This window comes from Streptococcus sp. HMSC078D09 (assembly GCF_001813675.1).
GTDB lineage: Bacteria > Bacillota > Bacilli > Lactobacillales > Streptococcaceae > Streptococcus.
This window is the reverse complement of sequence record NZ_KV813675.1, coordinates 115396-173066: the sequence shown is the minus strand read 5'-3', so window position 1 is coordinate 173066 and position 57671 is coordinate 115396. Positions and strand designations below refer to the sequence as shown.

Genomic DNA, 57671 nt, shown 5'->3' with positions numbered 1-57671 from the left:
TGGTTTTATCGGATATTGAAATTGCCAATTCTGTCCAAATGAAGCCCATCACCGATATCGCTGCTGAACTTGGATTGACCGAAGACGATATTTCGCTCTACGGAAAATACAAGGCAAAAATTGATAGCAACCAACTGGAACAACTCAAGGATAAAGAAGATGGAAAGCTGATCCTCGTGACAGCCATCTCTCCGACACCTGCTGGAGAAGGAAAGACAACCACCTCTGTTGGCTTGGTCGATGCCCTCTCAGCTATTGGTGAAAAAGCCGTCATTGCCCTGCGCGAGCCTTCTCTTGGCCCTGTCTTTGGGATCAAGGGTGGAGCTGCCGGTGGCGGGTACGCCCAAGTGGTTCCAATGGAAGATATCAACCTTCACTTTACCGGAGACTTCCATGCCATTGGGATTGCCAACAACCTCCTTGCAGCCTTGATTGACAACCATATCCATCACGGCAATGAGTTGGGCATCGATTCTCGTCGCATTACCTGGAAACGGGTGGTCGATATGAACGACCGTCAGCTCCGTCATATTGTCGATGGCCTTCAAGGAAAAACAAACGGGGTTCCTCGTGAAGATGGCTTTGACATCACCGTGGCTTCTGAAATCATGGCCATTCTCTGTCTCTCAGAAAATATCCTTGATCTCAAAGAACGTCTTGATCGCATCATTATCGGGTACAACTACCAAGGACAACCGGTCACAGCCAAAGACCTCAAGGCTGGAGGGGCCATGGCAGCTGTCCTCAAAGATGCCATCCATCCAAATTTGGTGCAAACCTTAGAGCATACTCCTGCCATCATCCACGGCGGACCATTTGCCAATATCGCCCACGGCTGTAACAGTGTGCTGGCTACTAAACTAGCCCTCAAATATGCTGATTATGTCGTGACAGAAGCTGGTTTTGGAGCAGACCTCGGTGCTGAAAAATTCATCGATATCAAGTGCCGCATGGCCGGGCTCAAACCTGCTGCCGTTGTCCTCGTCGCAACCATCCGTGCCCTCAAGATGCATGGTGGGGTTGCCAAAGCAGACTTGGCTACTGAAAATGTCCAAGCCGTTATCGATGGTCTACCAAACCTAGACAAACACTTGGCCAACATCCAAGAAGTCTATGGACTACCTGTGGTCGTTGCCATTAACAAATTCCCACTGGATACAGAAGCCGAACTAGAAGCTGTCTATGAATCTTGTAAGAAACGCCATGTAGATGTGGTCATTTCAGATGTCTGGGCACATGGTGGAGCTGGTGGTCGTGACTTGGCTGAAAAAGTCATTCAACTGGCTCAAGAAGAAAACCACTTCTCTTATGTCTATGACGAAGAAGACAGCATTGAAACAAAATTGACCAAGATCGTCACAAAAGTCTATGGTGGTAAAGGCATCAGCTTAACACCAGCAGCCAAACGCGAACTGAAAGAATTGGAAGCTCTTGGCTTCTCAAACTACCCAATCTGTATGGCCAAAACCCAATACTCCTTCTCAGATGATGCGAAGAAGATGGGAGCACCTAAAGACTTCACTGTTAAAATCAGTAATCTCAAGGTAGCTGCCGGAGCTGGCTTTATCGTAGCTCTCACCGGTACCATTATGACCATGCCTGGCCTACCAAAAGCACCTGCCAGTGAAAAGATTGATATCGATGCCCACGGCAATATCACTGGTCTCTTTTAAGAAAGAAGGCGTCCTATGGTGACTCTCCTTCATCTTACCCCCGCAGATTATCAAATTTCTACTTGGTCCGGTGGCCAAACCACCCAACTCTTTCTCTCCCCAGAGGGAGGAAGCTATCCAGATCGGACATTTGACTTCCGCCTCTCTACTGCAACAGTAGAGGTTGAAAAAAGTAACTTTACCGATCTCACGGGCTACCACCGAATCTTGATGCCCTTAAATGCCTCCATTAGGCTCACCCATCACCATAAAGAAGTGGTTTTGAACCCCTTTCAAAGCTACTTCTTTGATGGGGGAGATCCTGTATCTAGCCAAGGGACTTGTCAAGACTTTAATTTGATTTACAAACCTTCTTATCAGGGGCATATGAGTGCTATATCCCCAAAAGAGAGTGTCAAAAGTCAGAGTCGCTATCAATTGATCTATGCTCTCTGTCCACTAACACTCAAATGGGGAACCAATCATTCTCAAACTCTCCAAACTCACGAGCTCCTGGTGATCGAACAAGCATCTCCTTTTCAAGAGATGACAATCACGTTTTTACCCCATCAGTCTGGGGAGCAACCGATTGCTATCTGGACTGGACTACAATAATGTTCACAAAGGAGAAACATTATGAACGGAGCACATAAACAGTCGATTGAGGAACAAGAAAAAGCGAAATTCAGCTTTAGTGGTGCCACTCTATACGGTATCAACGCCGTAATCGGATCTGGTATCTTCCTCCTCCCTCAAAAAATATATTCTGGCCTTGGACCAGCTTCTCTAGCTGTCATGTTCGGAGTAGCCATTCTCGTCATGCTACTATCAGCCTGTCTGGCTGAAACGGCTGGCTACTTCGATAAAAACGGTGGAGCTATGCAATACTCAAAAGCCGCTTTTGGAGATTTCGTTGGCTTTAACGTTGGGATTCTCGGTTGGGCCGTTACTGTTATCGCCTGGGCTGCCATGTTAGCCGGCTTTGCTAAGATCTTCATCATTACCTTCCCAGCATTTGAAGGCTACAACCTTCCGATCAGTGTCGGTATGCTGATTCTCTTGAGTCTGATGAACATCGCCGGTCTGAAAACCTCTAAGATGTTCACTCTGACAGCTACTGTTGCAAAATTAATCCCCATTGTCCTCTTCTCACTCTTTGCCATCTTCTTCATTTCTGGCGGGATAAGCAAGGGCAACTTCACACCTTTCCTTCAATTGGAAAGTGGAACAAGTCTCTTCAGTTCTATTTCTAGTACAGCCGTCTACATCTTCTACGGTTTCATCGGATTTGAAACCATGTCTATCGTTGCAGGGGAAATGCGCAACCCTGAAAAGAACGTTCCCCGCGCTATTCTAGGTTCTATCAGTATTGTATCTGTTCTCTACATGTTGATCATCGCTGGAACAATCGCCATGCTTGGTGGTCGCATTATGCAAACCGGTGCACCGGTACAAGACGCATTTGTCGAAATGATTGGCCCTATCGGAGCTCCTCTTGTTTCTTATGGTGCCCTCATTTCAATCGCCGGTCTCAACATCGGTGAATCTATCATGGTTCCTCGTTTCGGTGCTGCCCTAGCAGATGAAAAACTCTTGCCAGCAGATCTTGGAAAAACAAACTCTAAGAATGCTCCAGTCATTGCCATTATCATTTCCGGTGCCTTTGCGTTCTTACTCTTGTTATCTGGATCTTTCGAATCATTAGCAACTTTCAGTGTTGTCTTCCGTTTCTTCCAATACATTCCAACAGCTTTGGCAGCCATCAAACTCAGAAAAATGTACCCAGACAAAAAGGTTACCTTCCGAGTACCATTTGGTCCCGTTATCCCAGTTCTAGCCGTTGTGATCAGTATCTTGATGATTGCAGGGGACAACCTAATGAACTTTGTTTGGGGGGCCATCGGTCTCGTGATTGCAAGTGGACTTTACTTTGTTTTCCACGGCGATAAACTACATAAATCGAAAACCCTTCCTCACTAATTTTCTTTACACACTAGATGGGAACAGAGACGGGAGCGAAGCTCGGTTTTGCTCCCTAACCCATCTAGGACTCCACGAATGTCAAACCTGAGCCCTTTTCTCTAAGACTCTTCTCAAATTTCTTAAGATCAATAGACAATGGGCTCATGTTTGGTATTCAAACTGAAGTAAACACATCTACTTCCCCAGAACAACTATTCATAATCGGAGGTTTTATATGACTCAATTGATTCATTTAGATGGCAATAGCTTAACACTCGAAGAAGTCATCGCTGTAGCTCGGCACGGTGCCCAATGTGAGCTTGATGAACAAGCCAAAGAAGCCGTTATCGCATCCCGTAAAATCGTTGATGACATTGTCCGCGAAAAACGAGTCGTCTACGGTGTGACCACTGGTTTTGGTTCCCTCTGTAATGTCAGCATCTCTCCAGAAGATACTGTTCAGCTGCAAGAAAACCTGATCCGGACTCACTCATCTGGCTTCGGTGATCCACTTCCTGAAGATGCCGTTCGTGCCATCATGCTGATCCGTATTAACTCACTATTGAAAGGTTATTCTGGCATTCGTCTGTCAACCGTTGAAAAACTGTTAGAATTGCTCAACAAAGGAGTCACTCCTTATATCCCTGAAAAAGGCTCTCTCGGAGCTTCTGGAGACCTTGCTCCTCTTTCTCATATGGTTTTACCAATGTTGGGTCTTGGACGTGCCTATTACAAAGGAGAACTTCTCAGTGGTCAAGAAGCCCTAGATCGTGCTGGAATTGAAAAGATCCAATTGGCTGCCAAAGAAGGGCTTGCCTTGATCAACGGTACAACCGTCCTAACGGGTATCGGTGCTCTTGCGACTTATGATGGTATCCAATTGCTCAAACTCTCTGATATCGCTGGTGCTCTCTCAATGGAAGTTCACAATGGAATTACCAGTCCATTCGAAGAAGACCTTCATTCCATCCGCCCACAAAGTGGACAATTGGCAACTGCTCGAAATATCCGTAACCTTCTTGAAGGAAGCAAGAATACCACTGTTGCGACTCAACAACGGGTACAAGATCCTTATACACTTCGCTGTATCCCTCAAATACATGGAGCCAGCAAGGATTCTATTGCTTACGTAAAAGAAAAAGTTGAAATCGAAATCAACTCTGTCACAGATAACCCAATCATTACCAAAGAAGGACACGTCATCTCAGGAGGTAACTTCCACGGTGAACCAATGGCGCAACCATTTGACTTCTTAGGCATTGCCCTTTCTGAAATTGGGAACGTATCTGAACGTCGGGTGGAACGCTTGGTCAACAGCCAACTCAGTAAATTACCATCCTTCTTGGTCAAACACCCTGGACTCAACTCAGGCTTCATGATTACCCAGTATGCTTGTGCATCCCTTGCATCGGAAAATAAAATTTTGGCTCACCCTGCTAGTGTCGATTCTATTCCATCTTGTGAAAACCAAGAAGATTTCGTCAGCATGGGAACGACTGCCGCTCGTAAAGCAGCAGAAATTCTTAAAAACTCACGTCGCATCGTTGCTACTGAAATCATGGCAGCTTGCCAAGCCTTGGATCTCAAGCCAGAAAATCATGAACTTGGTAAAGGTACAAAACCAGCTTATGAGCTGATTCGTCAAAAACTGAACTTCATTGAATTTGACAAAGATATCGAAATCTTTGAAGAACTTAATAAAGCATCTGCTGTTGTCGAAAGCGAAGAATTCTTAGCAACCATCGAAAAAGCAGTTGACTTAAGCATTCAATACTGATACAGTAAGAATAAAGCAAAACAGAGGCTGGCGATCTTCTCAGCCTCTGCCTGCTTTCAGAAAAATAAGGGAGGCGACAAGCTTGCTCACAAACTACTATCCAATGACCTACAGCTACTACCAAGGTAGCATCGAGGACAATCCCTACACGGCCAAATGGGGAATGGTCACCAAATTTTTAGACCTAAACGACGAGACCCTCACTCCATTTGAGGGTATGACCTTTGGGATCATCGGCTTTAAGAGCGACAAAGGAGTCTATATCAATAATGGGCGTGTAGGAGCAGTCGAGGGTCCTACAGCCATCCGTTCTCAAATCGCTAAACTTCCATGGCACTGGGGAACCAATGTGACAGTGTATGATGTGGGAAATATTGACGGGCCTAACCATTCACTAGAAGAACTCCAAGAAAGTCTCTCACAAGCGATCCAGCGCATGTACCAATTAGGGATCCAACCCATTGTCCTAGGAGGCGGTCACGGAACTGCTTACGGCCACTATCTAGGGATTCAATCCAGTTTAGATAAAGATGAACAACTGGCTGTGATCAATCTGGATGCCCACTTTGATTTGCGACCTTACGACCAAACCGGTCCCAATTCTGGAACAGGTTTTCGTCAAATGGCTGATCATGCTAAAGAAAAAGGTCAGGACTTCCCTTACCTCATCCTGGGGATCCAAGAGCACAATAATAACCTCTTCCTCTTTAATTACGTTGCTAAAACACCAAGCATTGATTTTTTAACTGGCCAAGATCTCTTCCAGATGAGCCACCAAGCCATTCTGGATCGAATCGATCAATTTTTAGAAAACCAAACCGCGATCTATCTGTCTATTGATATGGATTGCTTTGCGGTCGGCTCTGCTCCTGGTGTTAGCGCCATCCAATCGCTTGGTGTCGATCCTAAACTAGCCCTCCTGCTTCTCCAACACATTGCTGCTAGTGGCAAACTAGTCGGATTTGATGTCGTGGAAGTTTCTCCTCCTCATGACATTGATAACCATACTTCAAATCTTGCTGCGACCTTTATCTTTTACTTGACCCAAATATTGGCGCAACAAAAACTGAACTAAGAAGATTTCTACACACGTAAAAAGCATAGAAACACTCATTGCTTGGGTATTTCTATGCTTTTTTCATTTTCAGCACAATGATCTTTGCCTGAAAGGAGGCATGGCCGCTTAGCACTCTCTTATGATTTAGGCAAGAGACACTACAGGTCTTTTAATTTCTTAAGAAACTGGCGATCTCTGTAAGGATTCAAGTGTTGTTCTGCCACCTTCTTGTAGTAATTCTTATCTTCTTTCAAGAAGGTACTCAAGGCAGGAGCGAGCTCTTCTCCCTTCTCCTTTTGATCAGATAAGTAAGCTAATAGATAATGAACCATCCCCTTATCCCGTGAATTAGCAGATGGATTCATCGTCCTTTCTTTTCGAGCCAGATAATCCGCAACCTTCTCCTGATCCCCTTGCTGACAAGCAATCAAGGATTGGTAAAATTCGAGCAATTCTTCCTTCCAAGGGAAACGAACACTGGACAAAATCTTCTGAGCTCTGTCAAAACAGCGGCGAGCTTGGATCAAATCTCCCTTCCAATAATAGGCGATCCCAAGATCAATATCAAAGACGACACGGACGGAATCAACAGCTTGATCCCCCACTAAACGCAGAACCTCTTCTAAGTGGGTGACGGCTACTTGGAAATGACCTCTCACTTGCTCGATTTCAGCGAGGTAGGCCAAAGAAGCCGCAATTTGAATGGCATACTTAGCCTGCATGCTATTGGTCAAACTAAAGCAATCAATGGAGCGATACAGATGCCGGGTTGCCTGCTCCTCATCCCCAACCATCAGGTGATACAAGCCCTTCAAACGCAACTGGATCGCGATGACCTCATGATTATTAGCTTGGATGGCATCTTCCAAAGCTAAATCTGTATAATAGGCCATCTCAGAGATATTTTCCGTTTGAATGCAATAATAAATAATTTGCCGATAACCCTCTAAGAGGAAGTCTAACTGTTTGAGTTCCCGCGCATAGGAGATGACTTTTTGGATATCATGAATCCCCTTTTGATACTCCCCACTCCGAATAAAATAGCGACCTTCTAGGTACAAGTAACGCAGTTGTAAATGCTTGTATTCTCTATCTCTTTGGTGCCTTGAAAAGAGGTTATCTAATTCTAGGCGTAGACGAGATAACTCCCCAAAAATGTCCAAACGGCTATTTGTACCATCTGATAGGATGCCCTCATCTGCCTTGGAATAAATCGGAAACAGTTCATGCTCCAGCTGAAGGATTTCTTCTAAATAGGTCAACTCAAACGATAAGGAACGCAAAAGATTTTGGGATTGCTTGTATTGGTAGGCAATTTCCTTATAAAGAAGAAGGTCCGTCGAATCTTCTAAGCTTTCTTCCAATTTTTGCGCAATTTGTTGGTGGAAGAGCCGCCGTCTAGCTGGCGAAAGAAGATGGTAAAAGTACATAGCTACCAATTGCTTGCAGAATTGAACCATGAGAGCCTCTCCTTCTTCTACGATTGAGACGATCGCTCTTTCAGATAAAGGCTCGATTAATTCAGTCAAAACAGGAAGCTCTGTAGCCGTCAATTCTGCCAAGATAGACAGAGAAATTGGCTTATGAAAACAAGATAGGTAGTGTAGAAGAGCCTCTTCCTCGCTGCTCATATCCCCAAGCTCCTGAGTAAGATAAGCTTGAATGATATCCGGCAAGGGCTCTAAATTTTCATTTTCTTTCCACTCTTCGATATAGCTGGATAGTAAGAACGGACTGCCTTCACTCCATTCGACCATCTGCTCCATCACTGCCGGCTCTATCGCCCCCAGTTCCCCCTTCAAGAGAGCACGACTTTCACTTGGATCAAAATTGGTCAACTCTAGTTGAGACAGCCTTTTCTCTACCTTCAAGCTCCCCAAGAAGTTGACAAAGGAAGCTGGCAGAGGCTCTTCCGCTGTAAAAATCAGTTGCCATTTCTCTTGGTTTCTTCGCTCCTCTAGTTGTTTCACTTTTTCTAGAGACACTGCATCGATCCACTGGGCGTTTTCAAGCAGAATCAGGAGGGGTTTTTCTTTGCTAAGGCTCTGAAGCTGATTCCTTACCGAAATGAGATCATCCTCCTCTTCCAGAAGGGAAATTCCCATCTCATCCCCCAGTTTCTCTAGCGCTTGTCTGAGATCATTCCAACAGCTTCCTTCATAGCGCTGACTGGTAGCTTTTCCTTCCACCTTGATAAAGTTAAAACTGCGATTGGACATCAAGACCAACTGCCGCAACAGACGTTTTTTACCTGTTCCAGATTGCCCCATCACGAGAAAAGGACCTACCGCCTCACCCGTCTCGACTAAGGAAAGGTATTCCTCGAGTTGCGAGAGTTCTTGTTTCCGACCAAAAAAGGAAAGTTCACGGATATTCAAGCGATTGGTCAGTTTATGAGTTCGTTTGGCTTCCAAAACGGAGTGATAAAGTTCCTCAATCGCTCGACTGGGACGCACACTGAGCTCGCGATCCAATAAATCGACTAGCTTATAATAGGTCTTGAAAAATTTTCCTAGCTGATGATGGAAGCTATAATACTCCATCAAGAGCTGGTAGTTTTTCTCTTCAAATTCATCCAACTCTACCAAATGATGGAGCAAGAGTTCTATACTAGGATCTGCAAAACCGACCTGCTCAATTTTTTGATAGCAACTTTCGACATAGAGCTTCCTATAAGCATCTCGTTTGCGAGAAGCCCACTGGTCAAAGTCTTCATCATCCTTGACATAGAAGCCCTCTAGAAAGTCTCCCCGATAGAGATCCAAGGCACTTAGTGGATCTCTTTCAAAGAGCTGAACATCCAGCGAAAGATTCAAGTCAGGATTAAGGGCCAAACTACTCCGGCTTGGTGAGACAATGATATCTCCTTCAAAGATTTTATTGGCTTGGTAAACCGTATTCCGTAAGTTTTTGCGAGCTACTTGGTTTTCCTTATCTCCCCAAAGTATACCGGCGATTTCATCACGGTTAACTCGCCCCATGACCGCCAAGTAATAAAACAAGGCCTCCATCTTCGAAAAAGAAAACCGAATATCTTTCTGATTGAAAACAACCTTAGGGGGTCCAAATAACTTTAACGTGAGATCTTTCTTCATTGCAAGCGCCTCCAAAAACTTCATATTAATACTATAAAAAAAAAGTTGGCTTTTAGCAAGTGATTTATCCAAATAAAAAGAGATTGAGAACGATTCTTTCTCAATCTCTACACTTCCTACTAAAAGTGTTGATTAATTCACTTCAAAATTCGGTTGATGATCAAATAACGCCTTTGTTGCTTGGTAGACGTGGTAAGCGACATCTTCATTGTTCATGGTGTAAAGGTGGACACCTGCCACATCTTGAGTGACCAAATCAACGATTTGATCGACTGCATAAGCCAAACCAGCTGCGCGAAGGGATTCTGGATCATGCTCGTACTTATCCAGAATGGCTTTAAACTTCCGTGGGATATGAACATTTTCACAAGTCTTAAGGAGACGAAGGGCCTGATTGCGATTGAGAATCGGCATCACTCCTGCATGAATAGGAACATTGATCCCAGCCAAGGTACACTTATCCTGAAAATCATAGAAACGCTCATTGTCAAAGAAAAGTTGAGTGACCAAGCTAGAGCACCCTGCATCTACCTTCTTTTTAAGATTTTGAATATCTGAAATTTGGTTTGGAGAATCTGGGTGTCCCTCAGGATAGCAAGCACCAATCACCTCAAAATGAGGAGCTTCTGTTTTAATAAATTCAATCAGATCTGTTGCATAACGAAAGTCTTTTAAAGGTTCCACACCGGGGATAATATCCCCACGCAGAGCCAAAATCCGATGAACCCCTACTTCATCTAACTCATGAAGAGTATCGGCCACTTTTTCCTTGCTCAAATAAACGGCTGGCAAGTGAGCAATCGTCGGAATAGACAATTCATTTTGAATGTAATTGGCTAAAGCAACCGTCGTCTCTTTGATATTGTATTTATTATTGCTAGCGGTCACACTAATAAAGTGAGGAGCTAGCTCCTGCATATTTGCCAAAGCACGTAAGAGTTTGGCATTGCCTACTTCAGGATTTGGAGGAAAAACTTCAAATGACAGAGACGGTGTGTGTTGTGACATATTCTATCCTTTTCTTTTGTTTTTTTGATCAAGAACTCTGAGCCACTATTTCTAGGATAAGGGAACGATTCGAAAACCCTCTACACGATGATAGAAGGTCCTCGAAACATTTCTTACAAGTGTTCACGCGCTTCTTTAGCAGCATTAACGAGCTTGATCAAGCTTTCTTTTGTTTCTTTAATTCCGCGAGTCTTCAAACCACAGTCAGGGTTGATCCAAACTTTGCCACTTGGTACTTTGGCCAAGATCGCTTCGATAGTGTGATCAATTTCACCGTCTTGTGGGACACGTGGTGAGTGGATATCGTAAACCCCAGGTCCAACTTCTGTTTGGAAGTTTTTGGCTTTCAACTCATCCAAGATTTCAAGGTTTGAACGGCTAGCTTCAAATGAGATGACGTCTGCATCCAAGTTGTCGATAGCTGGGATGATATCTGTAAATTCTGAGTAACACATGTGAGTGTGGATTTGTGTGTCTGGTGCAACAGTTGAGTGTACCAAACGGAAGGCTGGAATCGCCCAGTCAAGGTAGTCTTCGTACCAGTCGCTACGACGGAGTGGCAATTTTTCACGAAGAGCAGCCTCGTCGATTTGGATGATCTTCACGCCTGCAGCTTCAAGGTCAAGAACTTCATCCTTGATGGCAAGAGCGATTTGAAGAGTAGAATCCTTGATAGAGATATCTTCACGTGGGAATGACCAGTTAAGGATGGTAACAGGTCCAGTCAACATCCCTTTAACAGGTTTGTCCGTACGACTTTGTGCGTAGCTAGACCATTTCACAGTGATTGGGTTAAGACGAGTCACATCACCCCAGATGATTGGTGGTTTCACCCCACGCATACCGTATGATTGTACCCAACCATTCTTAGAGAAGAGGTAACCAGACAAGTTTTGACCGAAGTACTCAACCATGTCGTTCCGCTCGAATTCACCGTGTACAAGCACGTCAAATCCAACTTCTTCTTGCCATTTGATCCATTCGTCGATCGTTTCAGCAAGGAAGGCATCGTATTCTTCTTGAGTCAATTCACCCTTACGGAAGGCCAAACGTTTGGCACGTACTTCCTTGGTTTGAGGGAATGAACCAATGGTAGTTGTTGGAAGTGCTGGAAGCTTGAAGGCTTCTTTTTGGATTTCTTCCCGTTCTGCAAAGGCTGGCAAACGAGTGTAGTCTGCTTCTGTCAAAGCTGCGATGCGAGCATGAAGTTCAGCATTTGCTCCGACACGTTCAGTTGCAAAGAGTTCTTTGTTGGCAGCAAGAGCTTCTGCCCCTTGACCATTGCGGATGGCATCCAAGTCACGCAATTCACCCAATTTTTCAACCGCAAAGGCGAAATGGTTCAAAATAGCTGGTTCAAAATCTTCGTTAGCTGTTGTAAATGGCACATGAAGAAGAGAGCAAGAAGTCGTCAAGACAACCTTTTCAGCTGGAACTTGATCCAAGATTTCCAAGCTCTTTTCATAGTTGTTGCGCCAGATGTTTTTCCCATTCACAATACCAGCATAAAGGGTCTTATCAGCTGGGAAGCCACCTTTCACCAATTCAAGCGTTTTCTTCCCTTCAACAAAGTCAAGACCGATACCATCTACTGGCAAGTTTACAAGGTCATTGTAGACATCACGAACATCACCAAAGTAAGTTTGGATCAAGACTTCAAGGCCTTTCTTGTCAGCCAAGAGTTTGTTGTAGAGGTTCAAGAAGAGAGCTTTTTCTTCAGCTGACAAATCTTTGACAAGAGCTGGCTCATCGAGTTGAATACGAGTCGCACCAAGCTCGGCCAATTTGGCAAAGACTTCTTGGTAAGCAGCAACCAAGCTGTCGACGAAGTCCTCAGCTTTCACACCATCTTCAAAGTCAGATAATTGAAGGAAAGTGAATGGTCCAACGACTACTGGACGAGTGTTGATCCCCAATTCTTTGGCTTCTTGGTACTCATCAAAAATCTTGTGACCAGCCAATTTCACTTCTGTTGTTTTTTCAAATTTAGGAACGATGTAATGGTAGTTGGTGTTGAACCATTTTTTCATTGGAAGGGCACGCACATCCCCTTTTTCACCTTGGTAACCACGCGCCAAAGCGAAGTATTGTTCAAGGTCTGTCAAATCCAAGTTTTGAACAGATGCAGGCACGACGTTGAAAAGGAAGGCTGCATCAAGGAAATTGTCGTAGTGTGAGAAGTCATTTGAAGGAATCTCTGAGATGCCTTGTTCTTTAACAATGTTCCAGTGTTTAGCACGCAAGTCTTTAGCAGCTGCCAAGAGCTCGTCTGCTGAGATTTCTTTTCTAAAGTATTTTTCAGTTGTAAATTTTAATTCACGGAATTCACCCAAACGTGGGAAACCGATAATTGTAGTTGACATGTTGTGTCCTCCAAAAATTCTAATTGACACTATCATATCAGAAGATAGCCGTCTTGTATAATTGCTTTTACACGAATTTTGATATAGTCAAAAACTATAACACGGATTTAATGGGCCTTGAGACCAGAAATTAAAAGTAAAAACTAGGACTTCTTATAAATATTTCCTATAACCCAAGGGTCCCCAAACCATTTTTGAACGGATTTTGAGCGGATTCTGCTAGAAGAACAGCCCCTAAAAAGCAAAGCAGGCCTTCTCTATCGAGAAAGACCTGTGCAAGCATAAACAAATTGCTTCTGTTTACAAATCTAAGAAATAATATAAAAATGTATTCGTTAGAATGATTCTATCATCTAGTGAAACTTTCCGCCGTGAGAAAAGTGCTAGAAACACTATTGTTTCTAGCACTCGGAATTATTGAGACCTAAGGCTCAATAATTAGTCTTGGAACTTCGTAGAAGTTCGCTGACGTCCGTAACTCACCTAAGGAAAGTTTTTTAGATGACGTCGTTCCCAATCTGACAGGCCTTCTCTATTGAGAAAGACCTGCTTCTACGAGGAAGTAATTTCCTCTATTTTTCTTACTTTTATTAGGCTAGTTTGACACAGAAGGCATCCCAAGGGGCTAACTTGCCTGATTCGAGGACTTGTTCTACCTTGGTATTGGCAACGAGAACCTCTTTAACCCCATTTACGAGCGGTAAGTCTTGCTCTTGACCGGAGAGATTGACAACCACCAAATAGGCTTGCTCGCCTTCTACCCGCTTGTAGGCAAAAACCTTGTCTGCTGCGTCCACCAATTCATAATCGGCTGTCACAAGCCAAGGGTACTCTTTTCTCAAAGCAATGAGGGCTTGGTAGGTATAGAAAATAGAGTCTGGATCTGCTAGGGCAGCCTCCACATTGATCTCTTTGTAGTTTGGGTTGACCGCAAGCCATGGACGACCTGTCGTAAAGCCAGCTTCTGCTTCACCATTCCACTGCATCGGTGTCCGTGCATTGTCCCGACCAATATGGCGGATTTGATCCATGATCACTTCAAGCGGAACCCCTTTTTCTAAGGCTTCATGAGCATAGTTGATCGACTCAATATCTTCTACGTCCTCAAGGCTCTTAAATGGATAGTTGGTCATCCCGATTTCTTCCCCTTGATAGATATAAGGAGTTCCCTTCATCAAGTGAAGAAGAATCGCTAAAGCCTTGGCAGATTTGACACGATAGTTCCCATCATCCCCCCAAGTTGACACAATCCGTGGCAAATCGTGGTTGTTCCAAAAGAGGGAATTCCAGCCTTCCTCTTCTCCTAATTCCGTCTGCCACTTGGTGAAAATTTCCTTCAATTTAGGCACATCCAATTCCTTAGCGTAGTGCCACTTTGGTTGACCCGGTTGGTATTGAAGGCCGATGTGTTCAAATTGGAAAACCATGGACAATTCCTGATTTTTTGGATTAGAGTATTGCTTGGCAATCTCTGGAGTTGCTCCCCAAGTTTCTCCCACTGTGAGCAGATCCTTATCGCCAAAGGTCGCTTGATTCATTTCCTTCAAGTAAGGATGGAGCATGGGACCATTGCTGATGATTTCCTGATCTGGGATCTTACCGATCATATCGATCACATCCATACGGAAACCACCAATTCCCTTGTCAATCCAGAAATTCATCATGTCATAGATCTGATGACGGAGTTCCTCATTTTCCCAGTTGAGATCTGGTTGCTTCTTACTAAAGTTATGCAGGTAGTATTGACCTGAAGCTTCATCAAACTCCCAAGCAGAGCCACTAAAAGCAGACATAATGCCATTAGGCTCATCGCGCCAAATATAGAAATCCCGCTTTGGACTTTCTGGATGTTCACGCGCCTCGATAAACCAAGCATGCTCATCAGAGGTATGGTTGACTACCAAGTCCATGATGATTTTGATCTTGCGTTTCTGACCTTCTGCGATCAATTCTTCCATATCTTCCATGGTACCAAAGATGGAGGCAATATCCTCGTAATCCGAGATGTCATAGCCGTTATCATCCATGGGACTCTTGTAGACTGGTGAGAGCCAGATGGCTGTAATCCCTAGCTTTTCCAGATAGTCTAGCTTGCTCGTGATCCCCTTGAGATCCCCGATGCCATCGCCATTACTATCCTTGAAACTTTTTGGATAAACTTGGTAAATTACGGCGTTATGCCACCATTTTTGTTCCATTTTTTCTTCTCCTTTATGATTGTGAAATCACTTTCATCATACAAAAATAGGGGTGAAATTGCAAGAGTTTACAAGTCTTCTCCCTCTTCACTGGAATAAATCACTTCAAAGAGACGTTGGCGCAAGCCTTCCTCCAAAGGTGTGATGACCTTCATCAACTGTTTCCAATCCTTCGCTCTTGAACAAGCCGCAAATAATTCGTTTTTCCTATCGTAGGCCAGGTTGGCAGATTTTAAGAGCTCAAACATCCGATCTTCTTTGGCAATAGGATGCGATTGCAGCTCACCCATCGCAATTTCTTGACTTTGATTATCCACTAAAATAGGAGCTGTCTCAAAGGTATGGAGGAAGAAACGGTGCTGTCTCTTTTCAGGAAGCAGCGTTCGATCACCTGTTAAATCCAGCTTAATCTTTCTTTCATCCCAATTGACAGTTAGGCGGGTTTCAACCTTGTTATCTCCTTCTCCTTCAACGAGTACGAAGGAACGATTGTCACCTGGGAAAAGATGCCAGTCCAGCATTTCTGGAAGGTCTACCCCTGTCTGTGGTTGTGCATCCATAGGGATGATGGCTCCTGCACGTGCAAAGACCGGAATATCCTGGCTGGTCCTAAAGACCGTAAGCTTGCCTCTTCCTTCATACTTCCAATCATGGAAGAAATCGTACCAAACGCCGTCTGGGAACCAAACGCTCACAGAAGCACTATGAAAGACAGGATCCAGCGCTTCGGTAATTGGTGCCACCATGAGTTCACTACCAAAGAAATATTGATTCTTCGCTTCATAAGCCTCTTCTTCATTTGGATAGTGGTAATAGAGGGGTTGAACCAAAGGCAGCCCTTCTTCGTGCGTCGCCACATTCATAGTGTAGAGATAAGGCAGTAAGCTATGGCGCAGGCGCAAATACTGTTTCATCAAGTGACAGGTCTCAGGCGAGTAAAACCACGGTTCCTTGCTGTTAAAGGCATTACAAGAACTATGGAGACGATTGATCGGGCTAAAGACCCCAAATTGCAACCAGCGAAGAGCCAAGTCTTCATCATAGTAACCCCGCATATGGCCACCAATATCGTGACTCCACCACGTATAACCGATATTTGAAGCTGTGCTGGTAAAATAGGGTTGAAAGGCTAGGGATTCCCAAGTCACAATGGTATCCCCTGAAAAACCGATCGGATACCGGTGGCTACCAGGACCCCCATAACGCGATAAGATGAGACCAGCTTGGCCTTTTCGGCAATTGTCTAGATAATGATAGTGATTTAACAACCAAAGGGGATCCATCTTGCCATGACTTCCCTGTTGCCAATCAATCCACCAAAAGTCGACTCCTTGATTTTCCAAGGGATGGTGGACATCTTCGAAATAAGCTTCGCGAAAGGCTGGACTGTAAAAGTCAAAGCTTGCCGCTTCTTCTTTTTCCGCATCTAATCCCAAGCGTTTTGCGACCATAGGGTAAGCATCTTCGAAGGCGCGAATGCCATCTGCTGGATGGACATTTAAGGTCACCTTTAAACCACGCTCATGCAGGCCATTTAAGAAGGCAGCTGGATCAGGAATCAAATCCCGGTTCCAACTATAGCCAGTCCAACCACTTCCAAAGCGAGCAGGAATCGCCGTCTTGTGCCAGTCCATATCGATCACACTGACCGCAAGAGGCACCCCTTCTGCTTTGAATCGATCCATCAAATCTGTGTACTCCTGACTGGTATAAGGCCAATAGCGACTCCACCAGTTTCCCAGAGCATAACGTGGCAAGAGTGGTGGCTGTCCTGTCAGATGGTAAAAATCTTTTAAGGCACCTAGATAATCGCGCCCATAACCGAAGAAATACAAATCCACTTCTGGATAGGGCCGTGCTCTAAACCCGCTTTCGTCATCATACAAGTAGGAAGCGGAATCGTCTAAAAGAGCATAACCGGCCTTGCTCAAGATCCCATCTTGCAACTCCATAGCCCCATCGACCTCGTCAAGCGTCCGACTGGTCCCCTTTAAGGTCTCCGGCTGATCTCCATAATGCCACCGGCTCCCATAGACTGCATACTGACCCTTGAGTTCGATAAAAAGCCGATCCGGGGCAAAAGGTCCCTTTTCAAAATGGAGGTGGAGATGCTCTGTATGAAGATCGAGGACCTCTTCTGTCTCTATAACCTCGCAGGCAACAGGTCCAAAATCTCGATTTTGTACAACTTGCGTCTGACCATCTTCAAAAACACCATCTTCTGAGTATTCCAAGCGCACCAAAGATTCCGTTAATACGGAGATCCGATAGTTTTCTCCCTCTATGACTGGTCCTGCCATTTGTCTGTCCTCCTCTTTTTATAGGGCATCTGACTCGCCCTCTTTTCATCTGCTTCGCCTCACTAGGTAAGCGCTTACGATTTTACTATAGCACTCAAAAAAAGGCCTGTCAACACTTGACAGAGCCTTTCCTAAAATTTTATAAGATCAACTTCCCCAATTGATCAAGAGATACATGAGACTCGAGCCAAACATATCTGCCAAGGCATGCATGAGGAAAAATGGCAAGAGATTCTTGACGACCTTCTTGTACATGACGTAATAAAAGAGTCCATAAATGACGCCAATCACAAGGGCCCAGAGAAGCCCTTGATAGGTATGGAAAGAAAAGCGGATCAGGGTTGAAAAGGCCAGCGCCTTCCACTTGTTCTTCTCACTTACCGAAGTCATTAAGCCCAAAAAGAAAAATTCTTCATAAAATCCATTGAGCAAACCATAAGCAATTGCCATGGGACTCAGAGCCATGAACTTATGGAGGATCTGCATGGGATCGATATAGGGCCAAAGACTCGGACTTAGGTAATTGTATTCACCCGAGACTGTTGAAATCACATCCCCAAAAAGTCCCATCGCTGCAAAGAGCAGGGGCACCCAGATCAAGGTGGACCACTTAAAGCGGATCGGCAATTGTTTAAAATCAAAGCGACGAAGCAGCAAGTAAAGAAGAGCTAGAGCCAGTAAGATCAACTGCAAGGTCATATTGCTCGAATAAGCAGCTCCTTCACTTGCAGTATTGCTACTGTTTGTGGCTACTGCAGTCTGCGCGACTGGCTGAAAACTGGCTAAAAACAGCTGGGTCGAGCGGATAATGAATTGCCCAAAAAGAATGGCTGTCACAATACCAATATCAAACCATTTGAGTTCTTTTAAGGGCTGTTTGGGTCGTATTCTGTTAAAAAATATCATCTTTCATCCTTCTATTCCCACAATGGAAGTATTTTTGTTTCTTTTACTTTAGCAATCAACGCTTAAAGAAGAGTTAACCTAGAGAAGAAAAAAACGACCTTTGGGCCGTTTCCATTACACTATTAGTCTAACAAATCTTGGATTCTATCTAAATATTGGTTGTCTGTCACTGCCATCACACGCACCCCTTCAGGCCAGATAAAGTCGGGACCAATCTGAATATGAAGCGGTTGGTCTTCCGCATCTCGATAGCCGATAATATTGAGATGGTGCTCCTCTCTGACAGCCAAGTCCTGAAGGCTTTTTCCTACCCAGCTAGCTGGAACCGTAAACTCAGCCACCACCACTGCTTCATCCAACTGGAAGACTTCAATCCCGTGTTGGAAAAGAATCATTTTAGCGAGGGACATCCCCGCTTCTACCTCTGGTAGGATGACCAAATCAGCCCCAATCTTCTCAAGGACTTCCTTGGTCACTTCATTCTTGACCTTGGCAATGACGTGCTCGACGCCAAGTGCCTTACAGTGCATGACCGCCAGGACACTTGATTCCAAGTTTTCTCCCGTCGCAATGACGACTGTGTCACAGTTCCCAATATCTGCCGCATCCAAGAGGTCCATTTCCGTAATATCTCCAACAATTCCAGTTGTAATCATAGATTCATACTGGTTGATCACATCTTCATGATCGTCAATTGCAATGATATCCACATCCTGGTCCTGCAGGGTTTTTAAGACACTCTGTCCAAAAATCCCTAATCCCAGAATTCCAATGGTTCGATTTGCCATAAGTCTCTCCTATCCGATAATGATGTCTGCCTTGGCATACTGCAAGGCGTCTGCCTTTTTGGCCTTGTAATTGTTCAAGCTGACCATAAGGGTCAAGGGGCCGATTCGACCGATAAACATGAGCACCATGATGATCCCAAGACCTGCTCCATTTAAGGTCGAGGTCACATTGGCCGTCACGCCCACTGTCGCTAAAGCCGATACCACCTCAAAAACCAGGTACAGAAAACGTTGACCGTCCGGCGTCACGAGACAAAGAGCAAAGAGACCCAGGATAAAGGTCAACTGGAAAATCACTGCTGTGCCCAAAGAACGTTGGACCAAGTCCGGTGCGATGGTTCGTTTGCCTAGGTTGGTATGAGGCAATCCGAGCAATTCCTTGCGAGCTAAGAGGATCAAGACCAAGAAGGTGGTGATCTTCATCCCTCCTGCTGTCCCACCTGGTGCCCCACCTAGGAACATCTGGAGGATATAGACAAAGAGTGTCACAGGTCGAACTGCTGTATAATCCAGTGAGGCAAAGCCAGCCGTCCGCATGCTGACCGTTTGGAAGAAGCTGACCAAGATCTTCTCTCCCAATGGCAGGGAGCCAATCGTTGCTGGATTATCAAACTCTGTCAAGAGGCTAGTTACTGTCCCAAACAAAAGGATAGCAGCTGTTAACCAGAGAACCACCTTGGTGTGAAAGCGAAGAGTCCGGCGTCCAGATTGGTTGCGGGCCTTGGTGGCTAGGTCAAACCAGACCATGAAGCCCAAGCCTCCGGTAATGATCAGAGCAGACAAGGTCAGATTGACCAACCAATCGGTCTGGAAACTCATCATACTATCGCCCCCAAAATTATCAAAGCCCGCATTACAAAAGGCCGAGACAGCAACAAAGATGGAGTTAAAGATCCCATGGCCCCAGCCAAAGCGAGGAATAAAGCGCGTCATAAGGAGCAAGGCCCCCAGTCCTTCGATGGTAAAGGTGGTAATAAAGATGGAGCGGACAAAACGGGCCAAACTCTGGTTATTGCTAAAACTAAAGCTATCCCGAATGGTCTGCCGATCCTTGTAACTGAGCTTTTGGCGACCTTCCATAAAGAAGAGACCGATAAAGGTCAAAATCCCTAATCCCCCAATCTGGATCAAGAGCATACAAATCAATTGCCCCCAGCCATTATAGGTCGAAGCCACCGACTGGGTAAAAAGCCCCGTCACACAAACCATAGAGACTGCTGTAAAGAGGTGATCGATATAGCCTGCTGTTGAGCTTACTTGCTGGACAAAGGGCAAACTCAGTAAGAGCGAGCCCATCAGGATAACCAAGGCAAAGCTGAGAAAGATCCGCCTTGCCGGAGACAGGCGAGTCAGTTTGGCTCGCCATTGTTTAAAATATGATTTCACTAACATAGCTTCATTGTATCATAAAAAGAGAATAGACCTACAAGTAATGAACCATTTCTAGGCATAATTCTAAGGCCTTCTCGAATGCTTCAGAGCCCCAGTCACGCTGGTCATAATTTTCCAGGTCTGCAAGAGAATCTGCGGTAAAGAGGAGCAAGCCCCAAACCGCCCCACGAAGTTGAGCCACTGCAGCAAGGGAGGCGCACTCCATCTCCACCACACTACACCCTTCTTCGATGCGATAGGCCACCTTGTCAGGTGTCTCCCGATAAAAGCCATCGGTCGACCAGGTCATGACCTCTTGATAAGGAATGGACTCTTGTTTGAGAACTGTTTCAATAGCAGTCAGGGCACGGCCGTCCACCTCTATATAACGGGAGGGCGCCACATAATGGTAACTAGCTCCCTCATCTCGCAAGGCCTTGGTCGGGATTAAAAAAGCATTTTCTTCTATATCCACCAAGACCCCACAGCTACCCGCGGAAATGATCTTCTTCACTCCATAGCCAATCAACCAATCCATGAATTGAGCAGCAGCTGCAGATCCAACTGGCGCCTGGGCCAAGCAGATTTCCTCTCCTTGGTGTTCCATGACATAAACTGGATAAGTCTTGGTAGCTGAGACAAAGCTAGCTACTTGTTTGGCTCCAACAGCTTCCGCAAAGCGATCAATCTCATCTTCCAAGAAAGCATAAACACTTTTTTCAGGTAGGTGCAGGTCTAACCCCTCATGGGTCGGCATAATGACTGCCTGCGGGTTGTCATCAAACTCTAAAATAGGAATTTCATGTTTATGGATCATCGTTTCTCCTTTTTGACGGGTATTTCTTTGATGACACGGGCTGGATTTCCTGCAAGGACCACATTGTCTCCGAAAGACTTGGTGACCACTGCTCCTGCGCCAGCGACCACATTGTCACCCAGCGTGACACCAGGAAGGATGGTGACCCCTCCTCCTGCCCAGAAGTTATCTCCTATCGTAATCGGCGCCCCGTACTCGAGACCAGAATTGCGCTCGCCTGGATCCAGTGGGTGCAAGGGCGTCAAAAATTGGCAATTAGGACCAATCATGGCATTCTTTCCAATCGTGATGGGACATACATCCAACATGGTCAAATTGTAATTGGCATAGAAATTTTCTCCCAGATGGATGTTGACCCCATAATCCACAAGAACCTGGCGATTAAGATAGAGGTTTTCACCGGTTGAACCAAACCACTCTTTGATGATAGCTGCCCCCTTTTTAGGATCTACCTCTTGGTTAAAGGCCTCTTGTTTCTCCCGAGAGGCTTGGGCCAAAGCCCGTAATTCAGGGTCCGCAGGTCTATAAAAATCACCTGCAATCATTTTTTCATATTCACTGGCCATAAGGAAACCTCCACGTTATTTTGACATATTATAGCAGAATTCCCCCTTTAAAACAAACGTCAGAATAAGGTTTTGCAAGAAAAAAGATCAAAAACACTTAAAAACACTTAATAAAACTTGCATCCGCTTATAAAATAGTGTACAATGAAGGCAAGAACAGAAATAAGGAGTAAGCTAATGTATCAGGAACAGCGACTCGAAAAAATATTAGAACTCTTAGAAGAGCGAAAACAACTATCGGCCAAAGAAATGGTCGACTACTTCAAGGTCTCAAAAGATACCATCCGTCGTGACTTCGCTCTCCTTAGCCAACGCCAGCTGGTTCGCAGGACACACGGTGGTCTCCTTCCCTTAAACAAAGAACCTGGCCCTTCTTATCTAGACCGCAGTCAAAAGGCTAACAAGGAAAAGACTGCCATGGCTCAAAAAGCCCTGCAATGGATCCAAAATGGACAAGTGATCTTTCTCGATGCCTCTACCTCAATCACTTTGCTGGCAGGCCTACTTGATGGAGATCTTACAGTCTATTCGCACTCCCTTGACAATGCTATCCAACTCAGTAGCCATTCCCAGGTTGACTTTCATCTCTTAGGAGGAAAATTCTATCCCAAAAACCGCTTCTACTATGCTGCGGACCAAGCACAAATACTGGACAATCTTCGCTTTGATGTTGCCTTTTTTGGAGCTGGTAGCTTGGCCAACGGCGAGGTCACCTTTGAAGATGCAGAAGACGTTGCCGTCAAATCCCTCGTCTTTGAACGATCTCGCACCAAGATCCTTGTGGCAGAAAGTTCTAAATGGACGAAAAATGGAAACTATTATCTTGCTCGTCTCAAACAATTTGACTATTGGATCACTGACCAAAAACCAAGCCCTGACATCCTTAAACAAGTCGGCAACGAAACCACTATTCTCTACTAGGAGGTAAGTTTATGTCTCACATTCGTCTCATCATTAGCGATATCGATGGCACTATTTTAAATGATCACCATCAGATCGATCCAGAGTTGGCATCATTGATCCCGGATTTAAAGCGCGAAACCATTCCTTTCGTGCTGGCCTCTGCTCGCTCTCCAAAAGGGATGGCTCCTATTGCCAAAGAGCTCGGCATAGAGGACTGTCCTATGGCCTGCTACAATGGAGCCTTAATCCAAAAAGGAGAGCAGGTTCTGTTTGAGCATCCCTTAGACAAGATTGAAGCCCGTCAATTTATTGATTGGGCCAACCAACACTTCCCTCAAGTTTCGATCAACCTCTATAGTGGAAAAGACTGGATGACCGATCATCTCGACCAATGGAGCCAAGAGGAAGCCCGGATTACAGGGGAAAAACCTCATATTCTCCCCCTATTGGATCCTTTGCTGGATACGACAAAGCCCCTCCACAAATTGCTCTTAATTGGAGAACCAGAAGAGATCCAAGCCCTCTATCGTGCTATTTCTGCCGACGACTTCCCTTCTACCGCCTTTTATCTCTCCAAAGCCAACTACCTAGAAGTTACCGCTAAGCACGTCTCTAAAGAGGATGCTCTGGTTGAGCTCGCTAATCACTACCACTTGAGCTTAGAAGAAGTCCTCACCATGGGGGACAACTTCAATGACCTTCCTATGCTCAAAAAAGCAGGCATCGGTGTCGCTATGGGCAACGCTCCACAAGAAGTGAAAGAGGGAGCAGCAGTCGTGACAAAGACCAACAATGAAAACGGGGCTGGGCATGCGGTTGAAACCTATGTGTTGATCTAGTCATCCGTTTAAAAAGGACGTCGAGTATAATATCCGACGTCCTTTTTGACGAATGTATAGCACTAAAACTACATCATTTTCATATAAATGCTATCCCAACAATGTCTGCAGAATTGGAACCACAATCACAAATAAGACTGTGCTGAGAGTGACCACATTCGTTGAAAACTCAACATCGCCTTTACCTTGATTGGCAAGAATAGGAAGAACTGCCAAAGCTGGTGTTGCTGATTGAATCATAAAGGTTCTAAATTCTGGTGCCACCATATTTGGAGAGAAGAACTTCAGAACCAAGAGCATGATGACAGGTGCAAGAATAAAACGACCAACCAGTGTGATAATGGTATCTTTATCAAAGCGAATCGTCTTAAGGCCTGCCTTAGCTAGGACGATACCGATATAGACAAGAGATAAGGGCGTTGTTAAACTACCAATATAAGTCAAGGTGCTTTCTGCAAAACTTGGAACAGGAATACGCAACACCAAAAAGACGAGGGCTACGAGAAAACCTAATAAAGGAGCTGGGAAAAGCTTCTTCCAATTAAATTTTTGAGCCTGTTTTGAAGCCCCTTCTTTACTATCAGAAGTCATCAGATAGACACCTAATGTCCAAGTAGATACTGTATTTGTAATATAATAAACCAAGAAGTAAGGAAGGGCTTGATTTCCAAACAGAGCGATATTTAAAGGCAAACCAATAAATATGGTATTAGCATTAACAAAGGTATTAATCATGGTTCCTCGACGACCTGGGCGCACTTTAAAAACTTTCACTGCGATAAAGGCCGCTAGGTAACCAAGAATGAAGGCGATAAACGTATACAACAAACCGCCAGACAAGCTAATCAATTTATCTAAAGTTAAATATTTAAGAACAGAGGTAAAAATTGCAACAGGCATGGCCACGTTCATAATCAGTTTAGATAAGTCATTTCCAAAACTCTCTTGAAACCAACCTCGGACTTGCAAGAAATAACCAAGAATGATGATGACGATAATGGGTACAATACTCTGAATTGACGTTAAAAAGATTTCCATAGTCTCCCTTTCTATCTAACAGGACATACAAGAAAAGGTGTACAAGGCATCCAGTCGCACTCGTACACCTCCATTAAATTTACTTATTTATATTCTGGATACCATTTCAAATCACGTACCGCTTTAGCCATATCTGTTTCTTGAGCACGCGCAAGACCTTGTTCTTGCGCTTTTTTAGCAACTGCTTCTGCTACTTTGATAGAAACATCAGCTACATACTTGAATGGAGGTAAGACTGGTGCTCCTGGTTCGCCTGGATTGACAATCCCACTCAATGAATGTGCGGCTGCTCCAATCATTTCATCCGTCAAAAGACTCGCTTCAGAAGCCAGCATACCAAGTCCAAGACCTGGGTAAATCAGGGCATTATTCGCTTGACCAATCACGTAGTCCACACCTTTATAGGAAACTGTACCAGCTGGAATTCCTGTTGCAACAAATGCTTTTCCGTCTGACCATTCGATCAAATCTTTGGCACTTGCCTCAGCTAGTTTGGTCGGGTTTGACAATGGGAAAATGATAGGACGTTCAGTGTTTTCACACATAGCTTCTACAATTTCTTTTGTGAAAGTATTCGGCTGAGTTGAAGTTCCCACAAGAATGGTTGGTTTAACCGTCTTCACTACTTCAAGAAGGTCCGTCAACTGATCTGCATTGGCAAAATCAGAACGTTTCTTAGCAAATGGTTTTTGTTGCGGCGTTAAGTCATCCATATCATCAAAAAGGAGACCTTGTTTGTCGACCATAAAGAAGCGTTTATAAGCTTCTTCTTCAGGTAGACCTTCACTAACCATTTCACGAAGGACACGAGAAGCAATCCCTGCACCAGCAGTCCCACCACCATAGCAGAGATAAACTTGATCCGTTAATTTTTCACCTGTAATATCCAATGCCCCAAAGATCCCACCTAGGGTAACAATACCAGTTCCTTGGATATCATCGTTAAAGGTTGGGATTTGCTTCCGGTATTTTTCAAGGATGTTAGCAGCATTTAAGCGACCAAAATCTTCCCAGTGCAGATAGAGTTTAGGGAAGAGGCGTTCTGCAGTTTGAACAAATTGATCGATAAAATCATAATAACGATCTCCACGCACACGTTCGTGACGATTTCCTAAGTAATTAGGATTGTTACGCAATTCTTCACGGTTGGTACCTGCATCAATGACCAAAGGAAGCACCGTTGAAGGATCGATTCCTGCAGCTCCAGTATAGACCATCAATTTCCCAACAGAAATATCAACACCATTTGTACCCCAGTCACCAATACCGAGAATACCTTCTGCATCTGTCACAACAATAAGACGAATTTCACGGTCCCCTGCTGCATTTTTCAAAGTTGCTTCGATATTTTCAGGATGATTGATATCAAGATATGCGGCATATTGTGGATCTACAAAGAGATCGCTATACCCTTCAATGGTATCAGCAATAGTTGGATCATAGACAATTGGATTAAACTCTTCCAAATGTTGAGCAAATAGGTAGTAAAATAGAGTACGATTTGTATTAAAAATTTCCATTAGGAACAAACGTTTTTCCAAATCATTAACCTTTGTTTGCATTTGCGCATAAGTTTGCGCTGCTTGTTCTTCAATAGTTTGGACGTAAGGTGGCAGGAGGCCAATGAGACCTAGTTGCTTACGTTCCTCTAAAGTAAAGGCAGTTCCTTTATTGAGGAAAGGGTTGTTTAAAATATCATGTGCAGTCATCATGTGACCTCCTTATTTAGTTTATTCTATTATAACACTTTTTCTTTAAATGACACTTTGTTATCTATATGATACAATATGAATAAATCAGTCAATGAAAGTTCAGGCGATACAACCGAAAATGATGCGATTTCAAAAGATAACAAAATAATAGGCTTATCCATCACTTCCTAGATCGTCATAGTCATCTCTTAAAAAAGCCTGTTCCTTTCCACCTTTTAGAAGGTTATTCTCATCAAAAGATCCACTGTTTTCAGGTATTCTTTTTTCTACTTATGATGATCAATACCTATAAAAGCCATAGATAATAAATCCAAAATATGTTTGTTATAAGATACTTTGTTTTGTTTAAGGTGTTATTTTTGTCATTTAAAACTTGTATTCTGGTTACATGAAAACAAAACATTATTTACAACGGTATATAGCGCAAAAGGTCAAATATTTGCGAAAAAAACAAAACATGAGTCAAGAGGAGCTATCGGAACGGGCAGATCTTGGATTAAAATACATCAATCAATTGGAAAATCAAAACGTGAATCTGACCATTCACAGTCTTGAAAAAGTCATTTCTGCTCTTGAGTTAACGCCTGAAGAATTCTTCAATTTTAATTCACTTGAATCATCTTCAGATCCTAACGACAATCTTTCACTTAAGAGAGTAAATATGAAAATTAAGCAACTTCCAGTTGGAAAAAGGGAGAAGATCCTAACGATTTTCGAAGATCTTTTAGATAGCCTTTAATTGTCCTCTGACTCACCTCAGATTGTAACAAACAAAAAATCATATAGTCAAATTAGCTATCACGGATAATTTTTGCTTATCCATGTCTGTCTATTTAGAAGAGGGAGCCCAATGAATCTTAAGGACTTTTATTATTTTCTTGATCTTAGTCAACAGCAATCCTTTACTGGGGTTGCCCAAAAACACGGGATCAGTCAACCATCCGTTTCCTATGCGATTAAACGACTAGAAAAGGAATTTCACTGTCCATTAATCGCGCACGATCCTTCTCATCGTACTTTCAAATTGACGCCCCAAGGAGAAATCTTGCTACGACATATTCAAAAGGTCTTACCTGAGATTCAAGGGGCCAAAAAAGAGATCCTCCGGAGTCTCTCTCAATTCAATACGGTTGGTTTCCCACCAATCATCATTGACTATCTTGTCCGAAAACAACCCGCCTTTATCAGTAATGTTGCAGCTCTTCAAAGTATCCATCCTGTCCAAGAAGGATCTGTCGAACTTTTAGAAATGCTTTCCAAAGGGGAACTAGATGCTAGTTTTTTAGGGAGTTTGGAACCGATTAAAGATCATCGCTTCCAGGTAAGAGAAATAGCCAAACGAGATCTCTTCTATATCCTTCATCATAACCATCCACTAGCCTCCAAAAAAGTATTACAATTTTCAGACGTCATCGATGAAGATTTTATCATTCCAGATGAGCACTTTGTTCATTTAAAAGCCTTTGAACAGTTGAATGAGCGCTATCACCATGAGGCTACACCCTTCTTTCAGACGGATGATATTCAGCTTCTAAAACAACTCCTTCGTAAACAAGTGGGGATCAGTTTACTAGCAGATCTTGCACTAACAGATGGTGAAGAAGAACTGATCGCGATTCCGATGGCAGAAAGTGAACGGATTAGTTTTTACGTTTCACTAGTTGAACCGAAGGAAAGTAATCTCAAACCAGAGGTCATCCAATTCTTTGAAAAATTACTAAACTAATCGTAGTCTTTGTTCTTAGTGCTAATGCAGAAACATAAATAAAGTGACTAGCTAGTATTTTTTACGACTAAAAAATATAGTAGAAATGCCGATAAAATAAGGATTCCTGCAAATTTGTGGGAATCCTATTTTCTTTTGCACACTTTGTATATTTAAATTATTTTGTGTATATTTTTCTCATTCAGCTTTTTATCAATAATTAGGGATATAAAAGTCGGTAAAACCCTTGATTATTATACCGTTGACAAGTTTTTCAAAAACCTGTATGATAGAAAAAAGTTTATTAAAAAGGGGACGTATTTTGAAAAAATATACTATTTCACGTAAACAAACTTTAACTTTGGCTTCCGTTGTTTTAGGAACGGTCTTCACAGGAACGACTATTGCTTCTGCTGATGACGTTGCACCTGCAACAACCCAAGCTGCTCCTGCAGCTACTACAGCAGCAAAATCACCTATCACTGCTGCAACAGAAGAAATCAACGCCAAAGCCAATACACCAGTTGTTCCTGCTGATAAAGCAAAAACTGGGGATGTCATCGCTGTGGACGTTAAAAAAACTGGCCCATCTGCTAAAACAGACGGTGCAGATACAACCACTACCTCAACAGCAACCATCAAAACGACTAGCTTAGCAGATCCAAACACACCTGTTGGCACTTCAAAACCAGTCTCTTCTACCAAGACAGCTACATCAACCAAAGAAACAGCTGACTACACTGAGACAACTACAGAAACTGTCAATAAAACAACTGTAGTCGAAGTGACAAAAGAAGCAGATATCGTCAATAAAAAAGAAGTTCAAGGAACATCAGACATCGTCTTTGTCATTGATAAATCAAGTTCGATGAATTCTCACATCAATGATACAATGAAGAATATCGAGACCTTTGTTCGCAATCTATCTGCCAAGAAAATTCAAGCTCGTATAGGATTAGCTGAATACGAAAGATCTAAAGAGGTTAAATACCATGATTTCGATGGATCTAAGTTCACAAGTGATCCAGAAAGCTTTATTTCCGCTCTGAACACTATCAAAACTGGTGGTAGTTATGAAAATACTACTGTTCCATTACACCATATTGCCACTTCAGCAGATTACAACTGGGGAACTGGAGCAAACAACCATCGCTTTGCTTTCGTCATTACAGACGAGCCAATCGATATGGATACTCCATTTAAGAATCCCCTCCCGACAAAAGAAGCAACACTGAAGGCCCTTCAAGATGCTGGTATTTCTTTGACCGTAGTTGGCGAAAAAGGTGACAAAAAAGACTTTGATCCATTGGTTAACGGGACAAATGGTCTTTACTTGGATATCCGCAAAGATTTCGGTGACTTGTTGAACGTTCAATTTGCTAACAAAGTCGTTGAAACCGTCCAAAAAGGTCGTGTCTTCAAAGTCCAAACAGACAAGTATGAGTTGATTTCAAAAACTCATCGTGTAGCGAAAACAAAACCACAAACACCTAGCATCCAAACGCCTGCAACACCGACTCCTACTCCTCAAAAACCGGCTGTTGTAACACCTGCGAAACCGACCGTATTCATACCAGCTAAAAACGAGCCTGTGAAAACGGAAGTTTATATCGCACCAGCAGCTCTTCCTCAAAAAGAAGCAAGCCTTCCAAATACAGGAAGCAAGACCTCAACTGCCTTGACAACTCTTGGCCTTGGTCTTCTCAGCATGAGTGCTGCCTTTGGCCTCTCTCGTAAAACAAAGAAAGACTAACATGAAAAGCCTAATCCATTGATTGGGCTTTTTATCACTAAAAATTTCCCCTTCGCTATTTTCATTAGAAAGCGGAAATCTTCAATTTCTAACAAAAGATTCTTGTCCTCCGCTATGATATAATGGGGACAGTACAAGGGAGGAAACCAATGTTACAAGAACTAGCCTTTACAGGCCAATGGAGACACTATCAAAAACGCGTTCTCGATAAGAGTGACGCTTTTATGGCGGATGGCCATCTACATTTGGTAGCAGCTCCTGGCTCTGGAAAAACAACCCTGGGAATCGAATTTATCAGACGCTTTGGCCAGCCAACCCTGATCTTGGCTCCTACGGTCACCATTCGTCAGCAATGGGTGGACCGGATTATCCAGGCATTCTTGAGTGATGAAAGCCAAGCGGAGCAATTGATCTCTCAGGACCTCAAACACCCTAAGCTGATTACAGTGGCTACCTATCAGGCCCTACACAGCGCCATGAACCAAGTCGTCGGTCAATCACAAGCTGAGGATACCGATGACCAGGCAGAGATTGAAACATTTGATTTCAAAGGCTTTGATATCTTTACTACTTTCCAAGCCATCTCACTCGGAACCCTTTGTTTGGATGAGTGTCATCACCTGCGTAATGAGTGGTGGAAGAGTTTGGAAGCCTTTCGTCAAGCCTTCCCTGACTTAAAGATGATCTCCCTTACTGCTACCCCTCCCTATGAAGGGGATCCTGCCCTTTGGGATCGCTATATCCGCATGTGTGGTGAGATCGATGAGGAAATCACCGTCCCCGAATTGGTCAAAGAAGACACCCTTTGTCCCCATCAAGACTATGTTTACTTTGCCTTTCCAACCAAGGAAGAGCAAGAGCAGTTGGACGCCTTTAGCCAACAAAAGAATGCTTTCTTGCAGCAACTGACTTCCGATCCCCTCTTTTGCCAATACCTCCAAAACTGCCAAGCCTTATCGGGTCAGATCAGCGATGATGAATTGCTCAATGATCCCCAGTATCTCTCTGCTACCCTGATCTTTCTTCGAAGCAAGGGAATCGTCTTTCCCAAACGTTTCCAGGACCTCTTAGGAGCCAAGAAACTACCTGCTTTCACCCTGGACTGGCTTGAAATTCTCCTGCAAGGTCTGCTCTTTCAGGTACCTCACTGGTACAATCTACCTGAGGAATACGAGAAGCAAGTCCTCCATGAACTAAAAGCAGCCAGCTTAATCGATCGAAAACAAGTTAAACTGGTCCGCAACAAAAAACAAGACCTCCTGCTCAATCAATCCCTCGGAAAACTCAATGCAGTCCGAGAAATTTTCAAGGCGGAATACCAGGCTCTTGGAAGCCGACTGCGCCAACTGGTCCTAACAGACTATATCCGCCAAGATTTTGAAGTTCATCTAGGAGATAAGGACGCCCAATTTACTCAATTGGGAGTGCTCTCTTATTTCGAATCTATTCGCAGGGAAAGCTTAGAGCAAGCAACTCCTCCTGCCATCGCTGTCTTGACCGGCAGTATCGTCATCATCCCGACGGTCGCTAAGCCAAGATTAGAAGACCTTCTAGGAGAGGATCGATTGACTTACCAAAGTGTCGGCCAATTATCTCCTGATGACTTTCTCAAGGTTCGCTTGGTTGGTTCTCAACATGATTTGGTGACAGCCGTGACCCAGCTCTTTCAAGAAGGGCTTATCCAAGTCGTCATTGGAACTAAGTCCCTTCTAGGAGAAGGCTGGGATGCTCCTTGCGTTAATTCCCTGATCCTAGCGAGCTTTGTCGGTAGCTTTATGCTCAGTAACCAAATGCGAGGCCGTGCCATCCGAGTGTGGCCTGAGGATCCAGACAAGACCAGTAACATCTGGCACCTGGTCTCCATCAATCTTTCCCTAAAGAAATGGTATGAAAAGTCCGATCTTGAAAAGGAAGAGATCGAGGCCATCACTGATCAACTGAAAGAATACAGTCCTGATCTGGAGCTCTTAGAAAGACGAATGAAGCAATTTTTAGGTCTCCACTACAAGGAACCCTTTATCGAATCCGGTATCGAACGTCTGGCTTTTGACAATATCCGCTATACAAAAAAACAGTTGCAAAAACTCAATGAAGAGACCTTAGAGCGCTCCACTCACCGCCAAGAGCTCCGAGACGGCTGGCAAAAAGCCTTGCCGATTCTGGAGAATATGGAGATTGTAAATGAGGTTCAAGTGGATAAACACTTCCTGCCCCTAGCCCTATTTTTTGACGCCAGGAAGCTAGCTCGTTGGCTAACGGCCGCCACTTTGACCGATGCTTTCGCCAACTTTATTTACTATTCACATAGAGGAGGATGGAATAAAGGGTCTCTTATTCTTCTATTCTTCCTAGCTGTTCTCGCTCTCCTTGCCTGGCTCCGCTACTATCTTTATAAGAGCCCTTATAAACGGCTAGAAGTCTTTGGTCAGGCTATCCACCAAGCTCTGCTCCTTTCTGGGCAGATTCAAACCCAGGAGACCCACATCCAAGTCGCACGAGACAGAAAGGATGCCATCAACACGCTGATTTATTTGAAAGGCGGAACCATGCGAGAGAAAGAAGTCTTTTCGCAAACCATGATCGAATTTTTCGCACCGATTGAAAATCAGCGCTATATCTTGAAAGCACAGGAAAAAGTGTCCGATCAAACAGAATATTTCGCCGTACCAAGCCTCTTTGACAAACGAAAAGAGGATGCCCAAGCCTTTGTGGAGCAAATCCGAAAGAGTATAGGCAAGTATGACCTCGTCTATACCCGAAGTGCCGAAGGTCGCGCTATTCTCCTTGACGCGCGCATCAAGGCCTTAGCTAACAAACAAGAGCGCACCTTCACGAAGAAACAAGTGATGTCGGATTTGAAATAAGATTTGTAAAAAAACCATATTCCTTTCTTATATAGGAATATGGTTTTTTTACGAATCATCTTTAGGATTGGTTATCTCAAGTTCCCCTATTTCCACAATCCACCCAAGATTTGCTTTTCGACCAAGGAAAGATCTTCATCGGTCACTTGTCCATCTGTCCCAAGGACATAGAGCTGACCAAAATAGGCAAGCAGCGGGCCAATCAGAATACGCAGGAATTGGGAAATAGTCAGATCCGAATTGATGCGAGGGTCCGCTTTCAGTTCTTGAAGAAGGTCACCAATTCTACCCTGAATGAAACTCCAAATATGTTCTTGCTCCTGCTTGATCTTTTCATTCGAAAACATCTCCTGTAACACGATTTTTAAGAGAGCTTGATTGGTTTTGAGGTAGTTCATTCGGTCGTAAACGAAATAGTGAATTTTTTCCTCTGTTGTTTGAAAATTTAAGAGTTGATCCAGAAAATTTCCCAGAAGACTAGGAAGGATCGGATGTAAAATAGCCGTCAGCAACTCATCTTTGGTCTGGAAATACTTGAAGAGTGTGGCTTGGCTAAGCCCGGCATGCTCCGCAATTTGAAGAGTTGAAGTCCCATTATAACCCTTGGTCGAGATCAAATCGACGGCTGCCTGCATAATTTTCTTCTTTCCTTTGGGATAGTCTGCTCCCTCTAGATACGCTTCAAACGACTCAAAAATACTCTCGTTCATGTCCTTCCTCACATCCTCTTATTATTTTTATACCTTACGATACCGACGCAATCCGACAATATTCAGCATTGTCAAAGCGACAAGGAAAAGCAGTAAAACACCGATATTTGGCAAAATATCCCCAAGGTTACGTCCGTAAAGAATAATCTGACTCATGGCATCACCTGAGTAGGTCAAAGGCAAGAACTTCCCAATTGTTTTTGCCCATTCTCCCATTGAATCAAGAGGAATGATTCCTGAGAAAAAGAGCTGCGGCATAATCACAAGAGGAATAAATTGCATCATTTGGAATTCTGATTTTGCCAAGGTGGACAAGAGAATTCCGAAGGCGAGTGCTACAAGAGCCAATACTACATTAACTATTATAACATTTAATAAACTTCCGACAACTTCAATATTCAACAACCAGATAGCTGCTAAAACAACAACCGCTGTTTGAAGAATAGCGATGATCCCATAAGACATCATGTAACCATAGACGATTTCAGAGCGTTTAACTGGAGTGGCTAATAAGCGATCTAGGGTGCCGCTGGTGCGTTCTTTCAACAGCGCCATCCCTGAAATCAAGAAAACAAAGAAGAAAACGACAAATCCAATCAAGACTGGAATCATACTGGCAAAGAAGCCTGTATCTTCATTCCCATACTCATAAGATTCCTTAATTTCTGGTGATTTTGCATCCAGTTTCAATTGAGGAAGGGCCTGTTTAACACGAGTTAATAGTTGATTGGTGCCTTCACTGGCGATACTGGTTCGCAATACTTGACGGGTCATAGCAGTTTTCGAAGCATCTGTATTGGCATAATCTACCAGATACTCCCCGTCTTTATAAGAAATGACGGCGTCGACTTTCTCATCAGCCAAGTCTTCTTTGGCTTGATCCATGTCTTTGTAAGTTTTCACACTGACATGGTCCATATCATCCATCTTCCTTACCAAACTAGTTGGTAGATCCCGTGTTGCAAGCTTGACGTTCACGGTTGTACTAGCCGAAAACATGAGGTTCATCAACCACATGATAAAGACTGGAGCCACAAACATCATGGCAAGGGTTCGTTTGTCACGAAGCAATTCTTTGATAACTTTTTTTGCAATGGCAAGGGTTCTCATCTTATTCTCCTTCTGCTTTCAAAAAGACTTCTTCAATACTTGACACACCATAATTTTCTTTGAGTTTTTTTGGTGTATCAAAGGCAATGATGTTTCCACCTAACAAGAGGCCAACCTTATCTGTCAACTCTGCTTCATCCATGACATGGGTGGTGACCAAAATGCCTACACCCTTGTCTCTAAGTGTGATTAATTCCTTCCAGATTTTCTTTCGAAGAGAAGGATCGATTCCAACCGTCGGTTCGTCCAAAATCAAGAGCTGAGGATTTCCTAAAAGCGCAATCGCCAGCGACAAGCGTCGTTTCATCCCTCCGGAATAACCAGATACGGCCTTATTTAAGTGATCTGTCAGATCTACCACCTGAGCCACATGGGCAATTTCTGTTGTTAAGTCTTTTTTGGAAAGGCCTTTTAGCTGACCGAAAAATTCCAAATTTTCTTGCCCTGACAAGGCCTCATATAAAGCATCAGACTGGGCCATATAGCCAATATCTCCCAGAATATGACGATTGGGCATGGTGCGGTCTAAGACTAAAGCGATACCGCTATCTGCCTTTTCCATTCCTAACATGGTTTTAATCATGGTTGATTTACCAGCACCAGAAGGACCGATTAGACCAATGATTTCCCCAGACTGTAATTCAAAACCAACGTGGTTTAACACCAGTTGTTGACCAAAAGATTTTTGTAAATCTTGTAAATGTAGCAATGTTTTCATATGCGTCCTCCTAAGTGAGTGTTTACTCACTTTTTAAGTATGAGACTATTATAGTGAGTGAACACTCACTTGTCAAGTAGAAAATTTCATTTTTTTCAGAAAAATAAAAACACCAGATGAATACATCTGGTGTTGATAATGGAAATTTCTGCTGTTAAGCTTCTGTCTGCATCTACTCGCGATACTCTGAAATAGTCTGTCCGGTCCATTTTTTAAAGGCTCGTGAGAAGGAAGACACTTCGGAGTATCCTAGTAAATAGGCTACATCAACTGTTGTCATGTAATGACAATTTGCGTCACAATGAAATTGATTGGTCTACTCCCCTTCCTTCCATCATATACTGTCATTTTTCTGATATAATAAATTGTTCAAACATCGCAGAAAGGATAACCCATGTCAAATCTTATCAAACACAAACGGGTTGAGAATAGTGAACTCTTTTATGATCTGGTCTTTGTTTACGCTATTTCCAAAACCACTGCCCTTATCCATCATCTTCACCATGGAGTCTTATCATTAGATGCCATCTTTGGTTTCCTGATGACACTTCTGGTTTTGGTCAATTCTTGGATGATTCAGACCGTCTATACCAACCGCTATGGAAAGAATTCCCTTTTCAATATGACCGTCATGTTCATCAATATGGCAATGTTGCTCTTAATCTCAAACATGATTACCAATGACTGGCAGAGCTACTTTCATACCTTCTGCTGGACAGTGGGAACCCTGACCTTAACCCTATTTCTCCAATACTTAGTAGAGTATTTGCGTAAGTCTACTACTCCAGCCAATCGAAAAAGTATCAAGGGCTTTCTTTGGATGACAGGGCTCAGGACCTTGGCTATCTACATAGCTGCACTTCTTCCGATAGATTTTGGTATCTATGTCTATATGCTAGGGATTCTCTTGACCTTCGTCATGCCTATTATCTTAACTCGACATACAAGTCTTTTTCAGATTAATCTCCCCCACCTGATTGAACGCATCTAGCTTTTAGTTATCATCACTTTTGGTGAGATGATTATGGGCCTTGCAGATTTTTTTACACTTGAAAATTTCTCTATCCACTCTATCCTTTACTTTATCATCATGGTCAACCTCTTTATGAATTACTTTGGTAAGTTTGACCATGCCATTGATGAAGAAGGAAAGAATAAGGGAATCTTCCTAATTTATAGTCACTATCCAATTTTCATCGGCTTGATTATGGTGACTGTGTCTATGAGTTTCTTGGTCAATCCAGAAGTCCATCACCATTTTGCGACTGGCTTCTTCTATACGGGTATCGGCCTCTTTCAAGCTGCTATCCTTGCAAATGGCTATTTTAACAAGAGTCACCTCAAGTATGACAAGCTCTATTATGGTTTGCAAGCAGGGATGTTCCTTATCGGACTGGTTCTCTCCCTTCTTTTCTCAGCCAATCCAACCATTGTCATTACCATCGCAACCGTGATGACTTTAGCAATGGAAGTTCACTTTATCCATTTTTATATGACCCGAACCAAGAAATTTTCAAGTCCGGATTGGGAATTGTATTAAAAAATTCTAGTAGATATTTTCTACTAGAATTTTTTCGTTAGTCCAGTACAATCATAGCCTTAATCGTCTTACGTTCATCCATATCTTTATAGGCTTGATCAATCTCATCCAAGCTATAGCTATGAGTAAAGACGCGACCTGGGTTGATGTCGCCATCAAGTACAGCCTTGAGCAAAAACTGCTTGTCATAGGTAGTAACAGAGGCTGCCCCACCTGCCACCGAAATGTTTTGGGCAAAGGTCGAACCAAGGGCACGATTATTGTAATGAGGGACACCGACAAAACCTAAACGCCCACCATTATGAAGCACCCCAAGGGCTTGATCAACAGCTGCTGCGGTACCGACACATTCAAGGGCCGCATCTGCTCCGCCACCAAGGATTTCACGGACCTTGGCAATGCCTTCTTCACCACGCTCCGCTACGACTGCTGTCGCACCAAATTCCAAAGCCATCTGTTGGCGGTCTTCGTGGCGACTCATGAGGACAATTTGTGACGCTCCCCGCATCTTAGCTGCGATCACTGCACATTGACCAACGGCACCGTCCCCGATGACCACTACTTTGTCACCAGGCTTCACGTCTGCTACACGCGCCGCATGGTAGCCCGTCGGCATGACATCTGCCAGCGTCAAGAAGGATTTAAGCATAGCTTCTGTATAATCAGACGGTTGCCCTGGAATCTTGACAAGGGCCCAATTAGCAAAGTGGAAACGGATGTACTCCGCTTGCACCCCATCAGACCAGTTGGTGCCGATATGACGGTCACACGTCCCATCATAGCCAGCACGACAAGCATCACACTCCCCACAACCATGGGTGAAAGGCGCGATAACAAAGTCTCCTGGTTTGACCGTTGTAATGGCTTCTCCGATTTCTTCGACAATCCCAATAGCTTCATGGCCACTATTTTGATGCCCTGCTTCAATATCTGGATTACGGTAGCTCCAGAGATCGGATCCACAGACACATGTGCGGACGATGCGGAGAATAACATCATCCGGCGCTTCGATTTGCGGACGTTCAACTTCTACTAGACCCACTTGCCCAGCTTTTGTATAAACTGTTTTCTTCATAGGAACAACCTACTTTCTATTGCTTACTTACCTACAGTATACACTTTTTCTTAGGCTTCTGCTCGTACCAACTCGTCATTAATGATGGTGATGATCATGCCCATGACCTTGATCCACTTCCAGTTCTTCGATATTTCGCTTGTGGGCGCGGTGGGTCGCCAAGTCTTCATCCACTTCGATGGTAACATTTTGAAATCCACTCTCTTTGAGCAAGGTGCGGATAGACTCTTTACAGACCTCCATATGCTTGACATGCTCCAGACAAACATGGACAATGGCGTTTTTTTCCAAACCATCCATGGTCCAAAGATTGAGCTGATTGATACTAGCGACATGGTCCAACCGCTCCAAATCACTCTTGACTTGCTGGATATCTACTCCTTCTGGCACGGCATCCAAGAAAATCTTGAGCGTGCTCCAAAAACGTGGAATGGCTTTTGACAGAATAAAGATGGAAATGGCAAGAGATAAGAGCGGATCCAGAATATACCAGTCGGTAAATCGGAGGACAATGGCCATTAGGATGACAGCCACCCAGCCCAGAGTATCTTCCAGAAAATGCAGGCTGAGAATGGATTCGTTCTTGGTTTGCCCCTTGCGAATGACGAGACTCGCTAGCACATTGATGCTGACGGCTATGATTCCAAGCCAGAGAATGCCCTCATCGTTGACAGGTTGTGGGTGAAATATTTTCGTTATATTTTCTAAAATAACCAGAACGGACCCTGTCATGAGAATCACTGCCGTTACCATGGCCCCTAAAAGGCTAAAGCGCTTGTAGCCCAAGGTATAGTGGCTGTCTTCTTCACGGTTAGAAATGCTCTCCAAAAAGGCGGAGATCCCAATAGCGATCGCATCCCCCAAGTCATGGACCGAATCCGCAAGGACAGCGCTGGATCCAAAAATCCCTCCTGCAATAAACTCAACAATGGCATAACTCAAATTCAAGAAAAAAGCGATCCAGACCGCATGTTTTGTCTTCATAATCCTTAATCCTTTGTTATAATAGATTCATGAACATCATGTTCATTATCATTATCTAACATTCACAACAGAAAGGATAGGAGCAAACTGTTTAGGGTGTCCGTTACTGAACAGTTTGTTCTAAGTGTCCATATGACAGCACAGGATCGTCGCATCACCAAAACTCGAAAAGCTATCTATCAAGCTTTTTTACAATTACTCAACCAAAAAGACTACGAGGCCATCACGGTTCAGGAAATCATTGACTTAGCCGATGTGGGGCGATCAACCTTTTACAGCCATTACGAAAGTAAGGAATTATTGCTAGATGAACTCTGTCAAAAGCTCTTTCACCATCTCTTTGAGCGTGCTGAACACCTCTCACCACAAGACTATCTGGCTCATATCTTTCAGCATTTCAAGAAAAATCAAGATCATGTGACCAGTCTCTTGCTCTCTAAAAACGATTATTTTATCCGGCAACTGCGAAAAGAACTAGAACACGATGTCTACCCAATGGTTGCCGACGAACTCATCAAGGCCCATCCAACTCTCCCTCACTCTTACCTCAAACACTTGGTCGTCAGCCATTTCATCGAAACCCTCAGCTGGTGGTTGAAAAAAGGCAAGTCCTACACCGAACAAGAAGTGATCCAATTTTATTTGGAGATTTTAAAAGTGGGCTCGAACTAGAAGGGAGTATTTTCAATGACCAGCGTGCAATTTTACTTTCTATTTCCATCACTCTTCATGCTTCACGAACTTGAAGAAATCATTTGGATGCCATCCTTTGTCAAAAAATTATCAGCACAGTTTCCAGATAATCGAATCCCATCTTGTTACACTCCTTTTGCTTTCAATGCCATTGTCTTGGAGCAATTTCTGATCCTAATGACGTCGCTATATCTTAGTTACCAGTTTAACAACTATAGCATTTACGCAAGCATCATAATCGCTTATATCTACCATGTGTTCGGACATCTGATTCAGACAGTCGTTATTCGAAAATATGTGCCTGGGTTGTTAACGGGCATTTTAACGAGTTTGTTTGCTCTTTGCAATCTCAAAAATGAATATCCAATTAAACTTTATGGTTACTCTCTTTTTACCTTATTGGTTATTATTTTAAATCTTGTAGTATCATTTATGATTCTTCATAAAATCAGTCATAAAAAATAGTACTCAGGCAATCATATCTTAGAAAGGAAACCCTATGTTCTTCCACATTCTTCTCGGCTTTTTTACAGCCTTCTTTGCCCTTGCTTTTGCTCTTCTTCACTTATTGGCTTCTCTTTCTGAAGTTAAAAAGGGAATCACACTCTAGGAAATACATTTCTCCTCATCGGAAGTAGCCTTGCGACCTTATCACTCATCCTCTACTTCTTTTTACCGATTGTTGCTCTAGTCCTTTGGCTGATCAGCTGTTGTTTGATTTGCTACGGGGCCTATTGGAATGGGAAACGCAAAGAAGTGTTCCACCCAGCCCACCACCTGATTCGGATGGGCATCGCTCTGGTCCTTACCATCTTGTTAGCCTTGTTATAAGAAAAGCTCAAGTTTTTAAAAAACTTGAGCTTTTGTATTTTCTATTTGTTAAGCCATCAACAGCATAAGAATAGGGATCACCACCATGGTTGCAAGGGTCGTCTCTGTCACCATGACCGCTGCATAGTCACTATCAGCGCCGTAGAGTCTGGCAACAACTGGCGCATTGGTCATCACAGGCATGGCAGACTGGATGATAAAGACTTGCTTCATCAGGCTTGGAAGAGGCATCCAGTAAACGATAGTCGCCATCAAAAGAGGGGCAACCAGGAAGCGACCTAGTAGAATCAATAGCTGATCTTTTCCCAGAACCAACTGCTTCACGCCTACATGAGACACCGACAAGCCGATGAATATCATGGATAAAGGGGTTGTTAAATTACCCAGATACTGCAAATCACTGGCTAGAAAGGCTGGCATCTTGATCTGCAGCATCACCATGACTAGCCCCAAGAGAAAGCCCATCAGGGGCGGAGAAAAGACTTTCTTCAGACTCGTTTTGAGATCAAACTGCGCTTCTCCCTCACCATCTCGCTGAATCAGATAGGTCCCCAAGGTCCAGAAAAAGGTCGTATTGCACATATAATAGATCAAAACATAGGGAATGCTGGCATCTCCAAAGAGGGCTTGGTTAATAGGAAGCCCCACGAAGATGGTATTGGAGTTAAAAAACATGGAAATAAAGAGGCCACGACGGTCCTGTCTCACCGCAAAGATTCTAGCTACTCCTGTCGCGATGCCAAGCAAAATAACCATAGACAGGGCAGGAAACCGCAAGGCTGGCAACATTTTAAGTAGATCTGCTGCTGTGAAGCGCTGCGTAATGGTGTAAAGCATATAGCAGGGAAGAGCAACTTGAGTGACCAATTTAGCGAGTAGGCCACGCGACTTGTCATCGAACCAGCCTTTTTCACCAATGACAAAGCCCACTAAAATCATACCCAGGATGACGAGAATCCCCGATATACTCCTCAAAAAGATGTCCATGTTCTCCCCTTTTCTTGTTTAAATTTGAACTAGAAAAAACCATTTTTTACAAGTCTCAAAAACTACTCTAGTATATCATAAAAAGAGGTGGGGCAACATGCCCAACCTCTTGCATTTGTTGATTGTCACTAATACCCCTTCTTAGCTGCCTTACTCCATTGGTACCAACCAACGAGACTGTTGATAAAGTAAATCAAGAAAAACCAATAAAATGGTGGGGACTATGGCGAAAATAGATGATTCAGTTAAAAAGAAAGTTCCAGAATTGCGATTTAAAGGATTCACGGATGAATGGGAACAGCGTAAGTTGGGAGACGAAGTTCGAATAGTGATGGGACAGTCTCCTAATTCAGAAAATTATACTGATGATCCTAATGGGCGCTAAAAATGCGAAGACCTATGAAGACCTATTTTGTATTAGTCAAACAAAAGATCCAAAAGAAATGGTATATGATTATGACCATGAAACAAAGTAAAACCAAACCGAGTGATCTGAGGAAGCACCCGATGATCATGAAACGTTATTAAACACAAAAGTCACCCATGTGAGTTCTTGCCAGAAGCTGAAGTTAATCCTTCAACCTGGAAAACCCGCAGAGGTGACTTTTTCTATACATCTCGATTTTTCTGGTAATAATCATTAACCGATAAATATGTCCGTGAATCACCCAGCGACTCCGCTATATCCATAATCCGCGGTGGTAGTAATCCCACTCGCTGGACAAGTTCGTGATCGCTGAACAATTCCCGTGGACTTCCGGCGAAGCCAAACTTCCCGTGTTCCATAACATACACCGACTCAAACTCGGCGGCGACCCAATCCATGTCATGGGTGATGGTCACAACTTGGTGGCCCGAATCAGCCAACTGATGGAAAATTGCGGTCAACTTGCGCCGGCTTTCCCAATCAAGCGACATCATCGGCTCATCAAATAAATAAATCGCCGGATCCACTGCCAAAACTGTGGCAACGCTTAACAGCTTGCGTTCCGACAATGACAGGTCATATGGACTTTCAGCTGTTTTATCATCCAAGCCAACTCTTTTTAGAGCCGCTAAAGCCCGCCTCGTAATCGTGTCGCGGTCATCCATGACCTGCGCGACACTCCACTCCACCTCTCGTTGAACGGTCGGGTTGAAAAGCTGATCGTCAGGATTCTGAAAAGTAATCCCAACCTTCAGTAACTTTTCGACTGGTTTAAGATCATTAAAATTTTCTCCATCGATCTTAATCACACCGGTTTGTGGTGTCAGCAAGCCCGTCAACAATTTGAAGAGCGTTGATTTGCCGGCACCATTTTGGCCGACAATCGCCACCATCGGATCGGCGAAGAGTTTGTCTTCAACATCCAAGCTAAAGGACCGTTCCGGATAAGTGAACGTCAGGTGGTTCAGTTCAATTGTGGGCATAAAAAACCTCCTTCAGTTCAGCGTCATTCACCGGATACCGGCCATCAGCCAAGTGCCAATCCATTTTTTGAGCAAGTTGCTGGATTGTCGGGGCTGGAATCTGCCAGTCAGCTGCCAAATGATTAAACACCTCACCCGGCCTGCCCTGGGCTACCATTTGACCCTCGTGCAGCACCCACACAACGTCGGCGACTTCGCACAAATCGTCAATTTCACTGGTGACAATGAAGACAGTCGTCTCTTTGACTTGGGCCAGCCATTGGAAAAATTGTCGGCGGCCAAGGGGATCCATCTGACTGGTCGGATCATCCATAATCAAAACAGGCGGGTTAGCCACAATTGCCGTGGCAATTGCCAACCGCTGGCTCTGACCACCGGAAAGGCTCTCGGGACGCAAATTCAGCTGTTCAATCAGCCCCATTTGCGTGGCAACTTCTTCAACCCGTTTTTGAATCAGTCCTTCAGCCATTCCCTGATTAATCAAGTCAAAGGCAATTTCATCGGCAACCGTGTCTGCCAACCCGCTTAGTTGGCCAGCTGGATTTTGCAGTACAACTCCATTCATGGCATTATAAACGGGCCAATTGTCGGACACTCGCTGGCCAAACATGTGCCAGTCGCCCTCAATCTCAGCAGATACCATTTTGGGAATGACCCCTGCCAGCACATGGCACAAAGTCGATTTGCCGGAGTGGCTATTCCCGATAATCCCAACCACCTGGCCGGTATGAACCTCCGCGTTAATCTGACGCAGTTGTGGTTGCTCAGTACCCGGATAACGGGTGGTCAAATTTTCAATTACAATCCGTTTATCTTCGTCCATATCTTCCACCCAATCAATAAAATTGCCAATCCAGTCAGACCAATGTGCAGCGTCCGCGACAGGCGATACTCGCGCTGGGAGGTTCTGACAGTCCGGTTGAGATTATCAAAACCTCTCAGCTGGAGAGAAATCGACCGCGCCATCGATTGATCCAAGGTCTTAATCACCAATGGAATTAGAACCGGCAGGACTGACTTTAATTTCTGAATCAACGTTTTTTGCGGATTGGTTCCGCGAACTTTTTGTGCCTGCTGGATTTTCCGCATATTGCGCATCATTTCCGGCAAAATATAACAGACCGACATCAGAACGTAGACGGTTTTATAAGACAATCCGGACAGTTCCAAATAGGCCGCGTTTTCTGAAATACTCGTGGTCACCATAAAAAAGCCACTGGTCAAAATAATCACCAATACTCGACAACCCAGAGTGGTGGCGTAAATCAGGCCTTCTTTGTAGAACGATACCCCAAGCACAGAAAACAGCACAGTTTGATTCCGACTGTAAAATAACCCTTGGATGATCAGCATAGTGCAAATCAGAAACAGGCTGAATCCTAGCGCCTTAAAGGTGGTAGAACTCAATTTGGAAAATAACAATAGCAGTGTTGCGACAAGAATTAATCCGACCTGAAGCAATAAATTCATACTGGCAAAGCTCAACAACGTCATGTCCAAGATGAACAAGAGCTTAGTAATCGGATCGATCACCTGGTACCACTTGAGCTTGACCCGTGGCGCTCCAGAAATCAATGTTTGATCAGTCATCATTTATCACCGCTAAAGAAGTGCACCATCCGCTTCGGCAACTGACGATAGATGAAGAATGCCAGGTAGGCCACGCAGACTTTATCCAAAATATCCAAGACAAACTCATCGGTAAATGAGGCCAGCCACACTGGTGCATGATTGGCGACCATTACCGCAAACAATGAGTCACCCCAAGCGATACCGGTCTGACCACCCCAAAAGATGACGTTGAGTGGCGTTGAAATGACAGCTGAAACGATGGCAATAATAATAGCAGAAACAAATACTCGTCGCGCTGACGAGAACCACCCATTGGCGTGCAAAACTCCGACAGCAATCCCAATTCCGATGCTGGTAATCGCATACACGGTTGAAATTGGCGATAAGGTCAGCCCATAGATCACGTTGTTGATGAAACCACTGATGGCACCGGCAACCGGCCCAGCCAACATGCTGGCAAGAAAGGTTCCCAAAGACCCCAGCCAAACGGGCAACTTTAACCCCTCCGCCAAGGCTTTGGCAACATAGTTAATCCCCACGGCAGCGGGAATCAAAGTCATGGTGGCAGCACTTAACTTAAATTTCCACATACTGGTACGATGAATCGGTTCTGTTTTCATAATCTTCTCCTTTTGTTTTTAAAGAGCCGTGTCTGTTTAGACTTTCGGACGCAACGCTCTATAGATTTTCGATTTGAACCGCTTCTCCTTTCACAGATCCCTTAGTCGACATCAGGGATTTTCTTGAAAATGATTGTTCAACAGTTCACAACTAATCATACTCCGATTTTCATAGAAGTCAAGAATTTTCTGAATTTTTTTTGAAAACGTTCGGGAATTAAAAAAGCTCCACAAAGCTAGAGGAAATTGCCCTTACTAAGTCATAAAAAAGACTTCACCTTATCCTAGATTGGTGAAGTTTTTTGATTTTTCTTCTTATCTCGTACCCATAGCATGGCTAGTCCAAAAAGGTGGCTGCCAAACAAGGCGGTCACAAAAATCAGCTTGCCCCTACCTGGATAAGAGAGAGGGAGGCTGCTAAAGCCATAGCGAGCCCACTCGATAAAGATCGGATGCGAAAAGTAAAGAGCTATACTCAGCTGCTTTAAATACTGCAAATCATAGCTTTTCAAAAAGGACGATCGCAGGCAGGCATTGACAAAATAAACAGTCACAAAGGGAAGGAGAAAGAAAAAGTTCTTATCAATTCCTTGGTGTTGAAAAATGATGATGCCTTCGAGGCAGAGCAAACCAAAGGCAAGTGCTAGCTTTTGCCAACGGTGAATTCTAAAAGTTTGTGCATGAAAATGGTCATACAGATAATAACCCATATAAATAAAAATGGGCGTGTAAAAGAGACCATTTCGCGCTGTAAAAAATAAATTGCTGTAGAGCTGGTAACCTTTGAGAAGACTTGTGGTGTCCAGATAAGCCGAATAGGTCTCGATCAAGCCCCAGCCATAGAGAAGAAAGGTGATCAACCCCGTCCAAACCATGCCTAGGCGTTTGACCAATTGATTGACCAAAAACAAGCCCAGCAAAAAAGCAGGGATATACCAGAGTTGGTAGCACATTCCCAGATAGATCAGTGCAATGAGAACACCTGCTGGAAAAAGATAGACAGGAAGATGGAGACTTGAGAAAAAGAGCCAGGCATAAGGAAGGTAAACAAAACTCCAAAATAAATAGGTTTTTACAATTTTGGCCAGATAGGTCTTCATTTTCTGAGAATTTCCTAGGGAGTGTTTGAGGAAAAAGCTGGCACAGACGATAAAAAATGGCACCGCTAGCCGGCCGAGCATACTCTTAAGACCAAAATGCAGTGGCTCATAAGAGGTCAAGCGACCACTATGCACCAAAATCACTGCAATCGCAAAGAGGTATTGAAAAAAGCTGATACTAGAGGTGTTATAGAGGGGATTCTTTTGCATGGTCCTACTCCTTGCCCAAAAGCAGTTTCTATGGTTATTTTAGCATGAAAGGGAAGGCCAAGCAAGGAATCTTACATCCTTATCTACCTTTTTTCCTCTATTTTTGATATACTCAAAGCATGCATAAACAAACGATTATTGATTTTAAAGAGCTTGGTTTGCGCCACCTTTTCACCAAGCCCATAAAGGAATTAAAAACTAGAAACCTCGACCAGGTAGAGGATCTTCTTAGAGAAGTCGAAGCCTACCAAGAGAAAGGCTTTTATGCTGTTGGCTATGTCAGCTACGAGGCTGCTCCTGCTTTTGAGAAGAAGTTTGCTGTCCATCCAGCACCTCTCATGGGAGAATACCTCCTTTATTTCACCATCCACGAGAAAGCAGAAACCCTTCCTATTCCAGAGGACTATGAAGCTGTGGATCTTCCAGCCAATTGGAAGGAAGAGGTAGAGGCGCCTGCTTATCAAGAAGCCATCGAGACCATCCATCACCATATCCGCCAAGGAGATACCTACCAGGTCAACTACACCGTCAAGCTTTCTCAAGAGCTAAAGTCTGACCCTTTGGCCATCTACAATCGCTTAGTGGTTGAGCAAAAGGCCCATTACAATGCCTTCATCCAGCACGATGATGTCTCCATCCTCTCCATCAGTCCTGAGCTCTTTTTTGAGCAAGACGACCGGCTACTGACCACGCGCCCTATGAAGGGAACGACGCGCCGTGGTCTCACTAACCAAGAGGATCTTCAAGAGGCTGCTTGGTTAGAAGCCGATCCGAAAAATCGAGCAGAAAACATGATGATCGTCGACCTCCTTCGCAATGACATGAACCGGATTTCGGAGATTGGAAGTGAGCAGGTGACCCGTCTTTGCCAAGTCGAGCAATACTCCACTGTTTGGCAGATGACCTCGACCATTGAAAGTCGCTTACAAGCTGAGGTCGACCTGGTCCAAACCTTCCGAGCTCTCTTTCCTTGTGGCTCGATTACAGGAGCACCGAAGATCTCCACTATGGAAATCATCCACAAGACAGAGAAGACTCCTCGAGGTGTCTACTGTGGTACGATCGGCATCCTTCTTCCAAAAGGGAAACGGATTTTTAATGTAGCCATCCGGACCCTTCAAATGCAAGGAAATCAAGCCATCTATGGCGTAGGAGGAGGCATAACTTGGGACAGTAAGTGGGAAAGTGAATACCAGGAAACCAAGCAAAAATCGGCTGTTCTTTACCGGCAAGAGCCTCGCTTTGAGCTCCTAACGACTGGCCGCATCCACCAAGGAGAGTTGACTTTCCTGGAGCAACACCTAACCCGTTTGAGAGAGGCTAGTCGCTACTTTGCCTATCCTTATGATGAGCAAAAACTCCTGAAAGAACTTCAAGAAGAGCTTGCTCATTTGGAGTCCAACCTTGACTATCGTTGTCGGATTGCCTTGCAAAAAAACGGGACCTTCCACCTAGTGATCACGGAGCTGACAGACTTGCCAGCTAGCTATCTACAGGCCCAACTGACAGAACAGAAGCTTGATTTAGCGACGCCATTTACTTATTTCAAAACGAGTCAGAGAGACCATCTCAGCCAGTCAAATCACGAGCAAATTTTCCATCTGCCAGATGGAACCTTACTGGAGACGACGATTGGCAATCTGGTGCTGGAGATAGAGGGACAACGCTATACCCCACCAGCTCACCTCCCCTTACTCGATGGCATTTATCGGCGCCATCTTCTTGAGACCCAGCAAGTTGAAGAAAAACTCTTAACTCTGAACGATTTAACAGACGCTGATCGTATTTATGCCTGCAATGCTCTTCGTGGTCTCTACGAACTCGATTTTCAAAGAAAGGATTCCTGATGAAACTAATTTTTTTACATGGACTAGGGCAAGATGTCCTCTCTTGGCAAGGAGTCCAATTTGCACTTTCACCCTTGCACTCCAAAACTTTTGATATTTTCTCCCATCCAAAAGAAAGCTATCAGGAAGTCAAAGAAAGGTTGATGGAGCGCCTCCAGCAAGAAAGCGAATCCTTTATTCTGGTAGGACTCTCACTAGGTGGCGTGCTCGCTCTTGATCTCTCAAGACAAGACTTCCCGCAACTCAAGGGCTTGGTCCTTGCGGGAACTCAATACAAACTCAACACCAATCCCCTCTATCGGCTCCAGATTCTCCTTTTTCGTCTGCTTCCCAAGCATGTCTTTGAAAAACAAGATGCCAATAAACAACAGATGCTTCAAATCTTGACCGAATTAAAAGGGCTCAATTTAACCGATACCGTTAAAGCTTGCCCTCTTCCTAGCTTGGTTGTTTGTGGTGGCAAAGATTGGGCCAATCAATCTTCTTCTAAAAAATTGGCCAAGCTCCTGCCCAAAGGCCGCTATCAAGAAATCGCAGACGGAGGCCATCTACTCAATACCGAGAAACCCTATGAACTGGCCCAAGCCATCAAGGAGTTTGTCGCTGAATTTTAAAATGAAGAGGCTGGGGACAAAAGTCCTAGCCTCTCAATTATTTTTGGATTGTTGAGCAAGACGCAGTGGTTGAGTGGGCTCTACTACGCTGATTTCATCAGCTTTTACAGCCCTACTCAACTGTGCGGAGGTGGGACGACGAAATCGAATTCTAACGAATTACCGATTTCTGTTCCACTCTCTTTTTTTAGAAATATTTGAGAATTGCTTGATAGTTATTTGAAAAGCAAGCTGTATACTAAGAGTGTAAAGAAAACAACTAGTCATTTGGACGAAGGAGAAAACCATGGAAAAAGTATTAGAAATTTCCCATTTGAGTAAAAAATTTGGTCATCAATACGCCTTAAATGATGTGAATCTCACCATTCGTAAAGGCGACGTCTACGGCCTGATCGGTAAGAACGGTGCTGGGAAAACCACCCTCATCAAGGTCATCACCCAGCTAATTCAGGAAACTGACGGAAGCGTCTCACTCTTCTCTTCTACAAATCGCTCCCAGTGGACGCAAGCCCTAAAACGGGTTGGTTCCGTCATTGAGAGTCCCGTGGCCCATAAGCATATGACCGCTTATCAAAATCTGGTCTACTATTGCAAGGCTCGCCATATCCCCAATCCCGACCAGGTCATCAAAGAAACCTTGAACTATGTCGGCCTGAATAATACGGGTAAGAAGAAATTCCGTGATTTTTCACTCGGGATGAAACAACGGTTGGGAATTGCGATTGCGCTCATTGCCAAACCCGACTTCCTCATTTTGGACGAACCCATCAATGGTCTCGATCCAGTCGGAATCAAGGAATTCCGTCAGATGATCAAGCGCCTCAACGATGAACTTGGAATGACCATCCTCATTTCCAGCCACATCCTCTCCGAACTCTATCTGGTTGCCAATCGCTTTGGCATTGTCGACCAAGGACGCCTGATCAAAGAAATTAGCAAGGCTGAATTCGAAGAACAAGGAGAAGATTACATCATCCTCAAGACTAGCCAGCTAGCCCTTGCGAGTCAACTGATTCAGGATCAGCTCCATCACCGCATCAAGGTCATCGATAAGGACGGCGAAATCCATATCTTCGGACAGACTCATGATATTAAAGTCATTGTCAAAGCCCTCGTTCAAGCGGATATTGACGTGGATGAAATCTACTATGCCCGCCAAGATTTAGAGAAATTCTTTACGGACTTGGTCGACTAGTCAAACCACCGTCTCGTATTACTTATCCCACATATTTCATTTAGGAGATTTATCATGTTGCATACCATTCAAGCAGATTTTTACAGACTTTTTCGCTCCAAAGGTTTTTGGATTACAGAAGCCATTCTCGTACTCAACATCCTGTCTGGAGTCATCTTTGGAGCTACCGGCCACGTCGGCGTCAATACGGAATCCAAATTACCCCAAGCAACCGAAGTTTGGACAGGCTTTAAAGCCTTGACCAACTACTCTTCCAGCATCAGTGTGACTATCCTCTTTACCATTATTGTCATCACCTTGGTTCTGGGAACAGACTTAACACAAAACTTATACAAGAATAGTCTGGCCTATGGCGTTTCGCGCACTAGCTACTACTTTGCCAAAAGCGCTGTTGTCCTGACCATTGCTCTCTTTCAATTTCTTGTTTCTTATGGTCTCGTCTTCTTGATCGCGACCCTCTACAATGGACTTGGCACCATGCCAGAGCACTTCCTTGCTCATTTTGGACTGACCGTGCTGATTCAATTCCTCTGCACCTTGGCTTGGGTCAGCATCATTTCCTTCCTTCTCTATGCTAGCCAATCCATCACCTTGGCCTTCGTTGGCTACTTTATTGGAAATATCCTCTTAAGTCTACCTGCGCTTTTCTTTAAAGATATTGACATTCTCCACTATCTAAACTTGGAGTTCCAATATTCCTTGGTACAGAGCACCACAGCAACAACCAACACCCTCTCAATCGCCCTTGGATTCATCCTTGTTTTCGGCTTCCTAGGACTCGCTACTTTTAAACACAAAGATTTATAACAAAAAGGCTTGAGCAATGCTCAAGCCTTTTCTCTTAGTGTAATGGTCAAAACAAACCAATCTGCCTCCGTCGCCAGTTGCAAGTCTCCGCCTAAGATCTCTACAAAATTTTGAATAATGTAGAGACCCAAGCCAGAAGACTCCTCTGTATCCGAGAGATTTTCAGAGTAGAATCGACTAGCCAATTGGTCTAAGTGCTGGATCGGTTGTTGCACAATATTGCGCAGCTCGACCCGAATCGTGTCCGCGTCTGAGGTCAAGGTCAAACGGGCCTGCTCCTTTCCATGCTTGAGGACATTGCTGAGCATATTTTGCAAGAGGCGCTCCCAAAGCTCAGGATCCGTAGCATAATGAAGATGCTCTTCTAGCTCTACCTCTAAGGCAATCCCCGCCTCAGACAGGCTGTCATAATACTGGAACAACTGCTGAGTCAGGACTTGGCTGAGATCGACGTCTGAAATCCGAGGCTGAATGGCTCCCTCCATCAAGCGTCTGTATTCCAAGAGAGATTCCAAACGTTTTGAGACGACTTGAAGATTGGAAGCAATTTTCTTCAGCTTTTCCTCTTCCTGCGTCCCACCCTTGATGATTTGTTGGGTATAGCCCGATGCAATGGTCAAAGGCGTCCGGATATCGTGGGCAATATTACTAATGGCCATATCCAAGGTCTTTTTCTCTTGAAAGGCAATCCGATTGGTCCGCTCGATCTGATCAAAGAGATCACTGACCTGCTTGGTCAAGGCGACCAATTCTTTTTTTGAAACACGTGACGTTAACCGTACTCCACTCCCATTTTGGAGCTTCTGTTGAATCTGCTCCTGCAAATCTTTGAGAGCAGAGAGTAGGCGAAGGTAGCCCAGTCCCAAGAGAAGGACAAGGACGACAAGAATTAGAACTAAAACCCACATTACTTGTCTCCTTTCAAGCGAACACCCAAGCCCCAGACCGTTTCAATATAGTCCTCATCTGGGTCAAGCTGGGCAATTTTCTTTCGAAGATTGCTTAATTGGGCATTGAGGGTATTGTCTCCAGGCAGATAGACTTCTTCCCAGACAGCTTCATACAATTCTTCTTTGGTGAAAATCTTCTTTGGATGCGCCAGCAAGGTCTCAAAAATTTGAAATTCTTTTTTGCCCAATCGAAGCGTCTGTTCGCCGGACTCCAGTTCAAAGGTTTCTGGATTTAAGACCAAATTCTTAAAGGATCGCTTTTGCGACGCTTGAGATTCCTGTGCTACCGTCGGTTGATTTCTCAACTGCACCGTCACCCGAGCCGCCACTTCGTCCAGATTAAAGGGCTTGACAATATAATCATTGGCACCTGCAAGGAGATACTGGCTAATGAGGTGTTTGTCTCCCAGAGCGGTCATCATGATAACCGGTGTCTGACTCTGCAAACGGATCTCCTCAAGGACCTGATCCCCATTTTTCCCTGGAAGCATGATATCCAGAAGGACCAAATCAACGGCTTCTTGCTGGAAGAGCCGCAGCCCTTCTGTACCTGAAAAAGCCTGAAGGACCTCATGATCTTCACTTAAGAGACTGTATAAAATTTCTTGGATATCATTATTATCCTCGATTAATAAAATCCGTGTCACTTGCCTCGCTCCTTTTTTCTTTTCTTGCGAAATCAGTTCTATTCCCCTAGCCTATCAAATAAAGGGACCTTCGTCAATGAAAATCTGATAAAATTCTATTGTACCCAGCTAGATCTGCATGTTAGATCATCACAAGATGAACTTGACGATCTTTTCTTTCAAAGGGTATAATAGGACCAATGACACAATAGGGAGACTCATCTATGAAAAATAATGCTAAAACTAAAATCAGTCTTGTATCCATCCTTGTCATCCTGGGCGTTGCTGCAAGAATGATGCGAGTCATCCACCGCCAGCAAATCAGGGAGCAAAACAGACAAACCATTCAAACGACTAAAAAGGTTGCAGAGTTTCAGAAAACACTAGACGAGGAAGAAACGAAGAAACGCAACGAAACCTTCAACAAGATTTATAATGAATCCCTTGTTCGGAATAAGTTTGAGAATTGGCAAAAAGTCGATGAACTCCATGGTTTGGGACAAAGAACTGGGCAATTTTATATCTATAACTTTGAAAAAAAAGAAGAGATTCTCTTAGAGAATACTGATCAAGCATTTGTTCTACCTATTCGAGACAAGAGTGATAACGTCACATTTCAGGCTATCTTTGCCCACAAGGACGGTCAGTGGCACATCATGAAGCCAGACGGAAGTTCTCAGTTGCAACTAGGAGCAGCCAACATTTCCGCTGAATCTAAGTTTGTCATCGAGAACAATGTCTTAGATTACGACCAGTAAATCCGTAATGACTTGGCTAAACTACATACAAAAAGCTTAGGACCCCAGCTTGTGGTTGGGATTCTAAGCTTTTTCGTTGAGAGGAGAAAGTCGGCCAGCAAGTACCGAAAACTTTTATTCAACAGAAGCCCCATTGGTCGCAATGACTTCTTTGTACCAATAGAAGGATTTCTTACGTGAGCGGGCCAAGCTTCCCTTGCCTTCGTTGTCCCGGTCGACATAGATAAAACCGTAGCGCTTCTTCATTTCTCCTGTCCCGGCAGAGACGAGGTCAATACAGCCCCAAGTCGTATAGCCCCAGAGGACAACACCATCTTCATGGATGGCCTCCCGCATGGCCTTGATGTGGGCAGCCAGGTAATCAATCCGGTAGTCATCCTCAATCTCCCCGGCTTCATTTGGGGTATCAACGGCACCTAGTCCATTTTCTACGATAAAGAGAGGTTTTTGATAACGATCCCAGATGGTGTTCAGCGTAATGCGGAGACCAAGAGGGTCAATCTGCCAACCCCATTCTGAGCTTTCTAGGTAGGGATTCTTCAGAGAGGCAAAGATATTGCCCGCTGTTTTTTCCCTTTCAGCTGGATCCCCTGAAGCGACCCGACTGGCATAGTAGGAGAAGGAAATAAAGTCAACTGTATGGTCTTTCAACAATTGAAGGTCCTGTTCCGTCATCTCGACCGTGATCCCCTGACGCTCCCACTCTTTCTTGGCATAGTTAGGGTATTCCCCACGCGCCTGCACATCGATAAAGAAATAGTTCTTACGATCTTCTTCTAGACCAGCCCATACATCCCGCGGAGCACAGGTATGCGGATAGTTTTGACCCGCTGCTAGCATACAGCCGACCTTATTGTTAGGATCAATCTCATGGGCTAGCTTGGTAGCAATGGCTGAAGCGACCAATTCATGGTGAGCCGCCTGGTATTTGACTTGCTCCTCATTCTCCCCTTCTTCAAAGCAGAGACCCGCTCCCATAAAAGGCGCATGGAGGATCATATTGATCTCATTAAAGGTTAGCCAGTATTTGACCAAGCCCTTGTAGCGAGTGAAGAGGGTCCGACAGAGACGTTCATAACATTCCAACATCTTACGACTGCGCCAACCTCCATACTCGGTAATCAAATGCATGGGACAGTCAAAGTGGGTAATGGTCACCAAGGGTTCAATGCCATACTTGTGGCACTCCTTAAAGAGGTCTTCATAGAACTGTAGCCCTGCTTCATTCGGCTCTAGTTCATCTCCTTTAGGGAAGATCCGAGACCAGGCAATGGACAAACGATAGGTTTTAAAGCCCATTTCCCCAAAGAGGGCAATGTCTTCCTTGTAGCGATGGTACATATCAATGCCATCTTTAGCCGGATAAAAATAGCCCTCTTCAAAGTCGAACATCTTTTTCTGACCCGTAATAATAGCATGCCGATCAGGCCCAATCGGCACCACATCCACATTAGCCAAGCCACGGCCATCTTCATTATAAGCTCCCTCACACTGGTTAGCAGCCGTCGCACCACCCCAAAGGAAACCATCTGGAAATTGAAGTTTGTCGGTCATCTCTCTGCCTCACTTGATTTGATAGTTCTATTATACCCTTCTCTTTCCAAAAAATCCTACAAGATCCTATGAAAAACTGATACTATTCTAAGGTATTTGCTACTCTCATACAAGAAAAAAGACCGGATTGCTCCGACCTTTTTAAGTTCCACTCCAAGAACGTTTAAATTTTTTGATAATAGAATTACCTATTTCATACGATAAAAATCAATCACTAGACCAGCAGGGCCTTTAACTAGCAGAGATTCTGTTCCCCAATCGGTTACAACTGGACCGTTTAAAACCTGGATACCAAGCTCTTTCAATCGTTTGTAGTTCTGGTCTACATCCTCAACCTCGACATGAAGAATGATTCCTGACTGGAAATTTTCCAAAGGTATCAAATGGTTTTGGGATAACATGAGACAGTGACTGCCAATCGTGAACTGAGCAAAATTTTGGTCAACATAGTCCGCCTTTTTGTCCAAGATACGTTCCAAGCTAGCACAGACTTGAGGAACATTTGAAACGATAATATCTAATTGATTTAAATTCATTTACTATCCTCCAGAAAAAGACCGGATTGCTCCGATCTTTTAAGTTCGTCTCTATGAAAATCAATGAATAAACAAGGCGGAACCAAGTTTGATGGTAAAACTTTGCTCATCAAACTACGAAAAATCCTTTGGGACTTTTTCTAGGCTCCGCACTAGATTCCATCATTGAAAATTAAGGTTTCAATGATGGAATCGTCGGCAGTAACCTAATAAAGAAGTCTACAATATTTACATTTGATTTTCGACGAGCAGAATTATTTGATTGCGCGTGATTGCAACCCTTCTTCTTCCAAGAAGAGACGGAATGGTACAAGCTCTTCAGCTTCGTATTTTTCTTTGAAGGCTTTAATAGCTTCTTCTGAGTGTTGTTTTGGATCCAATTCAAGTACTTCTACTGGAAGTGGACGATGTGGAGTGATGTGAGCATCGATAACAACAGTTTTACCTTCTTTGTTCAATTTAACAGCTTCAGCAACGACTGCGTCGATGTCTTCGATACGGTCAACTGTAAATCCAATAGCTCCTTGAGCTTCAGCGATTTTCGCATAGTCAGCATTAGGGAAGTCACAACCAAACAAGTGTTTGTTTGTGTCTTCGTATTTGTCCTTGATGAAGGCATATTTACCATTTGAGAAGACAACGTTGATAACTGGAAGGTCGTATTGAACGTTTGTGATAACGTCTGGGTAGCACATGTTGAATGCACCGTCACCCATGATGTTCCATACTTGGCGATTTGGATTGTCTTTCTTAGCAGCGATACCACCAGGAAGGGCAATACCCATTGTCGCAAAGAGTGGAGATGTACGCCACATGTTCTTAGGTGTCATGTGAAGGTGACGAGTAGATGTTTGAGTAGTGTCACCTACGTCGATTGAGTAGATAGCGTCTTGATCAGCATGTTTGTTGATTGCATTGTAGACTTGGTACAATTGCAAATCACCCTCAGTTTTACCTTCGAGTTTGTTCATGTAATCACGCCAGTTTTGGTTGTTCTTCACGTTTGCACGCCACCACGGAGTAGACTCAACTGGGTTCACTTTGTCAAGGATAGCTTTCGCTGCTTGACCTGCGTCACCAAGGATTGAAGCGTCAAGGGCGTGACGTTTACCAAGTTTGTAAGGGTCGATATCGACTTGGATGAATTTTTCAGTGTTTTTGAATGCTTCGTAAACTTCAGCAAATGGGAAGTTTGAACCAAGGAAAAGAACTGTGTCTGCTTCAAAGACCACTTCGTTGGCTGGTTTCCAACCAACACGGTAAGCAGAACCTGTCAAACCTTCATAGTTCCATTCGAACGCTTCAAAGTTTTTACCAGTTGTGATGATTGGTGCTTTGATTTTACGTGACAATTCAGTGATCACTTCACCAGCTTTCACACCACCGTAACCAGCATAGATAACTGGACGTTCAGCATTGTTCAAGATTTCAACAGCTTTGTCGATTTCAGCTTCGTTCAAGGCAGGAGCGATGAATGAACGTTCGTATGAACCTGAACCGTAGTATGAGTTTTCGTCGATTTCTTGGAAACCGAAGTTTACTGGAATTTCAACGACAGCTGGACCTTTTTTAGAAACGGCAGCACGGCAAGCTTCGTCAATCACTTTTGGCAATTGCTCTGCGTAAGCTACACGTTTGTTGTAAACAGCTATACCGTTGTACATTGGGTTTTGGTTCAATTCTTGGAAGGCATCCATGTTCAATTCGTTAACTGGACGTGATCCAAGGATCGCAAGGAATGGAGTGTTATCCATAGCTGCATCGTAAACACCGTTGATCAAGTGAGTTGCACCAGGTCCACCTGAACCAACTGCAACACCGATAGAACCGCCAAATTTAGCCTGCATAACCGCTGCAAGAGCACCTGTTTCTTCGTGGCGAACTTGCAAGAAACGGATATCTTTGTCTTCAGCCAAAGCGTCCATCAATGAGCTGAGTGTTCCTGATGGGATCCCGTAGATCGTGTCTACGCCCCATGTTTTCAATACGTTAAGCATTGCTGCAGATGCAGTAATTTTCCCTTGAGTCATTCTAACTCTCCTTTAAATCTATATTGATCCTTTAAAAATGTAGCATAGCGCTTCTACTCCATCTTTGCGATCAGGTTTCGTTTTGAAAATGAGTTTTTTCTGACATTTCTCATGAAAACGATTTACAAAACGATTACAGTATTAATTTATCACAAAGAGAGTCACATGTATAAGAATCTGCTCAGAGATGCTCAATCCCTATTACATAACAGATGCTCCTTTTGAGAAAAATTCACAAACTATAGTAGAATAGGATATTTTATTATAATTTGCATGCACCCCTCTTTTCCCATAGAGCTGTAAGGAAAGATAAAAAAGTGCTACAGCATGCTGTAGCACTCCGAACGTATAAAAATGATTTTTTATATAAAATAATATAAAATAAGAAAACTCTGTAAAAAAAAGTACTTCCCTATTGTTTTCATTATTTAAATATATCCTGAGAATTTCCGCCGTGAGAAAAGCGCTAGAAACAACTGTGTTTCTAGCGCTCGGGAGTTTTGGAACCTTAGGTCCAAAA

49 protein-coding genes and 3 pseudogenes (1 of these 52 running past the window's edge) are annotated in these 57671 nt (G+C 43.9%); 22 read left to right on the top strand and 30 right to left on the bottom strand.

Annotated elements, in window-relative coordinates:
* The 5 genes from HMPREF2926_RS06135 to hutG all read left to right on the top strand — a co-directional run.
* Nucleotides 1-1673, top strand: the 3' portion of a protein-coding gene (locus HMPREF2926_RS06135; RefSeq protein ID WP_070449929.1) for a formate--tetrahydrofolate ligase. Its footprint begins 1 nt before the window's first position; 1673 of the gene's 1674 nt are visible here — the last part of the coding sequence; only part of the start codon is in view: it crosses the left edge, with 2 bases visible at nt 1-2; it ends in the stop codon at nt 1671-1673.
* Nucleotides 1674-1688: 15 nt separating this feature from the next.
* A complete protein-coding gene (locus HMPREF2926_RS06130; protein ID WP_070586926.1) occupies nt 1689-2267 on the top strand; it encodes a HutD/Ves family protein in 579 nt (192 codons plus the stop codon).
* Between the two features lie 21 nt (nt 2268-2288).
* A complete protein-coding gene (locus HMPREF2926_RS06125; protein ID WP_070586924.1) occupies nt 2289-3632 on the top strand; it encodes an APC family permease in 1344 nt (447 codons plus the stop codon).
* Nucleotides 3633-3849: 217 nt separating this feature from the next.
* The gene (hutH, locus tag HMPREF2926_RS06120; RefSeq protein ID WP_031576511.1) at nt 3850-5391 is read left to right on the top strand and encodes a histidine ammonia-lyase; all 1542 of its coding nucleotides are present in this window, start codon (nt 3850-3852) and stop codon (nt 5389-5391) included.
* An 82-nt stretch (nt 5392-5473) separates the two neighbouring features.
* Nucleotides 5474-6466 (top strand): formimidoylglutamase, encoded by a 993-nt coding sequence (gene hutG / locus HMPREF2926_RS06115; RefSeq protein WP_023919039.1) that lies wholly within the window; start codon nt 5474-5476, stop codon nt 6464-6466.
* Between the two features lie 140 nt (nt 6467-6606).
* Here hutG and HMPREF2926_RS06110 read toward each other — a convergent pair whose 3' ends face one another.
* From HMPREF2926_RS06110 to HMPREF2926_RS06065, 10 genes are all read right to left on the bottom strand, one after another.
* Complete coding sequence (locus tag HMPREF2926_RS06110) at nt 6607-9543, bottom strand: ATP-binding protein (RefSeq protein ID WP_070586922.1); 2937 nt, start codon at nt 9541-9543, stop codon at nt 6607-6609.
* A gap of 132 nt (nt 9544-9675) precedes the next feature.
* A complete protein-coding gene (metF, locus tag HMPREF2926_RS06105; RefSeq protein ID WP_003005168.1) occupies nt 9676-10551 on the bottom strand; it encodes a methylenetetrahydrofolate reductase [NAD(P)H] in 876 nt (291 codons plus the stop codon).
* 113 nt (nt 10552-10664) lie between these two features.
* Nucleotides 10665-12914: a 5-methyltetrahydropteroyltriglutamate--homocysteine S-methyltransferase gene (gene metE / locus HMPREF2926_RS06100; RefSeq protein WP_003004989.1), complete on the bottom strand. Its 2250-nt coding sequence runs from the start codon at nt 12912-12914 to the stop codon at nt 10665-10667.
* A 590-nt stretch (nt 12915-13504) separates the two neighbouring features.
* On the bottom strand, nt 13505-15112 hold the full coding sequence (locus tag HMPREF2926_RS06095) for an alpha-glucosidase (RefSeq protein ID WP_070586921.1): 1608 nt from the start codon (nt 15110-15112) through the stop codon (nt 13505-13507).
* Nucleotides 15113-15180: 68 nt separating this feature from the next.
* Nucleotides 15181-17412 carry a glycoside hydrolase family 31 protein gene (locus HMPREF2926_RS06090; RefSeq protein WP_070586919.1) on the bottom strand — a complete coding sequence of 744 codons (2232 nt, stop codon included), beginning with the start codon at nt 17410-17412 and terminating at the stop codon, nt 15181-15183.
* A 147-nt stretch (nt 17413-17559) separates the two neighbouring features.
* The gene (locus tag HMPREF2926_RS06085; RefSeq protein ID WP_049474097.1) at nt 17560-18318 is read right to left on the bottom strand and encodes a CPBP family intramembrane glutamic endopeptidase; all 759 of its coding nucleotides are present in this window, start codon (nt 18316-18318) and stop codon (nt 17560-17562) included.
* A gap of 122 nt (nt 18319-18440) precedes the next feature.
* Nucleotides 18441-19106 carry a potassium channel family protein gene (locus tag HMPREF2926_RS06080; RefSeq protein ID WP_070586917.1) on the bottom strand — a complete coding sequence of 222 codons (666 nt, stop codon included), beginning with the start codon at nt 19104-19106 and terminating at the stop codon, nt 18441-18443.
* Nucleotides 19107-19115: 9 nt separating this feature from the next.
* Nucleotides 19116-20498 carry a TrkH family potassium uptake protein gene (locus tag HMPREF2926_RS06075; RefSeq protein ID WP_070586915.1) on the bottom strand — a complete coding sequence of 461 codons (1383 nt, stop codon included), beginning with the start codon at nt 20496-20498 and terminating at the stop codon, nt 19116-19118.
* Nucleotides 20499-20529: 31 nt separating this feature from the next.
* Complete coding sequence (locus tag HMPREF2926_RS06070; RefSeq protein WP_070586914.1) at nt 20530-21294, bottom strand: nucleoside phosphorylase; 765 nt, start codon at nt 21292-21294, stop codon at nt 20530-20532.
* Nucleotides 21291-21860: a sugar O-acetyltransferase gene (locus HMPREF2926_RS06065; protein ID WP_070586912.1), complete on the bottom strand. Its 570-nt coding sequence runs from the start codon at nt 21858-21860 to the stop codon at nt 21291-21293. Before HMPREF2926_RS06065 ends, HMPREF2926_RS06070 begins: the two co-directional genes overlap by 4 nt.
* Before the next feature lie 177 nt (nt 21861-22037).
* Between HMPREF2926_RS06065 and HMPREF2926_RS06060 the strand changes: the two genes are divergently transcribed.
* Together HMPREF2926_RS06060 and HMPREF2926_RS06055 are read left to right on the top strand one after the other, a co-directional pair.
* Nucleotides 22038-22781 (top strand): DeoR/GlpR family DNA-binding transcription regulator, encoded by a 744-nt coding sequence (locus tag HMPREF2926_RS06060; protein ID WP_003018745.1) that lies wholly within the window; start codon nt 22038-22040, stop codon nt 22779-22781.
* 11 nt (nt 22782-22792) lie between these two features.
* Entirely contained in the window at nt 22793-23602 is an 810-nt protein-coding gene (locus tag HMPREF2926_RS06055) for a Cof-type HAD-IIB family hydrolase (protein WP_070586910.1), read from the top strand.
* A gap of 90 nt (nt 23603-23692) precedes the next feature.
* Here HMPREF2926_RS06055 and HMPREF2926_RS06050 read toward each other — a convergent pair whose 3' ends face one another.
* Together HMPREF2926_RS06050 and HMPREF2926_RS06045 are read right to left on the bottom strand one after the other, a co-directional pair.
* Nucleotides 23693-24640 (bottom strand): AEC family transporter, encoded by a 948-nt coding sequence (locus HMPREF2926_RS06050; RefSeq protein WP_023919058.1) that lies wholly within the window; start codon nt 24638-24640, stop codon nt 23693-23695.
* An 83-nt stretch (nt 24641-24723) separates the two neighbouring features.
* Complete coding sequence (locus HMPREF2926_RS06045; RefSeq protein ID WP_049490433.1) at nt 24724-26349, bottom strand: malolactic enzyme; 1626 nt, start codon at nt 26347-26349, stop codon at nt 24724-24726.
* 391 nt (nt 26350-26740) lie between these two features.
* On the opposite strand from HMPREF2926_RS06045, the gene HMPREF2926_RS06040 reads away from it, so the two are divergent.
* From HMPREF2926_RS06040 to HMPREF2926_RS06025, 4 genes are all read left to right on the top strand, one after another.
* Nucleotides 26741-27091, top strand: coding sequence for a helix-turn-helix domain-containing protein (locus tag HMPREF2926_RS06040; RefSeq protein WP_003008684.1), 351 nt, complete (start codon nt 26741-26743; stop codon nt 27089-27091).
* A 111-nt stretch (nt 27092-27202) separates the two neighbouring features.
* Nucleotides 27203-28078: a LysR family transcriptional regulator gene (locus HMPREF2926_RS06035; protein ID WP_070586908.1), complete on the top strand. Its 876-nt coding sequence runs from the start codon at nt 27203-27205 to the stop codon at nt 28076-28078.
* A 301-nt stretch (nt 28079-28379) separates the two neighbouring features.
* A complete protein-coding gene (locus HMPREF2926_RS06030; RefSeq protein WP_256263021.1) occupies nt 28380-29810 on the top strand; it encodes a VWA domain-containing protein in 1431 nt (476 codons plus the stop codon).
* A gap of 149 nt (nt 29811-29959) precedes the next feature.
* Entirely contained in the window at nt 29960-32674 is a 2715-nt protein-coding gene (locus tag HMPREF2926_RS06025) for a DEAD/DEAH box helicase family protein (RefSeq protein ID WP_070586905.1), read from the top strand.
* Between the two features lie 86 nt (nt 32675-32760).
* Here the strand turns inward: HMPREF2926_RS06025 and HMPREF2926_RS06020 are convergent, their stop codons facing one another.
* The 4 genes and pseudogenes from HMPREF2926_RS06020 to HMPREF2926_RS10655 form a co-directional block, all read right to left on the bottom strand.
* The gene (locus HMPREF2926_RS06020) at nt 32761-33384 is read right to left on the bottom strand and encodes a TetR/AcrR family transcriptional regulator (RefSeq protein WP_070586903.1); all 624 of its coding nucleotides are present in this window, start codon (nt 33382-33384) and stop codon (nt 32761-32763) included.
* A gap of 27 nt (nt 33385-33411) precedes the next feature.
* Nucleotides 33412-34494 carry an ABC transporter permease gene (locus tag HMPREF2926_RS06015; protein ID WP_070586902.1) on the bottom strand — a complete coding sequence of 361 codons (1083 nt, stop codon included), beginning with the start codon at nt 34492-34494 and terminating at the stop codon, nt 33412-33414.
* Nucleotide 34495: 1 nt separating this feature from the next.
* Nucleotides 34496-35212, bottom strand: coding sequence for an ABC transporter ATP-binding protein (locus HMPREF2926_RS06010; protein WP_070586900.1), 717 nt, complete (start codon nt 35210-35212; stop codon nt 34496-34498).
* Between the two features lie 172 nt (nt 35213-35384).
* Nucleotides 35385-35492 (bottom strand): annotated as a pseudogene (locus HMPREF2926_RS10655) (helix-turn-helix domain-containing protein); the annotation flags it as partial.
* Nucleotides 35493-35606: 114 nt separating this feature from the next.
* On the opposite strand from HMPREF2926_RS10655, the pseudogene HMPREF2926_RS06005 reads away from it, so the two are divergent.
* Nucleotides 35607-36752 (top strand): annotated as a pseudogene (locus HMPREF2926_RS06005) (low temperature requirement protein A).
* A gap of 37 nt (nt 36753-36789) precedes the next feature.
* Here HMPREF2926_RS06005 and HMPREF2926_RS06000 read toward each other — a convergent pair.
* A complete protein-coding gene (locus HMPREF2926_RS06000) occupies nt 36790-37827 on the bottom strand; it encodes a zinc-binding dehydrogenase (protein WP_070586899.1) in 1038 nt (345 codons plus the stop codon).
* Between the two features lie 78 nt (nt 37828-37905).
* Nucleotides 37906-38811, bottom strand: coding sequence for a cation diffusion facilitator family transporter (locus HMPREF2926_RS05995; protein ID WP_049497949.1), 906 nt, complete (start codon nt 38809-38811; stop codon nt 37906-37908).
* 132 nt (nt 38812-38943) lie between these two features.
* Here HMPREF2926_RS05995 and HMPREF2926_RS05990 point away from each other — a divergent pair, with 132 nt between their 5' ends.
* From HMPREF2926_RS05990 to HMPREF2926_RS11430, 3 genes and pseudogenes are all read left to right on the top strand, one after another.
* Nucleotides 38944-39483 (top strand): TetR/AcrR family transcriptional regulator, encoded by a 540-nt coding sequence (locus tag HMPREF2926_RS05990; RefSeq protein ID WP_003008700.1) that lies wholly within the window; start codon nt 38944-38946, stop codon nt 39481-39483.
* A gap of 15 nt (nt 39484-39498) precedes the next feature.
* Entirely contained in the window at nt 39499-39969 is a 471-nt protein-coding gene (locus HMPREF2926_RS05985; protein ID WP_070586897.1) for an HXXEE domain-containing protein, read from the top strand.
* A gap of 34 nt (nt 39970-40003) precedes the next feature.
* Nucleotides 40004-40335 (top strand): annotated as a pseudogene (locus HMPREF2926_RS11430) (glucuronide permease).
* A 48-nt stretch (nt 40336-40383) separates the two neighbouring features.
* Here HMPREF2926_RS11430 and HMPREF2926_RS05975 read toward each other — a convergent pair.
* Nucleotides 40384-41322, bottom strand: a complete 939-nt coding sequence (locus HMPREF2926_RS05975) for an AEC family transporter (protein WP_070586896.1) — start codon at nt 41320-41322, stop codon at nt 40384-40386.
* A gap of 223 nt (nt 41323-41545) precedes the next feature.
* Between HMPREF2926_RS05975 and HMPREF2926_RS11005 the strand changes: the two genes are divergently transcribed.
* Nucleotides 41546-41707: a hypothetical protein gene (locus HMPREF2926_RS11005; protein ID WP_001062367.1), complete on the top strand. Its 162-nt coding sequence runs from the start codon at nt 41546-41548 to the stop codon at nt 41705-41707.
* A gap of 14 nt (nt 41708-41721) precedes the next feature.
* Nucleotides 41722-41850: a hypothetical protein gene (locus HMPREF2926_RS11320; protein ID WP_014713855.1), complete on the top strand. Its 129-nt coding sequence runs from the start codon at nt 41722-41724 to the stop codon at nt 41848-41850.
* Nucleotides 41851-41931: 81 nt separating this feature from the next.
* On the opposite strand, the gene HMPREF2926_RS05970 is transcribed toward HMPREF2926_RS11320, so the two are convergent.
* The 5 genes from HMPREF2926_RS05970 to HMPREF2926_RS05950 all read right to left on the bottom strand — a co-directional run bounded on the left by HMPREF2926_RS05970 (nt 41932) and on the right by HMPREF2926_RS05950 (nt 46234).
* Nucleotides 41932-42732, bottom strand: coding sequence for an energy-coupling factor ABC transporter ATP-binding protein (locus HMPREF2926_RS05970; RefSeq protein WP_070586894.1), 801 nt, complete (start codon nt 42730-42732; stop codon nt 41932-41934).
* Complete coding sequence (locus HMPREF2926_RS05965) at nt 42719-43555, bottom strand: ABC transporter ATP-binding protein (protein ID WP_070586893.1); 837 nt, start codon at nt 43553-43555, stop codon at nt 42719-42721. The genes HMPREF2926_RS05970 and HMPREF2926_RS05965 overlap by 14 nt, the downstream gene beginning before the upstream one ends.
* Entirely contained in the window at nt 43531-44322 is a 792-nt protein-coding gene (locus HMPREF2926_RS05960) for an energy-coupling factor transporter transmembrane component T (RefSeq protein WP_176745541.1), read from the bottom strand. Before HMPREF2926_RS05960 ends, HMPREF2926_RS05965 begins: the two co-directional genes overlap by 25 nt.
* Complete coding sequence (locus HMPREF2926_RS05955; RefSeq protein WP_021153833.1) at nt 44322-44924, bottom strand: hypothetical protein; 603 nt, start codon at nt 44922-44924, stop codon at nt 44322-44324. The genes HMPREF2926_RS05960 and HMPREF2926_RS05955 overlap by 1 nt, the downstream gene beginning before the upstream one ends.
* 284 nt (nt 44925-45208) lie before the next feature.
* Complete coding sequence (locus HMPREF2926_RS05950; protein WP_070586890.1) at nt 45209-46234, bottom strand: acyltransferase family protein; 1026 nt, start codon at nt 46232-46234, stop codon at nt 45209-45211.
* A 119-nt stretch (nt 46235-46353) separates the two neighbouring features.
* Here HMPREF2926_RS05950 and pabB point away from each other — a divergent pair, with 119 nt between their 5' ends.
* The 4 genes from pabB to HMPREF2926_RS05930 all read left to right on the top strand — a co-directional run bounded on the left by pabB (nt 46354) and on the right by HMPREF2926_RS05930 (nt 50697).
* Entirely contained in the window at nt 46354-48081 is a 1728-nt protein-coding gene (pabB, locus tag HMPREF2926_RS05945) for an aminodeoxychorismate synthase component I (protein WP_070586888.1), read from the top strand.
* Nucleotides 48081-48695 carry an alpha/beta fold hydrolase gene (locus HMPREF2926_RS05940; protein ID WP_070586886.1) on the top strand — a complete coding sequence of 205 codons (615 nt, stop codon included), beginning with the start codon at nt 48081-48083 and terminating at the stop codon, nt 48693-48695. The genes pabB and HMPREF2926_RS05940 overlap by 1 nt, the downstream gene beginning before the upstream one ends.
* Before the next feature lie 286 nt (nt 48696-48981).
* Nucleotides 48982-49890, top strand: a complete 909-nt coding sequence (locus HMPREF2926_RS05935; protein WP_049497968.1) for an ABC transporter ATP-binding protein — start codon at nt 48982-48984, stop codon at nt 49888-49890.
* 54 nt (nt 49891-49944) lie between these two features.
* Nucleotides 49945-50697: an ABC transporter permease gene (locus HMPREF2926_RS05930; protein WP_049506404.1), complete on the top strand. Its 753-nt coding sequence runs from the start codon at nt 49945-49947 to the stop codon at nt 50695-50697.
* Nucleotides 50698-50717: 20 nt separating this feature from the next.
* Here the strand turns inward: HMPREF2926_RS05930 and HMPREF2926_RS05925 are convergent, their stop codons facing one another.
* Together HMPREF2926_RS05925 and HMPREF2926_RS05920 are read right to left on the bottom strand one after the other, a co-directional pair.
* Nucleotides 50718-51605, bottom strand: coding sequence for a sensor histidine kinase (locus HMPREF2926_RS05925; RefSeq protein WP_070586885.1), 888 nt, complete (start codon nt 51603-51605; stop codon nt 50718-50720).
* On the bottom strand, nt 51605-52294 hold the full coding sequence (locus HMPREF2926_RS05920) for a response regulator transcription factor (protein WP_070586883.1): 690 nt from the start codon (nt 52292-52294) through the stop codon (nt 51605-51607). Before HMPREF2926_RS05920 ends, HMPREF2926_RS05925 begins: the two co-directional genes overlap by 1 nt.
* Nucleotides 52295-52497: 203 nt before the next feature.
* Between HMPREF2926_RS05920 and HMPREF2926_RS05915 the strand changes: the two genes are divergently transcribed.
* A complete protein-coding gene (locus HMPREF2926_RS05915) occupies nt 52498-53031 on the top strand; it encodes a hypothetical protein (RefSeq protein ID WP_070586881.1) in 534 nt (177 codons plus the stop codon).
* A 114-nt stretch (nt 53032-53145) separates the two neighbouring features.
* Here the strand turns inward: HMPREF2926_RS05915 and HMPREF2926_RS05910 are convergent, their stop codons facing one another.
* From HMPREF2926_RS05910 to HMPREF2926_RS11235, 4 genes are all read right to left on the bottom strand, one after another.
* Entirely contained in the window at nt 53146-54585 is a 1440-nt protein-coding gene (locus tag HMPREF2926_RS05910; protein WP_070586879.1) for a 6-phospho-beta-glucosidase, read from the bottom strand.
* A gap of 188 nt (nt 54586-54773) precedes the next feature.
* Complete coding sequence (locus tag HMPREF2926_RS05905) at nt 54774-55121, bottom strand: VOC family protein (protein ID WP_070586877.1); 348 nt, start codon at nt 55119-55121, stop codon at nt 54774-54776.
* A gap of 254 nt (nt 55122-55375) precedes the next feature.
* The gene (spxB, locus tag HMPREF2926_RS05900) at nt 55376-57151 is read right to left on the bottom strand and encodes a pyruvate oxidase (RefSeq protein WP_070586875.1); all 1776 of its coding nucleotides are present in this window, start codon (nt 57149-57151) and stop codon (nt 55376-55378) included.
* 201 nt (nt 57152-57352) lie between these two features.
* A partial coding sequence (locus HMPREF2926_RS11235; protein ID WP_218108105.1) for a hypothetical protein occupies nt 57353-57671 on the bottom strand: 319 nt, incomplete at its 5' end.

What these genes read in the sequence shown, in the direction of transcription:
- HMPREF2926_RS06130 (WP_070586926.1), top strand. Translation starts at nt 1,689, where the DNA reads ATGGTGACTCTCCTTCATCTTACCCCCGCAGATTATCAAATTTCTACT.
- HMPREF2926_RS06125 (WP_070586924.1), top strand. Translation starts at nt 2,289, where the DNA reads ATGAACGGAGCACATAAACAGTCGATTGAGGAACAAGAAAAAGCGAAA.
- hutH (WP_031576511.1), top strand. Translation starts at nt 3,850, where the DNA reads ATGACTCAATTGATTCATTTAGATGGCAATAGCTTAACACTCGAAGAA.
- HMPREF2926_RS06110 (WP_070586922.1), bottom strand. Translation starts at nt 9,543, where the DNA reads ATGAAGAAAGATCTCACGTTAAAGTTATTTGGACCCCCTAAGGTTGTT.
- metF (WP_003005168.1), bottom strand. Translation starts at nt 10,551, where the DNA reads ATGTCACAACACACACCGTCTCTGTCATTTGAAGTTTTTCCTCCAAAT.
- metE (WP_003004989.1), bottom strand. Translation starts at nt 12,914, where the DNA reads ATGTCAACTACAATTATCGGTTTCCCACGTTTGGGTGAATTCCGTGAA.
- HMPREF2926_RS06095 (WP_070586921.1), bottom strand. Translation starts at nt 15,112, where the DNA reads ATGGAACAAAAATGGTGGCATAACGCCGTAATTTACCAAGTTTATCCA.
- HMPREF2926_RS06090 (WP_070586919.1), bottom strand. Translation starts at nt 17,412, where the DNA reads ATGGCAGGACCAGTCATAGAGGGAGAAAACTATCGGATCTCCGTATTA.
- HMPREF2926_RS06085 (WP_049474097.1), bottom strand. Translation starts at nt 18,318, where the DNA reads ATGATATTTTTTAACAGAATACGACCCAAACAGCCCTTAAAAGAACTC.
- HMPREF2926_RS06080 (WP_070586917.1), bottom strand. Translation starts at nt 19,106, where the DNA reads ATGGCAAATCGAACCATTGGAATTCTGGGATTAGGGATTTTTGGACAG.
- HMPREF2926_RS06075 (WP_070586915.1), bottom strand. Translation starts at nt 20,498, where the DNA reads ATGTTAGTGAAATCATATTTTAAACAATGGCGAGCCAAACTGACTCGC.
- HMPREF2926_RS06070 (WP_070586914.1), bottom strand. Translation starts at nt 21,294, where the DNA reads ATGATCCATAAACATGAAATTCCTATTTTAGAGTTTGATGACAACCCG.
- HMPREF2926_RS06065 (WP_070586912.1), bottom strand. Translation starts at nt 21,860, where the DNA reads ATGGCCAGTGAATATGAAAAAATGATTGCAGGTGATTTTTATAGACCT.
- HMPREF2926_RS06060 (WP_003018745.1), top strand. Translation starts at nt 22,038, where the DNA reads ATGTATCAGGAACAGCGACTCGAAAAAATATTAGAACTCTTAGAAGAG.
- HMPREF2926_RS06055 (WP_070586910.1), top strand. Translation starts at nt 22,793, where the DNA reads ATGTCTCACATTCGTCTCATCATTAGCGATATCGATGGCACTATTTTA.
- HMPREF2926_RS06050 (WP_023919058.1), bottom strand. Translation starts at nt 24,640, where the DNA reads ATGGAAATCTTTTTAACGTCAATTCAGAGTATTGTACCCATTATCGTC.
- HMPREF2926_RS06045 (WP_049490433.1), bottom strand. Translation starts at nt 26,349, where the DNA reads ATGACTGCACATGATATTTTAAACAACCCTTTCCTCAATAAAGGAACT.
- HMPREF2926_RS06040 (WP_003008684.1), top strand. Translation starts at nt 26,741, where the DNA reads ATGAAAACAAAACATTATTTACAACGGTATATAGCGCAAAAGGTCAAA.
- HMPREF2926_RS06035 (WP_070586908.1), top strand. Translation starts at nt 27,203, where the DNA reads ATGAATCTTAAGGACTTTTATTATTTTCTTGATCTTAGTCAACAGCAA.
- HMPREF2926_RS06025 (WP_070586905.1), top strand. Translation starts at nt 29,960, where the DNA reads ATGTTACAAGAACTAGCCTTTACAGGCCAATGGAGACACTATCAAAAA.
- HMPREF2926_RS06020 (WP_070586903.1), bottom strand. Translation starts at nt 33,384, where the DNA reads ATGAACGAGAGTATTTTTGAGTCGTTTGAAGCGTATCTAGAGGGAGCA.
- HMPREF2926_RS06015 (WP_070586902.1), bottom strand. Translation starts at nt 34,494, where the DNA reads ATGAGAACCCTTGCCATTGCAAAAAAAGTTATCAAAGAATTGCTTCGT.
- HMPREF2926_RS06010 (WP_070586900.1), bottom strand. Translation starts at nt 35,212, where the DNA reads ATGAAAACATTGCTACATTTACAAGATTTACAAAAATCTTTTGGTCAA.
- HMPREF2926_RS06000 (WP_070586899.1), bottom strand. Translation starts at nt 37,827, where the DNA reads ATGAAGAAAACAGTTTATACAAAAGCTGGGCAAGTGGGTCTAGTAGAA.
- HMPREF2926_RS05995 (WP_049497949.1), bottom strand. Translation starts at nt 38,811, where the DNA reads ATGAAGACAAAACATGCGGTCTGGATCGCTTTTTTCTTGAATTTGAGT.
- HMPREF2926_RS05990 (WP_003008700.1), top strand. Translation starts at nt 38,944, where the DNA reads ATGACAGCACAGGATCGTCGCATCACCAAAACTCGAAAAGCTATCTAT.
- HMPREF2926_RS05985 (WP_070586897.1), top strand. Translation starts at nt 39,499, where the DNA reads ATGACCAGCGTGCAATTTTACTTTCTATTTCCATCACTCTTCATGCTT.
- HMPREF2926_RS05975 (WP_070586896.1), bottom strand. Translation starts at nt 41,322, where the DNA reads ATGGACATCTTTTTGAGGAGTATATCGGGGATTCTCGTCATCCTGGGT.
- HMPREF2926_RS11005 (WP_001062367.1), top strand. Translation starts at nt 41,546, where the DNA reads ATGGCGAAAATAGATGATTCAGTTAAAAAGAAAGTTCCAGAATTGCGA.
- HMPREF2926_RS11320 (WP_014713855.1), top strand. Translation starts at nt 41,722, where the DNA reads ATGAAGACCTATTTTGTATTAGTCAAACAAAAGATCCAAAAGAAATGG.
- HMPREF2926_RS05970 (WP_070586894.1), bottom strand. Translation starts at nt 42,732, where the DNA reads ATGCCCACAATTGAACTGAACCACCTGACGTTCACTTATCCGGAACGG.
- HMPREF2926_RS05965 (WP_070586893.1), bottom strand. Translation starts at nt 43,555, where the DNA reads ATGGACGAAGATAAACGGATTGTAATTGAAAATTTGACCACCCGTTAT.
- HMPREF2926_RS05960 (WP_176745541.1), bottom strand. Translation starts at nt 44,322, where the DNA reads ATGACTGATCAAACATTGATTTCTGGAGCGCCACGGGTCAAGCTCAAG.
- HMPREF2926_RS05955 (WP_021153833.1), bottom strand. Translation starts at nt 44,924, where the DNA reads ATGAAAACAGAACCGATTCATCGTACCAGTATGTGGAAATTTAAGTTA.
- HMPREF2926_RS05950 (WP_070586890.1), bottom strand. Translation starts at nt 46,234, where the DNA reads ATGCAAAAGAATCCCCTCTATAACACCTCTAGTATCAGCTTTTTTCAA.
- pabB (WP_070586888.1), top strand. Translation starts at nt 46,354, where the DNA reads ATGCATAAACAAACGATTATTGATTTTAAAGAGCTTGGTTTGCGCCAC.
- HMPREF2926_RS05940 (WP_070586886.1), top strand. Translation starts at nt 48,081, where the DNA reads ATGAAACTAATTTTTTTACATGGACTAGGGCAAGATGTCCTCTCTTGG.
- HMPREF2926_RS05935 (WP_049497968.1), top strand. Translation starts at nt 48,982, where the DNA reads ATGGAAAAAGTATTAGAAATTTCCCATTTGAGTAAAAAATTTGGTCAT.
- HMPREF2926_RS05930 (WP_049506404.1), top strand. Translation starts at nt 49,945, where the DNA reads ATGTTGCATACCATTCAAGCAGATTTTTACAGACTTTTTCGCTCCAAA.
- HMPREF2926_RS05925 (WP_070586885.1), bottom strand. Translation starts at nt 51,605, where the DNA reads ATGTGGGTTTTAGTTCTAATTCTTGTCGTCCTTGTCCTTCTCTTGGGA.
- HMPREF2926_RS05915 (WP_070586881.1), top strand. Translation starts at nt 52,498, where the DNA reads ATGAAAAATAATGCTAAAACTAAAATCAGTCTTGTATCCATCCTTGTC.
- HMPREF2926_RS05910 (WP_070586879.1), bottom strand. Translation starts at nt 54,585, where the DNA reads ATGACCGACAAACTTCAATTTCCAGATGGTTTCCTTTGGGGTGGTGCG.
- HMPREF2926_RS05905 (WP_070586877.1), bottom strand. Translation starts at nt 55,121, where the DNA reads ATGAATTTAAATCAATTAGATATTATCGTTTCAAATGTTCCTCAAGTC.
- spxB (WP_070586875.1), bottom strand. Translation starts at nt 57,151, where the DNA reads ATGACTCAAGGGAAAATTACTGCATCTGCAGCAATGCTTAACGTATTG.